The sequence below is a fragment of the Kurthia sp. FSL E2-0154 genome (genome assembly GCF_038003625.1).
Classification (GTDB): Bacteria; Bacillota; Bacilli; order Bacillales_A; family Planococcaceae; genus Kurthia; species Kurthia gibsonii.
In genome coordinates, this window is sequence record NZ_JBBOPO010000001.1 from 2,020,857 (window position 1) to 2,078,527 (window position 57,671).

Genomic DNA, 57,671 nt, shown 5'->3' on the forward strand with positions numbered 1-57,671 from the left:
AAAAGTCGTGCGATTACGAATTACACACCATTCCCCTATGTTGAAAACGTTCTACAACAGGCTGAAGTAAATGTTATTATGACACATATGAACCGAGCTTCTGTTGAACGTATTTTACAAGAAACAGACTTAGCCAAATACTTCACAGAAATTGTCGCCGGTGATGATGGTTTTGCACGAAAGCCAGACCCTGCTGCTTATGTCTATTTACATGAACGCTATGAACTCGACTATGCGATTGGAGATCGTGAGCTCGACTTAATCCCTGCTAAAAAAGCTGGCTTTAAAACGATTATGTTCCAAAACGATTGTGACGTTGCTGATTATACCATTAATGACTATCATCATTTTTTCGATTTAATTCCTTAAATATCAAAAAGAAGAAATCGTACAATCACACGATTTCTTCTTTTTTTATTCTATACAATTGGTTTAAAGCTTTGTTGACGTAGCGCTTCGTAAATAATAATCGCTGCTGTATTTGATAAATTTAATGAGCGTACGTGGTCGCTTTGTGGAATTTGTAGGCACATATGTTGTTTGTCTTCAATTAATTCACGTGGAATACCTGTTGTCTCTTTTCCAAACATAAAGAAGATATCTTCTTCTGTATTCGAATAATCAAACTCTGTATAATTTTTCGTTCCGAATGTTTCGATAAAATAAATTGTCGCCTGTTGATGCTTTTCGAAAAATTCTTCTACATTATCGTAATATGTGATATTGACACTTGACCAATAATCCAGTCCTGCTCTTTTTAACATCTTATCATCTGTTGAAAAACCTAATGGACGAATCAAATGTAAGTGTGTATTAGTTCCAGCACATGTTCTTGCAATATTACCTGTATTTGCTGGGATTTCGGGTTGATATAGGACGATGTGTAACGTCATCTAAGGGCACTTCCTTCTATTTTGTAATAAATGATAGTCCTTTTTCTATTTCCTCAAGTACTTCTTTATCTTGTTCCTTTTGTAGCGCTTGTTCTAATATTGCTTTTGACGCTGGCGCATCAATTTTCCCAATCGCATAGGCTGCTGCACCACGAATAACAGGTCGTGTATCTTTTTGTAGCACTTCTGTTAGTGTCGGAATGGCTGATTCCTCTTTAAAATGTGCAAGTGCATAAATCGCATTTCGCTGTAATGGTTTCTTCCCTCGCCAAGAACCTGAAACATGACCAAAATCTTGTTTAAACTGCTTATTGGACATGGTTAATAATGGTTCAAGTAACGGTTTTGCAATTTCAGGATCTGGGAAGAACTCTTTATGAATTAAATTATGTTTGCGCTTATTTTTGGGACAAACAGTTTGGCATGTATCACAGCCATAAATCCGATTCCCTAAATGTGTTCGAAACTCATCTGGTAATATATCTTTTGTTTGTGTTAAAAAAGCAATACAGCGCTGAGCATTTAGTTGTCCTGCTTGTACAATCGCACCTGTTGGGCAAACATCTATACATAGGCGACAATCTAGACATTCATCTTCCATCGGCTTATCTGCTATAAACGGAATATCTGTAATAATCTCTCCTAAATAAACATAAGAACCGAACTCTGGCGTAATAATATTCGTATTTTTCCCACTCCAACCAATTCCCGCTCTTTCTGCAACAGCTCGGTCGGATAACTCACCTGTATCGACCATTGACTTCGTTCGTGCATATGGATGATGTGTATGGATAAATTCTTCAAGTAGCGCTAATTTCTCACGTAAGACGGTATGATAATCGACACCCCAAGAAGCACGACAAAAAATACCACGTCTCGCACCTTTCTTACCTTGTGGTGCATTCAACATCTTAGACGGATAAGCTAATGCAATCGCAATGATACTTTTTGCATCTTCTAATAACAAGGTCGGTTCCGTACGTAAAGTGACATCAGATTCTTCAAATCCAGACTGATAATTTAACTGTTGTTGCTGAATAAGACGTGCTTTTAAATCAATAAACGGTGTAGCAGATGCGAAACCAATTTTATCGATTCCAATGGACTGGGCATATTCTCTAACTTGTTGTTGAAACGATAAAACATTCATTTGGTTTCATTCCTTTCTATATGATACAATTGGAAAAAATGAACAGATAGGTGATGTTTTATGCACATTCAACTAAATAAACAATTAACCAATCAAATAACAGATTTTAAAATCGGCACTGTCCATTATACCAAAATTATCGTAGAAGAATCGCCCCAAATGATTAAAGGGCGTACACAATTATATCAAGAGAATCTATTTTTAGATTTGCAAGATACACCTGTCGTAGAACATAAAGCCATTCAAGAATGGCGACACATTTTTAAAACACTCGGTGCTGATCCAAGTCGCTACCGTCCATCTGCTGAAGCATTACTACGTCGCATTGCAAAACAACAATATTTACAACCCTTCCACTCTGCTGTCGACTTAAATAACTTCTTTTCACTACAATATGAGATTCCTGTAGGGATTTATGATACGCATGCTTTACAAGGTGCTATCGAAATGACTGTAGGAACAGAGAATAGTATGTATGAAGGATTAAATGGTCGTGATGTCAAGTTAGCTGGAATACCTATAAGCTGTGATGAACAAGGTCCATTCGGTAGTCCTTATGTCGATAGTAAGCGTAGTGCAGTGACCGAATCGACAACAGACGCACTTCAAATTTTCTATTTACCACCATCACTTTCTCATGAGTCATGTGAGCAGTTACTCGCTTCTGCTTCTAAGATGTTTACACAAATTCACGGAGGCGATGCAACATATGCCATTTTGAATAAAGAGCAATTACAGACGACCATTTAAAAAAGTTCGGGCACGATGTGTGTCCGAACTTTTTCTTTATTCTACACCTGGTAAAAAGGCTAATACTTTTTCATCTGCATCTAAAATAACATCTACGCCTAAAGGAATTCCAACATTTAAATTTTCATGTCCAAATTTAAAGCCACTCACAACAGGCTTATTGAAGTCTTTAAAGTAACTAGTAAATAGTGCATCTAAAAACGGTGAATCTTTATAATCACGTGGTTCTGCATGTGTAAAGCTACCGATGACTACACCCGCACAATGTTCGAACTTTCGTGCCATGCGTAATTGATTCAGCTTCGCATCAATCTGTGCTGGCTCTAATCCAGTATCTTCGATGAGTAACACTTTATTTGCTGTATCCACTTCAAATTTTGTTCCGAGTGTTTCACACAGTAATGTTAGATTACCGCCAACAATCGGCGCACGTACACGCCCTCTTGCGATTGTTTGAAGTGGTGAAATACGTTCATCATAGTAAATCTCTGCTGGATTAAATAACTGCTCAAACATTAAATACGTGCGTTCTGGGATATCCTCTCTACCTAAAGAGGAAAGTGTTGGGCCGTGGAATGTTACCAAGTTACTCAACTCACCAATCGCTGTGTGTAAAAATGTAATATCTGAAAAACCCCAGAAGATTTTTGGATTTTCTTCAAATAGCATATAATCTAGTTGATCTGCAATACGCGCAGAACCATATCCACCACTTGCACAGAAAATAGCACGAATAGACGGATCTTCTACCATACGCTGTAAGTCACGTACACGTAATTCATCACTACCAGCTAAATAATGTTCTTTCGCTGTAACACTCTCACCCATTACATATTGAAGCCCTAACCCTTCAATAAAATCGAGTGATTTTTTTAATTGCTGTTGATTTGGTGGACTAGCAGGAGCGACAATCCCTACTGTGTCACCTTTTTGTAAACGCATCGGTCTTTGTTTCATATGCCAAGCTCCTTTTTTTATACTCTCCTCTATTATAGAGTGATTTGAATCATAAGTGTACACACTTCAATCACTAAACCGCAAATGACACCTATACAAATCGCTTTTTTCTTCATCTGAACCTCCGAATTTTTTTCTTTCATTGTAAAAATCGAATATGTCAAACAGATGTCTGTTATAATAAGAACAAATATTCGTTTTTTTGAAAGGGAGATGACAATGGAGAAAACACGTTGTGCATGGGCAAATGTTTCCGAGCTTGATCAACAGTATCATGATGAAGAATGGGGTGTACCGATTACTAAAGATTCGGATTGGTTTGAAACACTTATTTTAGAAAGTATGCAAGCTGGGTTAAGTTGGGCAACCATTTTAAAAAAGCGTGAAACAATGCGCGAAGCATTCGATTATTTTGATTATGAAAAAATTGCACAATATGATGAAGCCAAAATTGAGCACTTACTACAAAACGAAGGAATTATTCGTCATCGTGGTAAATTAACAGCAATGGTTCACAATGCTACCTTATTCATGGATATTCAAAAAGAATTCGGAAGCTTTAATGAATTCATTTGGACTTACACAGGGGGTACACCAATTCAAAATCACTTCACACAATTATCTGAAGTGCCTGCGACTACAGAACTTTCTACACGCATTAGTAAAGATTTAAAAAAGCGTGGTTTTAAATTTTTAGGTCCGACAACGGTTTATGCTTTTATGCAAGCAAGCGGCCTTGTAAACGATCATGTAACAACTTGTTTTTGCTATAAAAAAGGTCTGCATAGTGCTTAAAAGCATGCAGACCTTTTTTATTTAATACGCATCAACGAAGTCAGAGAAGAATCCATGAACCCCCATTTGTTTATGTCTTTTCATCGTACTTCGATCATTCACAGTATACGTATAAGAAACAATTTTTTTCTTTTTCAACGTTTGTACTAAAGGGGTATTTACAAATGTTTTATCAATACTCACTGCCCGAATACCTCGTTCATCACAAAATTCGGCTAATGATTGATTTGTATAACTTTCACGCCCAATCACATAGAGTACATCTTTAAAACCATAGTTTTTTAATAGTTGATAGTCTTGTTTGTAGAACATTTGAGGAATAAGACGTTTTTTATCACGTGGCTTTAAGTTTTTAGTATAGACATTAATTTTTTTATACAGCGTTCGTACTGCTTGAGGTGACTTTGTTTTACCATCTAAAATAATATAAACATCATCATATTTCTTTAACAATTTAATAACTTGTTGAAAATCGATTGGTTTATATTTGTCTTTATAAAGTCGATTCTTAAAAGTTTCATATGTTTGGTCTTTTATATCTTTCCAATCATGTCGCGCTACTACTTTTCCATCACTTGTCATATTAATATCTAACTCAATGAGGCGATGACCTTTCTCATAACTATTTTGAAAAGCCTCAAGTGAATTCGTATATTTATCTCCCTCTATTCCACCACCTGCATGTGCAATGATGGTATTTTCAGTCCACTCATAGGACTGGGCAAATGTCATATAGCTCGTAATGACAGCAATTAAAAAAAGTGCAGGAACAAAGATTGCAATAAAACGTTTCATTGTACCCTCCTTTTTCTAAGACATCATATCTATCATACTATATGTAAACAGAAATAGAAAAAATTTTTAAATAAGAAAATAGATTAACTAAAAGTATTTCATATACCTTTTAAAATTCAAAGAGGTTGTGACAAACAGTTCATTTCCTCTTTTAGAGTTCGCAACGAAAAAATGGAACCGTGTCACAGCACGATTCCGTTTTTTTTTCTTATACTTCATCATCATATTCATATAATTTTACTTATTGCTACCTTCACTAACTACCTCAAAAGCAATCGCTTCTTTTGGTTTAATCATATATAAGATAAATCCAATGAGACACCATACACCTAAAATTAGCCATTCCATAGGCCATACAAGTGCTGAAGGCATGCCTGGTAAATAGAATGTAATGAATAAAATACTCAATGCAATCGCTGCCACTCCTGTAAACTTCCAATATTTAATGCGATATGGACGATGTAATTCTGGTTCTACTTTTCGTAACTTCATAAACGCAAAAGATACTAATAAGTAACCTACGATAATACCCACTCCACCAGCATCTACAATCCATACAAGTGCCGGTCGACCTAAGAAAGGCGCAACTGCTGCTAAAATACCCAAGAAGATAATCGCATTTGTCGGTGTTTTGTATTTCGGGTGCATATAGGCAAACCATTTTGGAATCATATGATGTTCTGCCATCGCATATAAAATACGACTCCCTCCGATAATGAAGGCATTCCAACTTGTAATAATTCCTGCAATACCACCAATCACTAGGACATATCCCCAAACAGGACTACCAAATAGTGCAACCATTGCGTCTGCTGTTGCTAATTGACTTGTTAAAAGTTGTTCGTCTGGTAATGCTGCTGCTACACCAAAGACAACGAATAAATAGAAACATACCGCACTGACAATTGATACAATAATAATACGACCAATTGTTTTACCAGGTGCTTTAATTTCTGCTGCTACTTGTGGAATAACATCAAACCCTACAAATAAGAATGGAATCATAACAAGTACAGATAGTGTACCTCCGAATCCATCTGTAAACATCGGATCTAAATTTTTCATATCACCATTCGCAAAAGCCCCATATACCATAAGAGCTGCTACTAATACAATCGCAACTGTAAAAACATTTTGGAAAATAGCTGCTGGTTTAATTCCAAAGAAGTTTAGTGCTGTTAGTGCGACTGCACCTACAGAACCGATTAAAGCCCATGTAAGATACACTTCCCAACCACCTAATGTCCAAAGACTTACTTTATGTTCAACAGGCATTACGTAATCAATAACCGTTGGTAATGCAACTGCTTCAAATGTTACAACAGATACATAACCAAAAAGTACACCCCATGCTGCTACAAATGCACTCTTTTTACCAAATGCACGCTTAACGAATACTAATCCGCCACCTGTTTTAGGAATCGCTGCCGAAAGCTCCGCATACGTTAAACCGATAAAGATTACAAGTAATCCTCCTAATATAAATGCAATAATTGTTCCTAAAAAGCCTGCTCCTGTAATCCATTCTCCTGATAAAACAACCCATCCCCAACCAAGCATGGCGCCTAGTGATAGGAAAAGTACATCAACCTTTGACATCGACTTTGTAAATTCTTTGTTATTCTGATTCCCCATGTTATTTCCCCCTTCACGCTGTAGACTCTCGTTGCTTTCAAGCTTAAAAGCATGCTACACATTTTCAAAAAAAGCTAATACAACCCCATATATTCTGTATTAACTTATATAAATTCCCCTTTATTCCTTTCTTTATAGTGCTTACATAGATTATGAAGAATACCACTTTAAAATAAAAGAACCATCTTTTTCTTTTTTTTGGAACCAGTTCATTAGCACAGTATTTACTTATATTTAAAAGACAGATACATACATTTTCATAATTTTTACAATTCAACTAGAATACATAAACAGAACAAAAAAAATCGACCTAATCAGTCGATTTTAATTTTTCACAATATGAAATTAAAAATTCCGCAAAATCAATTACTTGATTCATTGTTTCTACAGAAACGACTACTAACTCATTTTTCCTTATACGGATAGCTAGTTGAATAACTGGATGCCATTGTTTCGGTAAATGCTGTAATCCATATATACCAGCATCATATTTTGAAGTCACCCCCACCTCCTTTAACGTATAAAATTGACGAAGTAACCCTAATACAATCCATTCAATTTCTTCTTTTATCTCTTCATCAGAAATAGATAAATCTAATTGAACTTCTTGCTTCAATCTTTCGACATAAGGTTTCCAATACTGCTGCATATTCTGAAATACATAGTGTCGAAGTTGAGAACCTGTAGTCGTTGGAAAAGGAGGATCTTGATAATTTTGATGTAAAGTCCACCAAGTAACCAGATTAAAGTTAAAGTAATCACCATAATCTAGTATTCCTTCATTATAGTAAAAATAAGTATTTAAAAATGGGGATTGGGATGATAGATCTGCTTTAGCTATATATACACAATCCATTGGTATGTTTTCTTGTTGTTCAAATTGCAAATGGAGTTGATTCAATATTTCTTTCTGGTCTAATGTTAGTTCTGGATTCGTTACAATAATACAATCGATATCACTTTTGTTTAATTCATATGTGTTTAAGCCAATAGAGCCATGTATAAAGAGCTCTAACTGATAATCAGGTAATAACTTATGGCTTAACGACATATAAGTATCTATAGCCTTCTTGACCGTTTCAGGAATAAACAATAGATTACCACCTTTCCAATTGAATTAACTTTAGTGTAAAAGAATAATAAAAAAAAGACTACTAGAATCTAGTAGTCTTTTATAGGATACCGGTGGTCGGGGTCGAACCGACACTCCAAAAGGAACACGATTTTGAGTCGTGCGCGTCTGCCAATTCCGCCACACCGGCATAATAATATGTAAAGTTTTAGAAATAAAAAAAATGGAGGCGGCAACCGGATTTGAACCGGTGATAAAGGTGTTGCAGACCTGTGCCTTACCACTTGGCTATGCCGCCATCTCATTATGAAATAAATTATGGAGCGGAAGACGAGGTTCGAACTCGCGACCCCCACCTTGGCAAGGTGGTGTTCTACCACTGAACTACTTCCGCAAAAATGGCTGGGGTACCTGGATTCGAACCAGGGCATGACGGAATCAAAATCCGTTGCCTTACCGCTTGGCTATACCCCAATAATGGGGCGACTGATGGGAATCGAACCCACGAGTGCCGGAACCACAATCCGGTGTGTTAACCACTTCACCACAGTCGCCATATTTAGATGTTTCTATATAAAAAAATGGGGCGACTGATGGGGATCGAACCCACGAATGCCGGAACCACAATCCGGTGTGTTAACCACTTCACCACAATCGCCATATTTATATGTTTGAAACTTTTATTTTATATTGGCAGGGGCAGTAGGAATCGAACCCACACCAAAGGTTTTGGAGACCTCTATTCTACCGTTGAACTATGCCCCTAAATAAAAAAATTAAAATAAATGGTGGAGGGGGGCAGATTCGAACTGCCGAACCCGAAGGAGCGGATTTACAGTCCGCCGCGTTTAGCCACTTCGCTACCCCTCCAAAGAGATATGCCGGCGAAAGGAGTCGAACCCTCGACCTACTGATTACAAGTCAATTGCTCTACCAACTGAGCTACACCGGCAAATGGTGGGTTTGGACGGAATCGAACCGCCGACACTTAGAGCTTCAATCTAATGCTCTACCAACTGAGCTACAAACCCACATGATTATTTATTTTAAAATGGCGGTCCGGACGGGACTCGAACCCGCGACCTCCTGCGTGACAGGCAGGCATTCTAACCAGCTGAACTACCGGACCATTTTTTAATTGGTTGCGGGGACAGGATTTGAACCTGCGACCTTCGGGTTATGAGCCCGACGAGCTACCGAACTGCTCCACCCCGCGATAATATTATATAAGAATTAATGGTGGAGGATGACGGGATCGAACCGCCGACCCCCTGCTTGTAAGGCAGGTGCTCTCCCAGCTGAGCTAATCCTCCATTTTATAAGTGGTGACCCCTACGGGATTCGAACCCGTGTTACCGCCGTGAAAGGGCGGTGTCTTAACCGCTTGACCAAGGGGCCACTGTATATTTCCGTTCATTGTGAGCGATCATGGCGGAGAGTAAGGGATTTGAACCCTTGAGACAGATGTTATCCGCCTACACGATTTCCAATCGTGCTCCTTCGGCCGCTCGGACAACTCTCCGAGAAAAAATGGCTCCGCTGACAGGACTCGAACCTGTGACCCTCTGATTAACAGTCAGATGCTACTACCAACTGAGCTACAGCGGAATGATATGATTTTTTTAACAGCCCGGCAGCGTCCTACTCTCACAGGGGGAAACCCCCAACTACCATCGGCGCTAAAGAGCTTGACTTCCGTGTTCGGCATGGGAACGGGTATGACCTCTTTGCTATCGCCACCAGACTATTTTCTTAAGATTTCTCTTAAGGACAAGAATTATTATATCAGTTTAACGAGTGAATGTCAATCGTTTTTCTAAAATAATTTTTATTCTTTCAAAACTGGATAAACGGTTCATTGAAACACAATTATTTTGGTTAAGTCCTCGATCGATTAGTATTCGTCAGCTCCATATGTCACCATACTTCCACCTCGAACCTATCTACCTTGTCGTCTTCAAGGGATCTTACTTACTTGCGTAATGGGAAATCTCATCTTGAGGGGGGCTTCATGCTTAGATGCTTTCAGCACTTATCCCGTCCATACATAGCTACCCAGCGATGCCTTTGGCAAGACAACTGGTACACCAGTGGTATGTCCATCCCGGTCCTCTCGTACTAAGGACAGCTCCTCTCAAATTTCCTACGCCCACGACGGATAGGGACCGAACTGTCTCACGACGTTCTGAACCCAGCTCGCGTACCGCTTTAATGGGCGAACAGCCCAACCCTTGGGACCGACTACAGCCCCAGGATGCGATGAGCCGACATCGAGGTGCCAAACCTCCCCGTCGATGTGGACTCTTGGGGGAGATAAGCCTGTTATCCCCGGGGTAGCTTTTATCCGTTGAGCGATGGCCCTTCCATGCGGAACCACCGGATCACTAAGCCCGTCTTTCGACCCTGCTCGACTTGTAGGTCTCGCAGTCAAGCTCCCTTGTGCCTTTACACTCTGCGAATGATTTCCAACCATTCTGAGGGAACCTTTGGGCGCCTCCGTTACCTTTTAGGAGGCGACCGCCCCAGTCAAACTGTCCACCTGACACTGTCTCCTACCCCGATCAGGGGTAAGGGTTAGAAGTTCAATACATTTAGGGTAGTATCCCAACAACGCCTCCTCCGAAGCTGGCGCTCCGGTCTCTCTGGCTCCTACCTATCCTGTACAAAATGTACCAAAATTCAATATCAAGTTACAGTAAAGCTCCACGGGGTCTTTCCGTCCTGTCGCGGGTAACCTGCATCTTCACAGGTACTATAATTTCACCGAGTCTCTCGTTGAGACAGTGCCCAGATCGTTACGCCTTTCGTGCGGGTCGGAACTTACCCGACAAGGAATTTCGCTACCTTAGGACCGTTATAGTTACGGCCGCCGTTTACTGGGGCTTCAATTCTCAGCTTCGCTTGCGCTAACCAATCCTCTTAACCTTCCAGCACCGGGCAGGCGTCAGCCCCTATACGTCATCTTACGATTTTGCAGAGACCTGTGTTTTTGCTAAACAGTCGCCTGGGCCTATTCACTGCGGCTCTCTCGGGCTTGCACCCTACTAGAGCACCCCTTCTCCCGAAGTTACGGGGTCATTTTGCCGAGTTCCTTAACGAGAGTTCTCTCGCTCACCTTAGGATTCTCTCCTCGACTACCTGTGTCGGTTTGCGGTACGGGCACCTATCTACCTCGCTAGAGGCTTTTCTTGGCAGTGTGAAATCAGGAACTTCGTCATAATTGACTCGCCATCACAGCTCAATGTTACAGGAAGCGGATTTGCCTACTTCCACACCTTACTGCTTGGACGTGCATAACCAACAGCACGCTTACCCTATCCTACTGCGTCCCCCCATCACTCAAATGGTAGATTGGTGGTACAGGAATATCAACCTGTTATCCATCGCCTACGCCTATCGGCCTCGGCTTAGGTCCCGACTAACCCTGAGCGGACGAGCCTTCCTCAGGAAACCTTAGTCATTCGGTGGACAGGATTCTCACCTGTCTTTCGCTACTCATACCGGCATTCTCACTTCTAAGCGCTCCACCAGTCCTTACGATCTGACTTCACAGCACTTAGAACGCTCTCCTACCACGGACATCTAAGATGTCCATCCACAGCTTCGGTGAATCGTTTAGCCCCGATACATTTTCGGCGCAGCGTCACTCGACCAGTGAGCTATTACGCACTCTTTAAATGGTGGCTGCTTCTAAGCCAACATCCTGGTTGTCTAAGCAACGTCACATCCTTTTCCACTTAACGATTACTTTGGGACCTTAGCTGGTGGTCTGGGCTGTTTCCCTTTTGACTACGGATCTTATCACTCGCAGTCTGACTCCCGTGTATAAATCATTGGCATTCGGAGTTTGTCTGAATTCGGTAATCCGGGATGGACCCCTAGTCCAAACAGTGCTCTACCTCCAAGATTCTTAAACACGAGGCTAGCCCTAAAGCTATTTCGGAGAGAACCAGCTATCTCCAGGTTCGATTGGAATTTCTCCGCTACCCACACCTCATCCCCGCACTTTTCAACGTACGTGGGTTCGGTCCTCCAGTAAGTGTTACCTTACCTTCAACCTGGACATGGGTAGATCACCTGGTTTCGGGTCTACAACCACATACTCATTCGCCCTATTCAGACTCGCTTTCGCTACGGCTCCGTCTTTTCAACTTAACCTTGCATGTAATCGTAACTCGCCGGTTCATTCTACAAAAGGCACGCTATCACCCATTAACGGGCTCTAACTACTTGTAGGCACATGGTTTCAGGATCTCTTTCACTCCCCTCCCGGGGTGCTTTTCACCTTTCCCTCACGGTACTGGTTCACTATCGGTCACTAGAGAGTATTTAGCCTTGGGAGATGGTCCTCCCAGATTCCGACGGAATTTCACGTGTTCCGCCGTACTCAGGATCCACTCTGGAGGGAATGAACTTTCAACTACGGGACTGTTACCCTCTATGGTAGGCCTTTCCAAGCCGCTTCATTTAACTCATTCCTTTGTAACTCCGTGTAGAGTGTCCTACAACCCCAAGAAGCAAGCTTCTTGGTTTGGGCTCTTCCCGTTTCGCTCGCCGCTACTAAGGGAATCGAATTTTCTTTCTCTTCCTTCAGGTACTTAGATGTTTCAGTTCCCTGAGTCTGCCATCAAAACGCTATGAATTCACGTTAGGATACTGTTCGATTAAAAACAGTGGGTTCCCCCATTCGGAAATCTCCGGATCAAAGCTTACTTACAGCTCCCCGAAGCATATCGGTGTTAGTGCCGTCCTTCATCGGCTTCTAGTGCCAAGGCATCCGCCATGCGCCCTTAATAACTTAACCTAATTGATTCCAATCTGCTGCGTAATACTTTGTCAGCTACACTTGTTCGAATGCTCATGTACGTATGTACACTCCGCTTCTCACTGCGTTTGCTTTCGCGTCTTACTTGCATCTTGAAATAATTTTCACATAAGTCATTAAGCCTAAAAAATTAAAACTTAATAATTCAAAATCTATAAAAGAAATTTGTGTTTGTGTTACTTTCAATGTCGTTTTATCCAGTTTTCAAAGAACAAGTTTTACTCTGCGACAAGTAATCGCAAGAGCAAGGTTTGAAGATCATTTGCATGAGCCTTCAAAACTAAACAGCAAGTAAGATAATCTGTATAAGACCCAAGGTCTTTTCCGTTATATTCCTTAGAAAGGAGGTGATCCAGCCGCACCTTCCGATACGGCTACCTTGTTACGACTTCACCCCAATCATCTATCCCACCTTAGGCGGCTGGCTCCTTACGGTTACCCCACCGACTTCGGGTGTTACAAACTCTCGTGGTGTGACGGGCGGTGTGTACAAGGCCCGGGAACGTATTCACCGCGGCATGCTGATCCGCGATTACTAGCGATTCCGGCTTCATGCAGGCGAGTTGCAGCCTACAATCCGAACTGAGAACGATTTTATGAGATTAGCTTACCCTCGCGAGTTTGCGACTCTTTGTATCGTCCATTGTAGCACGTGTGTAGCCCAGGTCATAAGGGGCATGATGATTTGACGTCATCCCCACCTTCCTCCGGTTTGTCACCGGCAGTCTCCTTAGAGTGCCCAACTAAATGATGGCAACTAAGAATAAGGGTTGCGCTCGTTGCGGGACTTAACCCAACATCTCACGACACGAGCTGACGACAACCATGCACCACCTGTCACCAATGTCCCCGAAGGGAAAATCCTATCTCTAGGACGGTCATTGGGATGTCAAGACCTGGTAAGGTTCTTCGCGTTGCTTCGAATTAAACCACATGCTCCACCGCTTGTGCGGGCCCCCGTCAATTCCTTTGAGTTTCAACCTTGCGGTCGTACTCCCCAGGCGGAGTGCTTAATGCGTTAGCTGCAGCACTAAGGGGCGGAAACCCCCTAACACTTAGCACTCATCGTTTACGGCGTGGACTACCAGGGTATCTAATCCTGTTTGCTCCCCACGCTTTCGCGCCTCAGTGTCAGTTACAGACCAGACAGTCGCCTTCGCCACTGGTGTTCCTCCAAATCTCTACGCATTTCACCGCTACACTTGGAATTCCACTATCCTCTTCTGCACTCAAGTTCCCCAGTTTCCAATGACCCTCCACGGTTGAGCCGTGGGCTTTCACATCAGACTTAAGAAACCACCTGCGCGCGCTTTACGCCCAATAAATCCGGACAACGCTTGCCACCTACGTATTACCGCGGCTGCTGGCACGTAGTTAGCCGTGGCTTTCTAATAAGGTACCGTCAAGGTACGTTCATTTCCTAACGTACTTGTTCTTCCCTTACAACAGAGTTTTACGATCCGAAAACCTTCATCACTCACGCGGCGTTGCTCCATCAGACTTTCGTCCATTGTGGAAGATTCCCTACTGCTGCCTCCCGTAGGAGTTTGGGCCGTGTCTCAGTCCCAATGTGGCCGATCACCCTCTCAGGTCGGCTATGCATCGTTGCCTTGGTAGGCCGTTACCCCACCAACTAGCTAATGCACCGCGGGCCCATCCTACAGTGACGCCGAAGCGCCTTTCAACTTCAAAACATGTGATTCGAAGGATTATTCGGTATTAGCCCAGGTTTCCCTGAGTTATCCCAATCTGTAGGGCAGGTTGCCCACGTGTTACTCACCCGTCCGCCGCTAAATCAGAGAAGCAAGCTTCTCGTCATTCGCTCGACTTGCATGTATTAGGCACGCCGCCAGCGTTCGTCCTGAGCCAGGATCAAACTCTCCATAAAAGTAGTTTGAAAGCTCATTTGCTTTGCTAGCGTTATCTTTTGATAACAATTGCTTATTCACTTAATGTGATAAGACTTGTTTGTGATTATCTTCTTGCTTGTTTAGTTTTCAAAGTTCATGTTATTGCGTCGTTTCTTAGCGACTTCAATATCTTATCATCTTATCGATTTGTTTGTCAACAACTTTTTTGAAAAAGTTTTTCCGACTTACCAATCAATGTTGATGTGTTATTTTGTTGTCATGTCTTACTGACATTTAATATAATACAATAACTTCTTATTCGAAGTCAACACTTTTTATAATTTTTTTTAAAAACTTTATTCAACCTTATATAAACGATGTTTTACATCATTCGACTTCGTCGGTAAAAGTTCTATCTTAATATAACCTTTATCAATTAAGTATTCAACAAATACCTCTAAGTTAATCGAGTAATTTTTCAATTCTTCATGCTCATGTAATTCTTGAATCGTCCATACATCTTTTTGTTTCATTACTTCAACAATATGACGACCGCTCTCAACAACCTTCTGATCTATAAAACTTTCTATATAAACAATTACTTCTAAAATCTTTTGATCAATAGGTCGTGGTTTTTCAATAAAGCCTTCATATAAATCATAAATTTCATTATTATATGTTTTTACTTGTTCCCACACTTTTAACTCTGGATAAACACCTACTTCAATAATAGAAAGTCTTGCTACATGATGTAGACATTCCATCATTTGAAAGAAAGCATCTACATAATCACGTTGTTCAAAACTCACACGACCTTCTTGAAATCTTCTAAGTAGCTTTGAAAATTCAATACCAAGTTTTACATGTCGACCGTATCGTGGATTATTTCGCATCTCTTGTCGCAGTGAATAAATTGTTTCATTACGATCAAATACAACACGACCGTCCATAATCCAATTGATGATTTTTTTATTCGTGCCTAATAATAACCATTTACGCAATTGTTTGTTTGTCACAATATGCATAGCTGCATGATGTTCTTCATATGTATAGTGCTTTGTAAAAACAGGTAGTTCTGCTTCTGCTACTAATATAAGAAGAATCGCATCTATATTATCTGTTTCGGGACTTAAATCATCAATCTTTTCAACTAAGATAGCACCTAATGTGTTTGGATCACTTGCTCGCTCTTGATAAATTGGACGTAAAATATGTTCCACTTGAATTCCCCCTGCTTCTACTCATTAGAAAATCATGTTCGAAAACGCACAAAATGAAATCCAGACACATGCATAGATTCATCTCTATCTTTAATCATATTAAAACGAAGGTCACTCGGCAAGAGTTAACAATAAAAAAAGGAATTGCGTTATGCAACTCCCTTTTGTTTTTACTGCGACTGCTCTTCTTGACATTCAGGACATACACCATAAATCTCTAAACGGTGTGAATTAATTTTAAAACCTGTTACGTGTGAAGCGAAATGTTCAATTTCGTCAAGCCCAGGATAATGGAAGTCTACAATCTTACCACATGACTGACAAATCGTATGATAATGTTTACTTGTAACAAAATCAAAACGGCTTGCATTATCGCCATATGTTAATTCTTGTACTAATCCGGATTCTTTAAATACACGTAAATTATTATAAACAGTGGCTACACTCATATTCGGAAATTTCGACTCTAATGATTTATAAATCTCATCAGCTGTTGGATGTGACATCGCTTCAATCAAATATTCTAAAATCGCATGACGCTGCGGTGTTATCCTAACGCCTGTTTTCTTGAGCGTGTCTAGCGCAGTTTCTAATTGCATTTCAGACATCGCCATGCACCTTCCTTCATAAGTATTCTTTAATTATAATTGTTATAATTAGTTTATCTAATATTAGTGGTTACTGTCAACTTCTTATACTCAAAATTAAAATACCACGCAGCTATTCTCAAATAGACACGTGGTATTGAAAATTAGTAACCGTTTTTTAAATTTACTTGGTTCGTAATTTGATCATGATTATCCTTACGATAGTGACGATAGTTTTCTTTAAAAATATCGAAACTTCTTTCAAGATAACGAGAAGACTGACTTGAGACATGTGGCGACACAGTTAGATTCTCTAAGTCGTATAGTCGTGAGTCTGATGGTAAAGGTTCTTGTTCAAATACATCACACACTGCATAGGCAATCTCTTTTTGTTGTAGTGCTTCTATCAAGACTTCTGTCGCTACTAAATCGCCTCGTCCAAAATTCAAAAATAATGTGTCGGGGTTCATCGCTTTAAAATGATCTGCTGTTAATAAATATTTTGTTTCTTTTGTACTTGGCAAAACAGACAAAATAATCTCAGCTCGAGGTAATGTGTCTAATAATTGATTGAAAGCAATCATTTCATCCATATAATCTGCCTGTTTACCTGAACGATTACAACCAATTGTGTGTACACCGAAAGCTTGAAGTAAACGCCCTATCTCACTACCAATTGCACCCGGTCCTAAAATAAGAGCTGTTGCACCATTTAACTCTTTGGAAGGCATTTTTCTTTTCCAATTATGTGCGCGTTGTTCAGCATAAATTGCTGGTAATGAACGATAGTAAGATAGAATATGTGCTAAAACTGATTCTGTCATCGGCTTTTTATGAATACCTCTTACATTCGATACGATAACCTCTGTTTCGTCCAATTCTGCAAGCGGCATTTTCTCAATTCCAGCAGAAGCAACAAAAATCCATTTTAGTTTTTTCATGGACTTCATATGCTCAGGCGTTAAATCTTCTCCATATGTCACAAGAATTTCTGCTTTTTCTAACTGAGTGTTATCCACTTTCGTATCATAAACGATTTGTTCTTCTGGCATGAACTGTTCTAAATCCTTTTTTAAATCTGGTCGTGGATCAAATGTGAAATAAATCATTCATTCTCACCTCTTAAAACTGCTGCTACTTTCGCAACATGATCTTTGACCCGAACATTACGCCACTCTTCTTGAACAATACCTTCTTTATTAATTAAAAACGTCGAGCGTACAATCCCCATGTATTCTTTACCAAAATTCTTTTTCAGTTGCCATACACCATAGGCTTCTGCTACTTTAACATCTGTATCAACTAATAAAGAGAATGGTAAGTTATGTTTTGCGATGAATTTTTCATGTCGTTCAGCTGGATCTGGACTTACACCAAGAATGACAGCATCTAAATCTGAAAAATCTTCGTAAGCCGCAGCAAAATCACAAGCTTCTGTTGTACAACCTGGTGTCATATCTTTTGGATAGAAGTATAAAATTACATTCTTTTTACCTAAGAAACTTTCTAGGGCTACTTGTTCCCCTTTTTCATTTGGTAATGTAAATAAAGGTGCTTTTTTATTTTTCAATGATTCCATCTAAATCCCTCCATGAATTGAATTATTTCTATTGTAACAATATATTTGGTAAATATCGTGAATTTTGTATACAATGAAAAAATAGTTGACCGTTTCTCCAATATGATATAAAGTTACGACGATAAAGAATGAAAGAGAGGTTACCCACTTTCACATGAAATTAGGTGCCCGGATATTAAAAACAGGTGTAGCAATTGTTTTCGCACTTTACTTAGCGAGCTGGTTTGAACTACCTGCTCCTATCTTCGCAGGAGTCGCGGCAATCTTTGCTTTACAACCTTCCATCTATCGGTCTTACAAAACCATTATTGAACAAGTTCAAGGGAATCTAATCGGCGCTGTTATCGCCGTTATTTTCGGTCTTACATTTGGTCATTCCTATGTAGTCGTTGGATTTGCTGTTGTGGTGACACTCATCATTATGATGAAGTTCAAATTAGAAGGGAGCATCTCACTTGCTCTCGTAACGATTATTGTGATTATGGAATTTCAAGAAGGCTCTTTCATCGAGTTCGCGATGTGGCGATTTGTCACAGTCATGACCGGTGTACTTGCAGCATTCATCATCAACTTAATTTTCTTACCGCCTAAATACGAAGAAAGATTATTCACATCGATTAAGTATTTACAAACAGATATTATTAAGTGGATTCGTCTCGCTGTTCGTCAAGCATCTGAACATACATCAACAAAACAATCTTTACGTCGACTTCGCAAACAGTTCGAACGTGTAAATAATTTGTACAAATTATTTAAAGAAGAACGTGGTTATACAAAAAAAGCACGAAATATGAAACACCGTAAACTTGTCGTCTATCGTCAAATGTTAATTACGATGACGAAAAGTATCGAGGTATTAAATCGTCTTCACCTGCATGAAAATGAATTATCGCATCTTCCTGAAAAGTTCCATATTATGATTCAAGAACGTCTTGATTTCTTACTAACATATCACGAGCAACTATTGCTGAAATATACTGGTAAGTTAAAAGCAGAACATACAACATGGATTGGCGAAGAAGAATTTTTACAACGAAATGAAGTTATGGATATTTTCGCGCAACATATTGTACATGAACATGCGAGTGAAAGTGAAGAAGAGTTCTCAAGTTACCACTTGTTACACATTCTCTCACGCATTTTAGATTATGAAGAGAACTTAGAACATCTGAACACACTGATCACTTCGTTCATTCAACACCATGCATCTGAATCGTTCAAAGAAGAAAATGAAGAAGTTATTTAAAAAAACCGAAATCGCGCCTTATGATGCGATTTCGGTTTTTCTATTTCAATCTAATACTTGTACTTGGAATAAATCGTGATATGCTCCACCTGCTTGCATAAGCTGTTGGTGCGTTCCATGTTCTTTTACTTCACCATAATCGATGAGCATAATTTGATTGGCATGCGTAATTGTCGATAAACGATGCGCAACAATTAATGTTGTACGATTATGCGCTAAACGATCTAATGATTCTTGAATAAGTGCTTCGCTCTCTAAATCAAGCGCTGAAGTCGCTTCATCTAAAATTAAAATCGGTGGATTTTTTAAAAATACACGTGCAATAGCAACACGCTGTTTTTGACCGCCAGATAATTTCACGCCACGTTCCCCAACTAATGTGTCATAACCATCTGGGAATGACATAATAAAATCATGTGCATTCGCTGCTTTCGCTGCTGCATAGACTTCTTCATCTGTCGCCTGTGGATTCCCCATCAAAATATTTTCTTTAATTGAGTCACTAAATAATACATTATCTTGTTGAACAATCCCAATATTTCGGCGTAAAGATTCAATCGTTAAATCACGTATATCTTGACCATCTATTTTAATCGATCCGCCTGTCACATCATAAAAACGTGGAATCAAACTAATGATTGTTGATTTTCCACCACCACTCATACCAACAAATGCAGCTGTTTGTCCTGGTTCAATCGTAAAGTTCAAATGATTTAAGACATTTCGACCGTCATCGTTATATCGGAATACGACATCATCAAACGTTACTTTACCTGCTACTTGTTGTAATTCTTTCGCATTTTCACGATTTGTAATATCGTACTTTTCATCCATTAATTCAAACATACGGTCCATTGAAGCAACAGATTGCGTTAAAGTAGTTGAAGAATTAACAAGTCGTCGAAGTGGATTATATAAACTATCAATATAGCCGATGAATGCTGCTAGTACACCAAGTGTTAAACTACCATGAATCACTTGATAACCTGCATAACCAATTACGGCTACTGGCGCCATACCTGTAACTGTATTAACAACCATGAATGTTTTCGCATTCCAACGAGTTTGGTCTAAAGCTTTTTCTAAAAAATTGCCATTTGCTTTCTTAAAAATACCTTGTTCATGTTGTTCCAGTGTAAAACTCTTAATGACACTCATTCCTTGAACACGTTCATGTAGATAACTTTGAACACCTGCTAAAGCTTTTGAACGTTCACGCGTTAACGTACGCAATTTTGTAAAGAAGAACTTTACGCTAATAACATAGAATGGCAAAGCGATTAACGTTACAAGTGTTAATTTGAAATCCATGTATAACATGATACCAATCGCAATAACAACTGTCACAAGGTCAATCCAGACATTCATTAATCCCGTCACAATAAATTCCTTTGTCTGTTCTACATCATTAATGGTACGAGAGATAACATCTCCTACACGATTATTCGCATAGAATTTCTGACCTAATTTCTGCAAATGTCCATACATATTGCTTCGAATATCATAAAGCACACGGTTACTAATACGCTGTGCAAAATATTGACGGTAATATTCGATTGGTGGACGAACAATAAAGAATAAAAATGCCATGAAAATTATCCACATGAATAATTTTTTTGTCTTTTCATCCGGTGGTAAACCATCATTACTAATAACATCATCAATGATGACTTTAATTAATAATGGTATGGCTAAGGGAATCATGAATTTGATTACACCGAGGATAAAAGCAAATACGATATCCCATTTATACGGTTTTACAAATTTCATGTACCGTTTCATACTATCCATTTGGATCACGTCCTTTAAATTTCACACGACTTATTTTGTCGCAAAATTCATTATAAGTTTTATTTCGTAAATAGAAAAGGTTTAAAATTTTCCAGTCGAAATAAAAAAACGTTCTCAGAAACCAAATGGATTTCTAAGACCGTTCTCTCTTCTACGAGACTATGCGTTTTGTTCTTGTCCTTACTACTCTTCTTGCTGTTTAATCTGCTTATAAAATTCATAGCGATTCGTCCAAGCTTCAATAAAGTCTGGTGCAAAAGGTCCCCTTCTTTGTTGAATCCAGTTAATTAATTTGTTCACATTTGCTTTTAAAATACTATCGATAACTGGTGGATAATTCATCTCTTGTTTATGCTGTTCATACTCATCTTCATCTAATAATGTGTATGACATATCGGGAAAAATTTTCACATCCAAATCATAATCAATGTATTTAATCGCATTGTTATCAAATACGAATGGCGAACTCATATTGCAGTAATAATAGACACCATCTTCACGCAACATACAAATAATATTAAACCACAGCTCTGTATGGAAATAAGTGATGGAAGGTTCACGCGTCAACCATGTTCTTCCATCTGACTCTGTCACCAATGTGCGCTCGTTTGCACCGATTAAAATCTTCGGTGTACTTTTGAGGACCATTGTTTCCTGCCATACACGATGAATTTGACCGTTATGCTTGTAGCTATGAATTTGTACAATGTCCCCTTCTGCTGGAATTGTCATTTTTAGCCCACCTTTGTGAAACGTAGTCATTTAAAGAACTTCTTTGTAACATTATATCAATGTAGACATTAAACGTGTAGCAAAAAAGTCATGTTCCACTAAAAACTTCAAACCCCTTCTTTTTCCAACATTTTAATTAAAGCTTTTTTGTATGCATGCGATACGATTGTAAAATTTTTTGCATCGGTACAGGTAATGGTAGATGTTCGATTTCATCTAATGTGAACCACTTACCCGACTTCAATTCACCCTTAACATAGAAAGCTTTTAGATGCCAAACGATGTGTGAGAAGATATGTTTTAGTTCAACTAATTCTTCCTGACCATGTAATTCAATTTTATGTTCTTTTGCGTACTGTGCAATCTCTGAATAATCTGTGGTTTTTTCGACCATTGGGAATTGCCACATATTTGCTAGGAGCCCTGTAGCAGGTCTTTGTTCCATACAAATCTGTCCGGCTTCATTTTCAATAACATACACATCATAATGCAATTTTTTCACTTTTGTTTTTTTCACTTTTACAGGTAACTCTGCTGTTCTTCCTTCTGCAAACGCGCCACAATAATCACGCACAGGGCAAAGTAGGCATTTCGGAGAAGTAGGCGTACAAACTAATGCCCCTAATTCCATTAATCCCTGATTAAAATCAGATGGATGATCTGGATCAATTAAATCCATTACAGCTTTTTCAAATACTTTTCTTGTTTTCGGTAACGCAATATCATCTTCAATTAATAACACACGACTTAATACACGCATCACATTCCCATCAACAGCATGTTCAGGCACACCGTACGCGATACTTAAAACGGCACCTGCCGTATAAGGCCCGACACCTTTTAATTTCGAGATTTCATCACGTGTATTCGGTACAATTGATCCATAAGATTCAACGACTTCACGTACACCTGCTTGTAAATTACGCGCACGTGAATAATATCCTAATCCTTCCCACTGCTTTAATAAGAAGGATTCTTCCGCTTCAGCTAGTACTTCTGGAGTTGGGAACTTTTCTAAAAAATTTTCGTAATAAGGAATGACGGTGTCTACACGCGTTTGTTGTAACATCACCTCTGAAACCCATATTTTATAAGGGTCCTTTGTTTTTCGCCAAGGTAAATCTCGCTTTTCACGTTGGAACCATTCGACTAAAAATTGTTGAAACTCTTTTTTGTATTGATATGACACAGGGGGCCTCCTTGAATTAAAATAAAGATAAATCGGGTATAGCAACTTTAAAAGGCGATTCGTATTGTAAGGAGTTGAAAAAATGGATACTGGGACTCACTTAGTTATGGGCATTACGATTAGTGGCCTGACATTTGCAGATCCAACCGTTGCAGCAAGTACTGCAACAGCGACAGCCGTTATTGCTGGCGTCATGTTAGGATCACAAGCGCCTGATATTGATACGGTATTAAAGCTTCGCAATAATGCCGTCTACATTCGTCATCATCGAGGTATTACACACTCGATTCCGGCAGTCTTTATTTGGCCTACATTAATCACACTTGTCCTATTACTGTTACTACCAGATGCCAATGTACTTCATCTCTGGTTATGGACTTTTTTTGCAGTCGCCTTACACGTATTTGTAGATATTTTCAATGCTTATGGTACTCAAGCTTTGCGGCCATTCACAAAAAAATGGATTGCGCTTGGGATTATTAATACGTTTGATCCGATTATTTTTGGATTGAATGTAATTGCCATTATGATTTGGGCATTCGGTGCTGATCCTGTCATCACGATGTCGATTTTATATGGCACACTCGTCATTTACTATATCATAAGAACTTGGCTACATCATGCTGTAAAGCAAGCTGTGCAAAATACCATTCCAGATGTAAAAGACATCTATTTATCGCCTACACGTTACTTCTTCCAATATCGTGTAGCAGCGAATTCCGATACACATCATTATGTTGCAAGAGCCTATGGACGTTCAATTACTTTGCTCGACAAATTTAAGATCGAGCCACTACCCGAAGAAGAACTTTTCGAAGTTGCTATTCAAGATGAAAATTTAAGAAGTTTTCTATCCTTTTCACCCATCTATCGTTTTGAAATTCGTAAAATCAAAAATAATTTAACCGAAGTGCGGCTAATCGATTTACGCTACCGTAGTAATAATCGCTATCCATTCGTTGCGGTAGCACAAGTAGATGAACATTTAAAAGTCGTTAATTCTTATACGGGCTGGATTTTCTCAGAAGAAAAATTACGTTCGAAATTAGGTTAAAACTAAAAAAGCACAATGTAGATTAAATCTCATTGTGCTTTTTAACTATATAGAAAGAGGTGTTTTCAATCGACTTACTTCTTTTAGCAAAAGAACGTTTCCCTTTATTTGCTTTATTCCTTTTTTTATTTTTATTATTGTTGATTACACTCATTATTATTTTAAAAAATCAAAAGAAACTGTCCAAAGTGTTTGTCATTTGGACGGTCATCGTACTAAGTTTCTGTATCATCTTACTTTCCGTTCTTACACTTCTACTACTTTCTTTCGGTTATAACATATAAAAAGTGAGATGGCGTATCGAATACGCTATCTCACTTTTTTAATTTAATAAATCTTTGTATTTTGGATTACGCGCTACAAATTCATGTAGTGTCGAACCGTAACTTTCAATCCACTGACGTACCATTTTCTCTGTCATTTCTTCGCCCTTATATGAATAACCTGCTCGCGCATAAGTTGATTCAAAATCAGACCATAATAACTCAATCCATGTACGTGCCTTTTCTTCACTTAAATTCTCATTCGATTGTTGCAGTAGCTCTGCCAACTCTTGAATTTTTGTTTTCAAGTTAAAAAGCCTCCTTCACATCTACTAACATCGAAATAGGAATCGCTTCGATTTGCTGTTCTCCGCCTAAACGATATCCCCATGCATATACTCCTTTTAAATAATCAATTTTAAAGAATACACCTGGGTCTCCTTGAATACGGTAGATTTCTCCGACTTTAAAATCTTCAGGGTTTAATAAAAAAGCTTGTGCTAAAATCGCTTTACGCTCGTATACTGCAAACTCATTTAGAATACCTAATTGTTCTGCACGACGCGCTTTTTCACGTAATGTCGCAATCAACTCGCGTAATTCAGTTGGTGTCATCTCACTATACTTTTTTTCCATTATTGCTGTTCCCTCTTCTCTATATACTGTTCAATCACTTCAGTTGGAAAGCCTTTTTGATACAAGGCTTGCTTAACACGCATACGAAGTTCATATCCCTCATACTTCTGACTATATTTTCGCCAAACTTTCTCACCTTGTAAATCAATTAGGCTTGTCCATTCATCTTCTTCTGGTTGAATAACAATTGTTTCAAGTACTTGTTGTACGATTGAAAAACTATATCCTTTTCGCACTAAAAATTCCTGCACTTTTTGTTTAATCTGACTTGGTGTTTTGCGTTGCTCTTGTCGTACTTTTTTCTCCGCAAGCTCCATCGCCATACTCAATTGCTCTTCTTCAGAAAAAGCTTCTACAACTTCTTGTTGTAACTTCGGATTGATTCCTTTTTGTTTTAAATCTTGTAAAATCGCTTTTGGTCCTTTTTTAGATGTGCGTTTTTTCGTTTCTGCGAGGGCTGTCGCATACGTTTCATCATTTAAAAAACCAAGTCGTGTTAATTTCTGAATGGCTTCTTGAATAACTGCCTCACCAAACTCTGCTTTCAGTAACTTCTGATGTACTTCATGCTCACTACGCATTTGATAAGCTAAAAAAGATAAGGCCCGATTATAAGCTCGTGATACTTCATCATCGAAGGCAATCTCTCCAACCGCCATCTCATCAAGAGACTTCCCCTTCGTTAGACCGTATTGAATGATAATGACTTCATCCACACTGAACGCATATTTTTCATCTAAATAAATATTATAGCGTTCTTCATTTCTTTTTTGTCGTGTAATTTTCGTAATCACGCGTGCCACATCATCACCTCCACCTTGCCTCTCATTATACATCTTTTCAACGTGACAACCCAGACCTTTTGATTGCATGTCTAAGTCAAATAAAGGGTACAATATAGGAAAATAGAAAAAGGAATGATGTATTTTATGAAAATCGTTATTGCAGGTGGTAGTGGATTCGTAGGACAAGGGTTAACTGACTTTTACACGCAACAAGGACATGAGGTCATTATTCTAACTCGTAAACAAAGTCATCGTGTTGGGAATGTACAATACTGTCAGTGGTTACAACCCGATGCAAAGCCGAATGAATTACTTGAAAATGCAGATGCCTTTATAAATTTAGCAGGCGTTTCGTTGAATGAAGGCCGCTGGACAGATGAACGCAAAGAAGCCATCTTTAAAAGTCGTATGCAAGCGACTACTGAAATCATCCGAATCATTGAATACCTAGAAAATAAACCAAAAGTATTAGTCAATGCAAGTGCCATCGGGATTTATCCAACATCAAAAGCGGCTGTTTATACCGAGTCCTCTACACAAAAATCAGCCGACTTTTTAGGACGTACGGTAAAGAAATGGGAAGAAATCGCAAAACGTGCGGAAGCCTATGGCGTACGAACTGTTTTCACACGTTTCGGTGTCATTCTAGGTTCAGGTGGTGGCGCATTAAAATTAATGGCCATGCCATATGATTTCTATATTGGTGGAAAACTCGGCTCAGGTATGCAGTGGGTATCATGGGTACACATTGATGATGTTGTCGGTGCAATTGATTTCGTTATTTCAGACGAGACAATTTCAGGACCAGTTAATGTAACCGCACCACATCCTGTTCGCATGGAACAATTCGGCAAAACAATCGCTGAAATTAAGCGGAAACCGCATTGGTTCCCGACACCAGCCCCTTTACTGAATGCAGCGCTCGGTGAAAAAAGTAAGATGGTATTGGAAGGTCAAAATGTAAAACCAACTGTTTTATTAGAACATGGTTATACATTCCATTATCCAAAACTGTATGACGCCCTTTCAAATCTGCTATAATGGAGAAATGATTTTTGATTATGGCAAAGGACGTGGCACGTATGGTACAAGAAACAATAATGGAAGTCGGCAAACGCATTCCATTGAATATAAAAAAATTAGGGATTAATGGCGAAGGAATTGGTTACTATAAGCGAAATATCGTCTTTATCCCCGGCGCGCTTGTTGGCGAAGAAGTTTACGCTGAAATTACGAAAGTGAGCCGAAACTTCTCAGAAGCAAAAGTATTAAAAGTACAAAAAAAATCCAAGCATCGTGTGACACCACCCTGCCCTGTTTATGAAGCATGTGGTGGTTGTCAGTTGCAACACATGACGTACGACAGTCAACTTGTCGCAAAACGTCATGTAGTATTACAAGCACTTCAAAAATATGTACCGAATCAAGCGAAGAAAATTAACGTGAAGTCAACAATTGGCATGGATGACCCATGGCACTACCGTAATAAAAGTCAATTCCAAGTGAGAAAACCAGGGAAACATGTAATGGCTGGACTATTTGCTGAAAATAGTCATAAATTACTCGACTTAAATGATTGCCCTGTTCAACATGAAATGACGACATTTGTAACGAACAAAACGAAAAAAATCATCGAGGAGTTGGATATTCCAGTTTACGATGGTCGCTCAACAAAAGGTATTATTCGTACAATTGTGGTACGTGTCGGCGTTCGCACAGGTGAAGTTCAACTTGTCATTGTTACAACGCGTAAAAACTTCCCGCAAAAAGAAGAACTGATTGAAAAGTTACAACACATTGATGAGCGTGTTGTATCCATTGTTCAAAATATTAATTCTGAAGATACATCGCTTATTTTCGGTGATGTTACACGTGTATTAGCAGGAAAAGAAACGATTCATGAGGAACTAGGTGAATTTGCATTTGATCTATCTGCACGTGCTTTCTTCCAATTGAACCCAACGCAGACGGTTCATTTATACAATCAAATTAAAAAAGCAGCGGCACTCACTGGTTCAGAAAAAGTTGTCGATGCTTACTGTGGTGTTGGAACAATTGGACTTTGGTTAGCGAAAGATGCGAGCGAAATTCGTGGAATGGATGTTATTCCTGAAAGTATCGATAACGCAAAACAAAACGCTGAAAATCATGGTATTCAACACGCTATCTATAAAACAGGAACTGCTGAAGATTGGTTAGCACGCTGGCAAAAAGAAGGTTTTGTACCGGATGTCTTAACAGTAGACCCACCACGTACAGGACTTGCACCAAGCTTCATTGATGCCGTTCTAAAAATTAAACCAAAACGCTTTGTCTATACATCATGCAACCCATCAACACTCGCAAAAGACTTAGCACAATTAACGAAAATCTATCACATTGAATACATTCAACCTGTAGATATGTTCCCACAAACAGCTCACGTTGAAAGCGTGACATTATTGACATTGAGAAAATAAAACTAAAAAGAAGATGGGACATACGTATAAAACACCATCTAATATGTGCATAAGAAAAAACGGAATCACGCTGCCATGTGGTTCCGTTTTTTCGTGGCTCTACAATAAATAACGTTGGTGAAGAAAAAAGCACCGAACTCACATGAGATCGGTGCTGGAACTTCACTAGCGTTATTTTTTATGTCAAACCATAGAAAACAAGTGAGTTTCCCGATAGAATAAAAGTCGACTAAAACCCATACTAAAGGAGAGACTCACTTGCACACTACTCATGATATTAAAAATTTACTAGATATACAAGACCCAAACATCACTTTTTCCGATGCATGCGTGGAAATAAAGCAAGATAGAGGAAAGGTATGTAAATTTATTTCCGCTACACTTACCTATATACCGATCCATTGCGCGGTTTGTGGTATGAAAAATGAACACTTTTCCGTGATTAAAAACGGGACGCAAACCTCTCGCATCACGCTGCCACTCACGGGGGTGCATCGTACCTTCCTTTTACTCAAAAAACAGCGCTTCTTTTGTAAAAGCTGTTCCTGTACTTTCGTGGCGCGTTCGTCTATTGTCGATCGCCATTGTTTTATTTCCAATCAAACGAAAGCACGCGTTACGATGAAAGCGACCGAAGCGCAATCCATCACGTTGATTGCCCAAGATGCGATGATTTCGGTGTCTTCTGTACAACGCTTTATTCAAGCGTATGCGAACGAATGCTTGAAACCAACGAATCGACTCCCGGAAAACCTGTCGTTCGATGAATTTAAATACGCCAGAGGGCGCATGGCTTTTCAATATATTGATGCCCAAACCGGCACGATTTTGGATATTTTACCGAGTCGTTTCAGTTGTCATATTAAGAACCATTTCTACACGCGTTACAGCTATCGTGAACGCTGTTCGGTGAAAACCATTACGATCGATATGAATGCCGGATATGAAAAGCTCATACAAGAACTGTTTCCAAAAGCGAAGATCATCATCGACCGATTCCATCTCGTTCAATTGATCAGTCGTTCGATGAATCAACTGCGAATCCAAGTCATGAATGGTTTTAGACGTGGGCACAACGAAGATCAGAAGAAATATCGTCGACTGAAAAGATATTGGAAACTACTTTTAAAAAACGAAAAAGACCTGACCTACACCCTTTATAAACCGTTTGGGTTATTTGGGCAAACGACGGATAGGACCGTTGTCGATACACTATTGAGCTATGATGAACGTTTACAAGTCAACTATACACTGTATCAATCCCTATTAAACGCCATGAAAGACAAAGATATAAACGTCTTACAAACGCTCTTAAAACAGCCTTTACACGAAGAAATTTCACTCGATTTTAGAAGAAGTATACGCACATTAAAGCATCACTTAAGTTCCATTGAAAATAGTTTTATGTATCCATTCAATAACGGAAGAATTGAAGGCATCCACAATAAAATCAAAGTCTTAAATCGTGTTGCCTATGGGTATCGTAATTTCACGAACTACCGTCAGCGGATCTTCATTCATTTCAAATTGAAAAGAGCGAGTTGCGTTTCATAAATGAAACACAACTCGCTCGAAAAAACCGACTCTTTTATTCTATTAAATAATCTCACCAACGTCATTTGACAAAGAACCTTTTTCGTTGCGAACTCTAAATAAGGAAAATGAAATGTTCATCTTCTTTTTATTTATACATATGAAAATGAGATATTATATTGATGACCTATATCCTTTTTGATTTCTTCTGTTAATTCTAATCCAACTTGATTATATTCTTGCTTGTTAAGTTCATATTCAAATGACGATTGATGGGAATTTTCTTCTAATACGTCTTCATATTTTTCTACCCATAACATTAACTTCTCTTTTATTAGTTCTCTTAGTGGAAACTCATCAATATCTAAATTATAACCACAAATACTGCACCATAGTGGATCTGTATAAAAATCTGCTTCTACTTTTATATGTGTTAATCTTTCGCAACTACAAAATTCATTCATATAATCTGCCTTCTTCCTCTATTATATTAAAATGATATTGTCGGTGTTCCTTGATGAAAATATAAGCGCCATTTTTCATGTTCATACTTCCAGATTGAACTGCGATTAGATTGACTTCCATTGTCAATCGTTTCTGTTTGATATGTAATGTGAACAATCGTCGGTGCGAGTTGCTGAACAGAAAAATTTTTAATAATAAATGGACATGCCGCCAATCCTTTTGTATCTACGGAATTTAATTGCATCTCTTTACTATAAATACGGCCAGATGTTCCAAATTCAACGAAATCATTTGATAATAACTCTTCAAAATCATCTAATCGTCCATACATTAATGTTTTTTCAAGGTGTAAAAAATTTGCTGCTCTAGCTTCCAACTCTTTCATCTCCCTATCTATATTTTCACCTTATTTTATATTAAAAACAGCAATTTTTTTACAAAAAAAGTCTAATAAATCATTACTTTCTCTCTTTCCAAAAGAAAATGCTATTTAAAAACAAAATTCATTATACCTTCTTTTTCCAAATATGTTGATTTATTTTTTAAGTGAATACATAATAGATATATTGACACATCTTATTAGGAGGTAACTGTGAAGAAAATACTAAATTCAATTTATTGGAAAATTATGCTGAATTCTTTACTCCTTATGCTGATTCCTTGTTTAATCATCGGAATCGTGAGTTTCATCAACGCAAAAAATAGTATGAATGAATTAGGCGAGACGATTGTAAAAAACAGTGTGACCTCGACATTGCAATTGATTGATGGCTACAATCAAAAAGTATCTTCAGGTGAAATGTCACTTGAAGAAGCACAAGAAAAAGTAAAAGAAGTAACGATTGGACAAAAGAATGATAAAGGCCTTCGTCCGATTACGAATAAAACAGATTTAGGCGAGAGTGGTTACATCTTCTTCTTAGAAAAAGACGGTATGATGATTGGTCACCCTAATATTGAAGATAAACAGTCATGGGATTTACAAGATAGTAGCGGACAATATTTCATTCGTAATATTATTCAAACGGCTGATAAAGGTGGCGGTTTTACATCGTATCCATTCCACTTGCCAGATGATATGGACAAAACGGCTGATAAAATTACATACTCAAAAGTCGATCCGAATTGGGGATGGATTGTTGCAGCAAGTTCATACAAAAAAGACTTTAATGCACCTGCAAATCAGTTATTATTAATGATGTCGATTGCTCTTGTCATTTCATTAATTATTGGTTTCTTCTTAACATTACGTTTAGCTCGTACATTCGCTCGTCCCATTCAGAAACTAACAGCTAAATTAAAAGAAATCGCGAGTGGCAATTTATCAATTCCTTTAGATGAAGTAAAACGTGAAGATGAAATCGGTCAATTGAATAATCACTTTAACAGTATGGTAATTAGTTTAAAACAGTTAATCCAAGATGTTGATACATCCATCGCAGAAATTCGTGATACATCAACGAGTTTAACAGCTATTTCTGAAGAAGCAGCTGCTTCAACAGATGAAATCTCAAATAGTGTTCAAACAATGTCTGAAGGTTCGCATAAACAATTAGTAGATAGCCAGTCAACAAAACAAGCGACAGATCATTTAACAGAAGAGATTACAGAACTTCATGAAAAAAACCAACATATGTTACAAACATCAAATACGATGGAAAAAGCAAATGCAAATGGTTTAACACAACTTTCAATTCTTCAAGAGAAGTCGAATGAATCAGCAAAACTAGTACAACATGTGCAAGCCGTATTCCACAATCTATCGTCTAAAATGAAAGAAATCGAAAATATTATCACATCGATTAATATGATTTCTGAACAGACGAATTTATTAGCGCTGAATGCTTCAATCGAAGCAGCACGTGCTGGTGAACATGGTAAGGGATTTGCAGTTGTAGCAGAAGAAGTGCGTAAACTAGCTGAGCAAACTGCATCTTCAACAAAGAGTGTACAAAATACGTTAAAAGGTATTGAAACCGAAACGATGAATGCCAATACTGAAATTAATCGCACAGCTGCAATTGTTCAACAACAAAACGATGCAGTAACACATACAGGTACATCTTTCGAAGAAATTCAAAAAACAGTCGCTTCAATTCAGACAGCCATTACAGAAGTGAACCAAAGTGTGCAACAACTCATGACACAAAAAGACGTCATTGTAACTTCTGTTGACCATAGCGCGCAAATTAGCCAGCATAATGCTGCTGCTACTTCAGAAGTATTTGAGTCGATTGAAGAACAACAAAAAGTGGTGCAAATAGTGGCTGAGTCTGCAACTGATTTATCAGATCAGATTGGCTTATTAAAACAAGCGATTAATCAATTTAAAATTGATTAGCATACAAAAAAGAGGTGGGGAATTTTCCCTACCTCTTTCTTTATACTACTTTTTTACTTTCCTTACCGAAAATTAATGCGATGAAGAATACGGATAATATAAGTCCTGCAATTAATAAGAGGAAGCTTGCATTCACATATTGTACATACGCACCACCTAAGAATGGTCCTGCTAAACTACCAACACTGAAGAAAATACTACATAGTAAGTTCCCTGTTGGTAATAGCTCTTTCGGTGTTAAATCAGTCATATATGAGATACCGAGAGAGAATACAGAACCACAGAACATGCCAGCTAATAAGAAACTAATTAAAATAATCCACTCAGATGATTCGAAAAAGCTACCAAATAAAAACATTAAACCGCCACCGCCAAGTGCAATGAGCGATACTTTTCGTCTACCAATGCGATCACCAAGTGTTCCAAGTGGTACTTGTGTTAGAATGCCCCCTACTGAAAATGCAGATAGTGTAAAGGCAAGCATTGATAAATCAAAGTGATTTCTTACTGCATAAACTGGGAAGATGGCATTTAATGAAGATTCTAAAAAGCCATATACAAGCGGTGGTAAAAATGCAACCCACGCATATTTCATCGCACGTTTATAACGTACGAATGTGTTCCCATGTTGATTCACTTGAATTGGTTCTGGTTTTTCATTTTTTAAGAAGAAAATCAGTGACCAAGCTGCTAAACATAGTAATGAAGAAACAATGAATGGTAATGCTTCATTAATTTCAACTAATGGAACGAATTGAGGCCCAACTGCGAAACCAAGACCGAATGATAAACCGTAAATCGCGACATTCTTCCCTAATTTTTCAGGCGGTGCTGTCGTTGTAATCCATGTTTGTGTTGCGTAATGAAGCGCATGATCTCCAATCCCGATAACTAACCGTAAGATGAACCAAAATAATACGCTTTTCCATAAAGGAAATAAAAATAATGAAGCAAATACGAGTGCCCCACCTGTAACGATGACAGGCTTGTAGCCAAAACGACGTAAAGGTTGTTCAACGAATGGTGCAATGAGTAATGTTCCTATATATAAACCTGTGGCATTTAAACCATTGAGTGAGGAAGCAACACCGTCTTTTTCAAAAATGATTGAAATAAGCGGCAATAACATTCCTTGAGAAAAACCCGAAATCGACACGATGATGACTAATATCCAAAAACGTTTTTTTGCAATATCGTTATTTTTCACCAAGTTTCTTCCTTTCTACAGATAAATTTGCTTATAAATTGAACGCCGAAACATATCGTATCATATTTTAGTCCTAGTAAATATACATTCATGTATAAACGGAAAATTCGGATAATAATGAACTCTATATGGATTTGCTAAAATGTTTAAAATCCGTTATTCTAGCAATGAAACGAGGTGTACTGATGGGTAAATCAATTACAAATAAAGATCAGCAAGTAAGCTATTTAAAAGAACGTCTGCAAATTTTCATGGAAGTACTAGACGCAATCGACCCTGAAACGACTGAGTTAGAAGATATCGATCGTTTAATTGCCATGGTAGATGATATCGAAGTAAAAATGGATACATTTAAAAAACGCACTGATTCAGAAGAAAAAGAATAGATAAACGAAACAAGGACAATCGATTACAGTCGAATTGTTCTTTTTTTGTTCATACTTTTCCTGTCTATGTTGCATACAATTTTCTGAAAAAATCACTGCATTTCTATATATTCTCTTTTTCTCCCAACTCAGACACGTTATAATATAAAATGATTCACATAAAACCTTTTGAGGGGGACTTTTTATTATGAATTTACAAAACCTTGAGAATAGCATTTATAAGTTAGTAACAGAAACATCTACTAACTTACCAAAAGACGTTCGTCGTGCTATTAAAAAAGCGAAAGAAGCTGAAAATGCTGGAACTCGCGCTGCAATGAGTTTAGATACAATCGCAAACAATATTTTCATGGCTGATGATAATGTATCTCCAATTTGCCAAGATACAGGTCTACCAACATTTAAAATTAAAACACCTGTTGGCGTAAACCAAATCGAAATCAAAGAAATGATTAAAAAAGCAATTGCACAAACAACTGCTGACGCAAAACTACGTCCAAACGCCGTTGATTCATTAACAGGCGCAAATAGCGGTGACAACCTTGGCGAAGGTGTTCCAGTTATCAAGTTTGAACAGTGGGAAAAAGATTACATCGAAATGAAGTTAATCTTAAAAGGCGGCGGCTGTGAGAATAAAAATATTCAATATAGCTTACCAACTGAATTAGAAGGTTTAGGTCGTGCTGGTCGTGACCTAGACGGTATCCGTAAATGTATCTTACACTCAGTTTACCAAGCACAAGGTCAAGGCTGTTCAGCAGGCTTCATCGGTGTTGGAATCGGTGGCGATCGTTCATCTGGATACGATTTAGCTAAAGAACAATTATTCCGTCACGTAGATGATGTGAATCCAAATGAAGATCTTGCAAAATTAGAAGAGTACGTTGTCAAAACAGCGAACACATTCGGTATCGGTACAATGGGCTTCGGCGGTGAAGCAACATTACTTGGTTGTAAAATCGGCGTTATGCACCGTATCCCTGCTTCATTCTTCGTATCAGTAGCATACAACTGTTGGGCATATCGTCGTATGGCTGTTAACATTAACGCTGAAACTGGCGAAATTATGGAATGGCACTACCAAGACGGCGAAAAAATCAGCTTTGAAGAAGAAGCAAAAGCTGAAACAAAACAACAAGGCGAAGTTGTAAAATTAACTGCACCAATTACAGAAGAAAAAATCCGTTCATTAAAAGTTGGAGATGTTGTTCAAATTTCTGGTCGTATGTACACAGGACGCGACGCAATCCACCACCACTTAATGAGCCACGATGCACCAGTTGATTTAGATGGTCAAATCATCTATCACTGTGGTCCTGTAATGGCTAAAGATGAAGATGGTAACTGGACTGTAAAAGCAGCTGGACCAACAACTTCTATTCGTGAAGAACCATACCAAGGCGACATCATGAAAAAATTCGGTATTCGCGCAGTAATGGGTAAAGGCGGCATGGGTCCAAAAACACTTGCAGCATTAAAAGAACATGGCGGCGTATACTTAAATGCAATCGGCGGTGCTGCTCAGTACTATGCTGACTGTATTAAATCAGTAGATGGTGTTGATTTACTTGAATTTGGTATCCCTGAAGCAATGTGGCACTTAGGTGTTGAAGACTTCACAGCGGTAGTTACAATGGATTCTCACGGTAACTCATTACATGCAGATGTTCAAAAATCATCACTTGAAAAATTAGCAGATCACGCTGAACGCGTATTCTAATAAACAAATCGAAGTCGTAACGATTCATTTCGTTACGGCTTTTTTATATTATTATCTAATCATTAACGATAATCATTCTAATTTAAATCCTCTATCTAATTGATAATCAATGTCATTTTCTCATTTAGTTGACTTTTAACCTCCCTTTATTTATAATAATTATAAATTAATAAAAAGAAATAAATCGAACTAAAATCATTGATATTTAAGCTTTTTATTGATTTTATATCCGTTTCGATAATGATATCCATTCTCAAGGAGGTAGGAAGAATGACAAAAACAAATGAATCGTTAATTGAGAAAATGAAAATACACCATGAAATGATTGCAGCCCTATTATCAGGTGTACTTATTTTAGTGGCATGGATTCTAAGCAAAAATATTGGCGAGACTACATTAGTAGTTGTTTTATACTTAGCTGCATTCATTATTGGTGGCTTTACAAAAGCAAAAGAAGGTATTGAGGAGACCATTAAAGAAAAAACCTTGAACGTCGAATTATTGATGATTTTAGCTGCAATTGGCTCAGCAATTATCGGTTATTGGACAGAGGGTGCCATCTTAATCTTCATCTTCGCAGTAAGTGGTGCAATGGAAACTTATGCGATGAACAAAAGCCATAAAGAGATTTCAGCACTAATGGACTTACAACCTGAAGTCGCAAACTTACTATTAGAAGATGGTACAACAAAGCGTGTACAAGTTTCTGAATTACAAGTTGGGGATCGTCTATTCATTAAACCAGGCGAACGTGTGCCAACAGATGGTGTAGTCGTTGAAGGGATTTCAACAATTGATGAATCAGCGATTACAGGTGAATCAATTCCTGTAACAAAACAAATTCAAAACGAAGTATTCTCTGGTACAGTAAACTTAACAAGTACATTAATTGTCGAAATGACAAAACCAAATACAGATTCACTTTTCTCAAAAATTATTGAATTAGTACAGTCAGCTCAAAGTGAAAAATCACCTTCTGAACAATTCATCGAACGTTTTGAAGGAACGTATGTCAAAATTGTTTTAGCCGTTGTAGGTCTTATGCTCTTCCTTCCCCACTATTTATTAGATTGGGACTGGAACACAACATTTTATCGCGCGATGGTATTACTAGTTGTTGCTTCTCCATGTGCGCTTGTTGCAGCGATTACACCTGCAACACTATCAGCAATTTCAAGTGGCGCTCGTAGTGGTGTTTTATTCAAAGGTGGTCTACACATCGAACATTTAAGTGCATTACGCGCTATTGCTTTTGATAAAACAGGAACATTAACACGAGGTAAACCAGTTGTAACAGATTTCGTCACTGCAGATGGATTAGACGAAAAAGAATTGCTTGCGATGTTAGCAGGGATTGAATCACAATCTAATCACCCACTTGCAATCGCAATTACAACGTACGCAGAAGAACAAAATGTATCTACTTTCCGTAAAGCGCAAATTGAAGACATGCCTGGTTGGGGATTAAAAGGAACAATTGATGGCACAGTGTATCAAGTTGGTAAACCTGAATTCGTCGGTTTTGAGCGTGTTCGTGCATTTAAAAACAATCTAGCAGATCAGTTAACAAACGAAGGTAAAACAGTCATCTTCATGGCAAATGATGAAGGGATTGTAGCATTAGTTGCACTAAAAGATACTGTACGTGAACAGTCAAAACTTGCGATTCAACAGTTGAATGAAATGGGTATTCACACAGTTATGCTAACAGGTGATAACCATAATACAGCTAACGTCATTGCAAAAGAAGCTGGCGTTGAACAAGCGATTGCGGAATGTCTACCGGATACAAAAGTAAAACATGTAAAAGAATTACTGAAAGAATATAAATTCGTTGGTATGGTTGGTGATGGTATTAACGATGCGCCTGCTCTTGCAACAGCAACAACAGGAATTGCGATGGGTGAAGGAACTGATGTAGCACTTGAAACAGCAGATGTCGTACTGATGAAAAACGATCTATCAAAAATTCCTCATGCCATTAAACTAGCACGTAAAATGCAACGAATCGTGAAACAAAATATTATCTTTTCTATTTCTATTATTATGTTATTAGTCATCTCTAACTTCTTGCAAATTGTTAACTTACCACTCGGCGTTATCGGACATGAAGGTAGTACGATTCTAGTTATTCTAAATGGTTTGCGTATGTTACGCACAAAAATTTAACAAAAAAAGAGCAACCTCTTTATTTTAGAGGTTGCTCTTTTTTTGTTAAATTGAAGATACTTTTGTTGAAATTTTACCTTTTTCTTCTTGCCTAGATACTTGATCCATTCTTCGCATCTTCTGTTCAGTTCTTCTTTGTGTCGCTACATTTAACTGTCCACCAATCACTAATACAATACCAATAATATAAAGCCATAACATTAAAACAATAATTCCCCCAATACTACCATATGTTTTGGAATAGTTGGCAAAATTACTAATATAGAATGAAAAACCGTATGACACAGCAATCCAAGCAGCAGTAGCAAAAAGAGCTCCTGGAATGACACTTTTTAAATATAATGGCATATTTGGTGCCACCCAATAAACAATTATTAATACACTTGCTATTAAAATAGGTGGTAAAATAATTCGAACGTATTGCCAAATTATTAAAAAGTTATCTCCTAATCCAATTTCATTAAACAAAGTTTTTCCAATAGTTTGACCAAATACAGGTAAGACTAAAGCTACAATAATTAACACAATAAACATCAAGGTTAAAATAAGTGACATTCCTCTAGCAATTAAAAAAGGTCTTGTTTCTTCAATTCCATAAGAGCGATTTAAACTCTTGATAAGCGCATTTACTCCATTGGATGCAGACCATAAAGTTGCAATAATACCAATTGATAATAAACTCCCACTGCGCGTATCCAAAACTTCTCTCAATGTGGAACTGATCAGATTATAGGTTTCAGATGGTAACGCTGTTTCTAAAAATAGAAAAACTTGTTCTGGACGCAAATTTAGAAATGGAACAAGCGTTAAAATAAAAATAAGTAATGGAAATAATGATAGAAGGAAGAAATAGGCCAGTTGTGCTCCTGAACTTGATACATCTGCTTTTTTTATACCTTCTATTAGGCCTTTTATATACCCTTTACGCGTTGTATAATCGAGTTCATCTACTTCAATATCGCGTTGTCTCTTTTTAACTTGCATCATTTTTAAACGCTCGAACATTTCAGATGAATGTTTAACTTTTGCTTTCCTCGCCATATAAACCTCCCCCTTCTTAAAGTTTATAGGTGAATGACATCTTCAGCTTTTTTAACATCGTCTACACCTTGATTCGTTACCTCTTTCGCAATTTTTACTTCCTCAGTTAATTTAGGTGTTTCTCTAAATTCAGCAATTTTTTCCAAATAATAATCTTTATTCTCCATAACCATTTCTACAATGCCTTGTACTTTGCTAAATTTCTCTGTTGCTTTTTGTTTCAGCTCATCACGATTGTAATAGTAATATTGTGCATCTGTTTTGAAGTTCGTTACTTTTTGTACTGCTTTTTCTCGTGTTTCGCGATTCAGTAAGCTTACTGCTGCTCCAATTGCTGCTCCTGCTAAAATACCATACACTAATTTTTTTCCCATATTTATCTCCTCCGGTTTTTTATGTATTTTCTAACCCCAATTATAGTACCCTTCTCCTTCGTAAGTAAACCATTATGCTAGCATACGTTCTATTATAACAAATAGTTATAATATAAATTTATTTTAGGTATTGACAATTTAACAGAATTTTATGAAAATAGTTGTATACTTTAATTTTTCCATTTTAAAGAAAAATTACATTTTTAGGGGGTAATTCAATGGGGGCTTTGGGAGATAAGTTAAATGCATTTTTAGGCGAGGTTTCAGGCGTGTTATGGGGGGTACCGCTAATCGTCTTAATTTTAGGGACAGGGATTTACTTAACAATTCGTATTGGTTTTTTACAAATTCGTTTGTTACCAACTGCTTTAAAATTAGTATTTTCAAAAAACCATGACAAATCGGCTGAAGGGGATATTTCACAATTCCAAGCACTGACGACAGCTTTAGCTGCGACAGTTGGAACAGGTAATATTGTCGGGGTAGCCACTGCTGTTATTCTAGGAGGACCAGGAGCAATTTTCTGGATGTGGGTAGCTGCAATATTAGGTATGGCAACAAAATACGGTGAAGCACTATTAGCCGTAAAATATCGCGTGAAAGATGAAAAAGGACAAATGGCTGGTGGACCGATGTACTACTTAGAGCGTGGTCTAAAGCAAAAATGGTTAGCAGTTCTATTCGCTTTCTTCGGTGTTATCGCATCATTTGGTATCGGTAACGGTACACAATCGAACTCAGTTGCTGGTGTTGTAAGTAACACGTTCAATGTTGCGCCTTGGATTACAGGTATTGTATTAACCGTTGTTGTAGGGTTAGTTATTTTAGGTGGTATTTCATCAATCGGTAGCGTAACAGCTGTATTTGTACCGGTTATGGCAATCTTCTATTTACTTGCTGGTTTAATTGTAATCTTTACGAACATTACAGATGTACCTGCTGCTTTTGGTATTATTTTTAAAGATGCATTTTCATTCTCTGCTGCTGGTGGTGGTGCTGTCGGTGCTGCGATTCGTTACGGGGTTGCGCGTGGGATTTTCTCAAACGAAGCAGGTCTTGGTTCTGCACCAATCGCTGCTGCTGCTGCAAAAACAGACTTACCAGGTCGTCAAGCTTTAATCTCGATGACACAAGTATTCTTAGATACCATTTTGATCTGTTCAATTACAGGTTTAACAATCGTTATGTCAGGTGTTTATACAAATAAAGATATGGCAGCGAACGAATTAACAACGGCTGCATTTGATACATTCTTAGGTGCATGGGGCCCATATGTTGTAGCAATCGGTCTTGTATTCTTTGCTTCTTCAACAATTATGGGTTGGGCTTACTATGGTGAAAAGTGTCTACAATATCTTGTAAAGACACCAATCGCTGGGACAATCTATCGTATCATCTTCGTATTATTTGTTTATGTAGGTGCAACATCATCTCTTGATCTTGTATGGACATTCTCGGATGTAGCGAACGGCTTAATGGCGATTCCTAACTTAATCGGCCTTGTCGGTTTATCAGGTGTTATTGTAGCTGAAACACGTATTATTCAAAAAACATTAAAAGAAGAAAAATTAGCATTACGTGCTAGTAAATCTTAAATCAAATTGTCATTGACAATTGGCTGTATGAATGGAATTATAAAAGGTAACCAACTTTGAAAGGTAGGGGTTCCTTTTGGATTTAACAACGCCATCTACAGAAAATATTCACTTCATGATTGAAGCGATTAAAGAAAAATTACGCATGGTCAATGCAGATGCCATGAAACCTGAAAACTTCGACACGGAGAGTTACGAAGATCTTGTGTACTTATATGAATTAGTACATAAGCGCGATGCTTTTAGTCCAAGTGAAATGCAAGCAATCGTAGCAGAACTTGGCTCACTGCGTAAATAAGTAAAAGAGGTGCTTTGGGATTTTCCCATTGTACTTCTTTTTTATGTACTATATCTAAACAATAAAAAGAGGTTGGATTTTACTCCACCCTCTTTTTCTATTTACTATTTGTTTGTTCATATGATGAACCATCTTCTTTTACTAAAGGCTGCACAAGAACCTCTACACGACGGTTTTTAGCTTTTCCTTCTGCTGTATCATTCGATGCGACAGGATTGTTCTCACCATATCCTTTGGCGCTGAAATAAGCAGGATCTAGTTCTTTATTCGAATTTACAAGTAAGGTTAAAAAGTTTACTGCACGAATTGCACTCAACTCCCAGTTTGAAGAAAACTGACTACCCGTAGTTGGTACTGTATCTGTATAACCCGACACGACAACCGAACGTTTTGGTTTTAAATTAAGTACTTTCGCCAAATCTTTTGCAATATATTCATATTTAGATGAGATGACGGCCTGACCAGGGTCAAATAGAACACTTGCTTTAATCGTAATGAGTAGACCATCTTCTGTCATCTTTGTATCGAATTTCCCTTCTAATTCTTTACTTGCGATATATTGTTCTACATCTGTCTCAATTTCTTTTAACTGACGTTGATCTTCTTGATACGCACTTAATGTTTCGCTACTCGGTATATCTGTTTCGACTGGTGATGGATTATCCATAACGCCTGAACCACCATCAAATACTGTACTAAATACAGCGGATAATTGTGATAACTTCTTCACATCAACAGATGAAGATGCAAACAATACAATAAAGAGTGCTAGTAATAGCGTTAAAATATCTGCATATGGAATTAGCCAAGACTCTGGAATATGTTCCTCATGTTTTTTATGTTTTTTAGCTTTCTTTGCCAAGGCCATCCGCCCCGCTTTCGCCAATTATTTTAGCACGTTCACTTTTCGGTAAGTATGATGCCAATTTTTGTTCGATTACGCGAGGAGCCTCCCCTTCTAATACTGAAAGGATACCTTCTATAATCATCATCTTCTGTTTTACTTCAACAGCTGACTTTCGCTTTAATTTATTTGCGAATGGATGCCATAATACGTAACCTGTAAAAATACCGAGTAATGTTGCAACGAAGGCTGCTGAAATCGCTAAACCTAACTTTTCAACATCATCTAATTCTTTTAACGCTGCAATCAGACCAATTACAGCTCCTAATACACCTAATGTGGGCGCGTAAGTACCCGCTTGTGTAAAAATTTGCGCCCCCGCACTATGACGTTCTTCCATTGATTCTACTTCTTCTGTTAACACATCGCGTATGTAATCTGCATTTTGACCATCAATTGCTAATGTTAAACCATTTTTAAGGAATGAATCGTCTACTTCATCCACTTTACTCTCTAAGGCAAGCAAACCTTCTCGACGAGCTAAATCTGCCCAACTTGAGAATAATTGAATAATTTCTAAATCACTTACTAATTTTTTATCCTTAAATAAAACACCAAATAATTTTGGTATGCGCTTTAGCTCACTCATTGGGAAGGCAATTACAACAGTAGCAATCGTTCCTAAAATGATAATAAAAAGCGCCGCTGGATTAAGTAAGGCATCCGGTGTTACACCTTTAAAGAACATCCCTACAATAAGAGAGACAAGTCCAAGTATAATCCCTATAACTGATGATATATCCATTTCAGAACCTCCAAAGTCGTCATTCTTCTTTATATTTCGGTGTAAATTCTTAAATCTTAATAAACATCTACTACATTCATTGGATATTTCATGAAAATTTCTATGTACAAACGTTCACTGCCAAATTACATATAATAGAGTGTTTAGTACCAGTTGTTATTATTCTTTTGATTTTATATGTTTAACTTGATTCGTTAACCGAAATAGTTGAAAATAGAATAGAAGTTTCTATTAATTCTATATTAACAAAGGATGGGTTTTAATGTTACGTTTTCAAGAAAAATTAGAAAATTATGCAGAACTTTTAATTCGTGTAGGATCAAATCTTCAACCAGATCAATATTTATTTATTGACGTGACAGTTGAGAATTCAGAACTTGCAAAAGCATTAGCTAAAAAGGCATATGAAGCTGGAGCAAAACAAGTATTTGTACATTATGATGATGATGTTATTAGTCGTTTACATTTTGAACATGCACCACTTGAAGAATTCAACCACTTTCCTATTTGGCAAACAGTTGAAAAAGAATGGCTAGCTGAACATGGGGCTGCTTTTATTAAAGTAAAATCATCTAGCCCTGACTTATTAAAAGGGATTATGCCAGAAAAAATTGCAGCATTCCAAAAAGCTGCAGGTCAAGGTTTAGAAAAATATCGTCAAGCCTCACAAGCAAACAAAATTAGCTGGACTGTCGCTGCAGCCCCTTCAAAAGACTGGGCTGCTATGATGTTTGCCGACTTACCAACTGAAGAACAAGTTCCTGCTCTATGGGAAGCTATTTTTAAAGCGACACGCGCTGACTTAGAACAACCTGTTGAAGCTTGGCAAGCACATGATGAACAGCTTAGTACGAAGGTAGATGAATTGAATCGTTATCACTTCCACAAATTACATTACACAGCACCTGGTACTGACTTAACAATTGAATTACCTGAACGCCATATTTGGAGTGGTGGTGGTAGTAAGAATGAAGCTGGGTTTGATTTTATGGCGAATATCCCAACTGAAGAAGTTTTCACAGCACCTTTTAAGGATGGTGTAGACGGTTATGTAAGCAGTACAAAACCATTAAGCTACGGTGGAACAATCATCGACAACTTTAAAATCACGTTTGAAAAAGGCCGCATTGTAGATGTATCCGCTGAACAAGGTGAGCAAGTATTAAAGGATTTAGTTGCAACAGATGAAGGATCTCACTTCTTAGGTGAAGTAGCACTTGTACCACATGATTCACCTATTTCAAACTCTGGTCTCCTTTACTACAATACACTATTCGATGAGAATGCTTCAAACCATTTAGCGATTGGTAGTGCCTATACTTTTTGTGTAGAGAACGGAACAGAAATGTCACAAGAAGAACTCGCAAAAGCAGGACTAAATCGCAGTATGACACACGTCGACTTTATGATTGGTTCTGGTGATATGCAGATTGATGGTATTACAAAAGATAATGAACGTATACCTGTATTCCGTAACGGAAATTGGGCATTTTAATCTCTAGTGGAAACATTTAAAAGAACGTTTCGTCTTTAAGACGAGGCGTTGTTTTATATGACATCATAAAAAAGCGATTTTTTATTAAAATGTAGGATAAATTTTTTTTCTTCTTCTAACACATTTAGCGCATTTAAAAAAATTAAATAGTAGACTTTTATCCTAATAAAAGCCGTTACATATTGATATATCAACAACTCTATTTTTATTCCCTTTTTTATCCTTCATATTTAAACTATCATTCCCTTTTTTCTTCATTTATACTATTAAAACGACTGATTTGTTATTTTTTTATCATATTAGATATTTATACAAAGCTAGAGGAGGCGTTGTTTGATGTTTACATCTTCAGCTCTTGGAATTGATTTAGGTACAGCGAACACATTAGTGTACGTAAAAAATAAAGGTATTATTTTGAATGAGCCATCTGTCGTGGCTGTCAATACAACAACAAAGCAAGTAATTGCGATTGGTCATGAAGCCAAAGCAATGATTGGAAAAACACCACCGAATATTACAGTATGTCACCCACTTAAAGATGGTGTCATTGCAGATTTTGATATGGCAACTACTCTTTTAAAAACGATTTTGGATCGCGTCTTTAAAGACAAAGGACGATTTAAAAAACCGAACATCGTTATTTGTGCACCTTCTGGGGCAACATCGATTGAGCGTTTAGCTATTCAGGATGCTGCACGCCAATGTGGAGCTAAAGAGGTATTTTTAATTGATGAACCTGTTGCTGCAGCTATTGGAGCAGAATTACCTGTAAACGAACCTACAGCGAGCGCAATTGTTGATTTAGGCGGTGGTACAACTGAAGTTGGCATCATCTCATTAGGTGGCATTGTAACAACGGCAACTGCCAAAATTGGTGGCGACTCAATTAATGATGATATCATTCACTATCTACGCAAAGAATTCAATTTATTAATTGGTGCTAAAACTGCTGAAGAAATCAAAATTGAGATTGGTCATGCACCAATTGAACATGCAGTAGCGCAAATGACCGTAACAGGACGTGACTTAGTCACAGGATTACCACGTAGTATTACAATTGATTCGATGCAGCTACAAGATTGCTTATCTGAAACATTCCAAGCGATTTTAGAACTGATTCGTCGTACTCTAGAATCTTGTCCACCAGAACTTGCTGGTGATATTGTGGAGCGTGGTATCGTTCTTGCTGGCGGGACATCTTTACTACAAGGATTAGATGAATGGTTAGCAAATGAACTATTTATTCCAGTTTACAGAGCACAATCTCCTCTTGAAGCGGTTGCGATTGGTACAGGTCTCTCAACAGAAACACTACATTACCTTAAATAATCGTTCTTTTTATGCATTTTTACCATAAACATTTAATTTTTTATTTTTTTTAGATAAAATTAAATGTGGGAGGGGAGTTTGTAATGAGAAAATTAGATGAGATTTTAGAGTTTAACAAAAAATTTGTAGAAAACCAAGATTATGTATCATATGTATCGGATGTAGTGCCGAATAAAAAGTTAGCGATTGTAACTTGTATGGATGCGCGCTTAATTGAATTATTACAAAAAGCAATCAACATTAAAAATGGTGATGCGAAAATGATCAAAACAGCAGGGGCACAAATTAACAATCCATTCGGCAGTATCATGCGAAGTGTTTTGGTTGCAGTGTATGCTTTAAAAGCAGAGGAAGTACTTGTAGTTGGACACAAAAACTGTGGTATGAATTCAATGGATCCGTCAAAAGTCATCAACGAAATTAAATCACGTGGGGTAGATGATAAGACATTTGAAATTATCTCGCATACAGGAATCGACGTTGAGGATTGGTTAAAAGGTTTCACTGATTTAGAAGAAGAAGTGAAACGTAGCGTAAACGTTGTACGTAACCATCCTTTAATCACAAAAGATGTACCTGTACATGGTTTAATCATTGATCCAAAAACAGGCGAACTTGAACTTGTAACAAACGGCTACGACCTATAATAATAAAAAGAACCGCTGTCTTGGTGAGACGGCGGTTCTTTTTTAAAACTTCTTTTTAAATTGTCTTTTCCACTTATACCAAAGTGTCTTACCTTTTCAATGTTCCTCTGCAAGCTTCGCATATAGATAATGATCTACCCATACACCATTAATATAAAGTAATTGTTTTAACAACCCTTCACGTTGATAACCGACTTTTTCTAGCACACGATAAGACCCTTCATTCGCTGGCGATACATAGGCTTCAATTCTATGTAAATCCAAATTTTCAAAGGCGAATTTTGTAATACATTCCACCGCTTCTGTTGTAATTCCTTTACGAGTAAAGCGCTCATCTAAGGAATAACCGATGAACGCACTCGAAAAAGGCAAGCGCTTAATGGAATAAATCGATATATGACCAATTAACTCTTTCGTATTTTTAAGGAAGATTCCAAAACTATACTCTCGACGCATATTCATTTGATGCATCGAATCGTTAATTCGCTTCAATTGAAAATTCTTCGTATAATATTCAGGGCTATGAAGTGGCTCATGGATGGACCAAAATCGCTTGTTTTGTACAACTAGGTTTGTTAATGCTTCCGCATCTTCTTCAATTAATACCCGATATATACAGCGTTCGCTCTCTAAGTAAAGCATGCCACATCATCTCTCTCTACACAATTTCATGAGCTTTTAACTAAAAAACTATTTCTCATCTGGGTAATCAATCTCAATTCCCATACTTTTAATTTTCGATTCACAATGCTTAATTGTTTCTTTTAATACTTTGATTCTTGCATATTTTTTATCATTACCTGCAACTAAAATCCATGGTGCATTCGGATGATCTGTTTTAGCAAACATATCATTTGCTGCTTGAACATACTGAGGCCATTTTTTACGATTGCGCCAATCTTCATCTGTTAGCTTCCAAGATTTATATGGATCCTTCTCACGTGCATTAAAACGATTCAATTGTTCTTCCTCTGTGATTTGTAGCCAGAACTTCAAAATAATATAGTGATCATCTGTCAGTACACGCTCGAACTCATTAATCTCACGGTAAGCACGTGTCCATTCAGCTTCCGTTGCAAAACCTTCAATTCGCTCTACTAATACACGACCATACCAACTACGGTCAAAAATACCTATACTTCCTCTAAACGGTAGCTTACGCCAGAAACGTTGTAAGTAGTTGTGACGTAATTCGTGTGGCTTTGGAGCTGAAATTGGATGTACAACATAACCACGTGGATCTAATCGTTCAATCAAGCGCTTAATCGCGCCACCTTTTCCAGCTGCGTCCATTCCTTCAAAGGCTATAATTAAACCGATATTATTACGATGCAACGTCTGTTGTAACGTTAACATTTTTAGCTGTAATTTTTTTAATTCTTTTTTATACGACTTCTTACTATTGAACTTCTTATCCATATTTAATTCTTCTAAAGATTGAGTCATGTAAACACTCCTTTTCCTGAATCTGATTATATATACCCTTTTTTTATGAAACGTTCACCAAATTGAAAATGATTGCACTATGAAAGACGTGTATAATGATAGTTAGTATTTTTAAATACGAAAAATCTTGATGAGGAGGAGATCTTTTGGGCAGACTATTGTTAATGACAATCAGTTTTTTAGCAATGATGATTGTCAGCGTATCTGCTGCCATTCTTCCATTCAATGGTCAAACGACAGTGGATGTTGCAAATAGCTATACCATTCTAGCTTATCCATCCGACTATGTCTTTTATGTAGTGGCACTCATCTATCTCTCTATATTATATTGGATTTACAAACAATGGCAAATGTTTGCAAAGAAACAATTTGCGATTACACATGTACAAAGTTTTTTATTTACAATTAGTATGGTCCTTTCAATCGTTTGGATTTATTACTGGCAAAATAGTCAGTTCATCATCGCATGTATGATACTCGTATTCAGTACACTTGCACTTGCTGGTATGTATTTATTACTACCTGAAAAGAATACGATGACCACACGCCTACCTATATCACTTTATTTAGCATGGCTCGTATTACTTATTATGTTCAATTTAGCAATCTTACTTGTTGCAGCACGTTGGGATGGTTTTGGATTAAGTCAACCGCTATGGGCCGTCATCTTATTGACTGTCTTTGTAGCCATTGCACTTCACATCCGCTTTCATCATTACGATCCTTACTTCCCGATTCTATTCATCTGGTTCTATTTAGGAATTGCTGTACAAAATAACTTTGAGGAATTATTAGTAACAACAGCTGCATTATTTTTAAGTGGTGTATTACTTGCTGGTATTCTATTTATGCGTAAAAAGCCAAGAACAATCTATTAACATGTTTTACACTATAGAAAAGAGGAGAACGATTTTTTCGTTCTCCTCTTTTTATTAATCAATTTTTGTTGTTAAAATCGGGCCATTTTTTGTCACGATTACTGTATGTTCTAGTTGTGCTACAAATGATTTATCTGGTGTTAAAAACGCCCAACCATCTGTACCTTCAATAATATTTTCAGCTGCTTGTGAGATGAATGGTTCTACTGCGAAAACCATACCTTCTTTCATTAAAGTAGCGTCCCATGCATCATAATAGTTCAATACATATTGTGGTTCTTCATGTAATGAGTGTCCTACACCATGACCTGTTAGGTTCATAATTACTTTTAAACCATTATCATGCGCTTCACGTTCTACAGCTTTACCAATTTGATTCAATTTAGAACCTGGTTTAACCTTTGTCATAGCACGATCAAAAGCTGACTGTGCTACATCACATAATTTTTGTAATTCTGGCTTTTCAGCATCACCTACGATAAATGAAATACCTGTATCTGCATAAAAACCATCCACATGACCTGATACATCAATATTAATCATATCGCCTTCTTTTAGAGGTGTATCGTTTGGAATACCATGTGCTACGACCTCGTTTACACTAATGCATGTGAAACCTGGGAAGTCATATTCTGCTTTTGGTCCAGATACTGCACCTTTTTCTTCAAATAGTTTACCAGCTAATTCATCTAGCTCTTTTGTTGTAACGCCTGGTTTTGTCGCAGCTTTCATTGCCTCGCGAATTTCTGCCATGGCACGACCCGCTTTTAATAACGCATCGATTTCTTGTTGAGTTGTTGCAATCATGTATAACGGTCCCTTCTATATAAAATTCTACTCTTAACTATATCATAATTTTTGTAGATACATATAAAAAGTCTATGCATTCTTTCATACATTCAGTAAAAGTTTTTATTTAGGTGGATATATATATAATAAAAAACGTAACGATTTCTTAGTCGCTACGTTTTTATTCTTAATACGTCTTTTGAACGAATAACTTAGGTGCTGCTCTAAACAATAGATAAATCACGACAGCTGTTAAAATAATAGATGGAATCATATACGAGCTATTATAAACAACCGAATAAATCCACGGGTTTTGGTCGCCCGCATAACTTGCGAAGAATACTGCGCCTGCTACTGTATGTGAAATCAGTCGTAGAATTCCACCAATTGCTGTACCCACTAAAATCCAGCCAAGCATTGCGCCATCTTTTTTCTGTTTTGAAGCACGAATCACCATTGGACGGAAAACGCCTGCAATCCCAACAATTGTGAACGCAAAGAAGTAATCTAAAAACCCTTGTAATGGGGTTAAAATGCTTGCACCTGTTAAAACTTGTAGTACCCCTACAATAAGACCTGTCGCAAGCCCTGGTAATGTTCCCCAACGCATCGCCATCAATACGATTGGTACCATAACTAAACTAATGGAACCACCCTGTGCCCAAATCGAAAACGATAGTTTATCTAAAATAAAACCAATCGCCGCAAAAATGGCCACCTCAATCATCATTAATAATCGTTGTTTGTTCATCTTTATGAACCTCCATTAATTTGATGTCTTACACAATTCCTGTGGTAATCTAGATAAAAAAACGACATCAGGACAGAGCCTGACATCGTTATATGTCGGTTTCTATCCACATTCCTACGCAAGTGTTAACTTACAGGTTCGAAGGGTTGGAGTCGAAACTCTCTCTCAGCACGTATGCACCCCTTGTGGTTTACATCATTATTTTTGAACACTCTCATTCTACTGAATTTAACGAAATATAGCAATAGCATGAAACGATTTCCATTTTTATACGTATATAAGTTATTATGAACAAAAGGGAGGGTTATCATGGAACAGAATAATCGTATTTTATCATCACTTTGTTACTTCAGTATTTTCTTTGCAGGCTTTATTTTACCGCTGATTGTTATGCTCGTTGTAAAAGATCGTGATGTAAAAAAACACGCAACACATGCACTTATTTCTCACTTGTTACTTTATGTTCCTGCAGTTATTTTCTTTATTATTTTAGCAACAATGGGTATCTTTGCATCAGCTGAAATGAGTGATTCAACAGGTGCTGCACTTGGTATAGGTGTCATTATTTTCATCATTTTCATGGCTTTATTCTCATTGGCGATTGTCATTTGGAATATCGTTCGCGGTGTACAAGTATTAACGCAAAAAGAAGCAGATGAGAGATAATTCTCATACTGCTCCTTTTTTTATTTACTGATTGTATTTGTAATGTCGTAGTTTGCCATTTTCTCTGTTAACCAACTTGAATATTGTGCGCTAATTTGCGCTTCAATATACGCTTCTTTTACTTTGTCTTTGACATCTTCATACTTCGCTGTTTTTGCATCGACTGTACCTGTTACTTTGATAATATGGTAACCATAATCTGTTTTGATTTGGTCACTAATATCACCTTTTTTCATGTTGAAAGCTTGTGTTGCAAATTCTTCCACCATTTCTGATTTCGTAAAGTAGCCTAAGTCGCCACCTTTACTTTTCGTCGCAGTATCAGTTGAATATTTCTTCGCCAATTTTGCAAAGTCACCACCTGCATCTAACTCTTTTTTAATTTTTGTCGCAGTTGCTTTTTTCTCTACAAGAATATGACTGGCCTTCACTTGCGCTGCTGTATCGAATGTAGATTGATTTTCTTTTAGATAAGCTTTTAATGTTTCGTCAGATGTATCTAAATCCTTCTCAATCATTTTAGATGCGAGTACATACGTTTTTAAATTCGCTTTAAAATCAGATTTCGACATGTTATTCGATTCAAGTGCTGATTCAAGTGCATCTGCTCCGCCGTATTGTGTTTCGACTTTTTTATATTGTGCATCTACTTCTGCATCACTTGCTGTTACTTTTTGTTTTTCTGCTTCAAGTGTAATTACTTGGTCTTGAATTAATGTTTCAAGTGCTGCACTACCATATTGTTTATTTAAAACATTATTCAGTTGCTGTTGTGTGATTTTCGTATCGCCTACTTTTGCGACATATCCTGTTTTGGCTGTTGCATAATATACACCACTTCCAACAACTAAAACAAAGATGATAGCGATTGCCCAGATCATTCTCTTTTTCATCTATTTGACACTCCTTATTTTTGAACTATCTTCACTATAAAGAAGGAATGTGTCAACGAGATGTCATGCTTCATTTCTTTTCAGTTCAATCACAAAACACGTACCTTGTTCATCGCTATGCACTAAACGTAAGTCACCTTGCATTGACTGTGCCATCATTTTGCTCAGTGGTAAGCCTAATCCTAAACCTCGAATCGCATACTTCTTATTTTCACCTCGGTAAAAACGATCAAAAATAAGTGGCTGTTCTTCTTTCGGAATACCACTTCCCTCGTCTTGAACAAAAATCCGCACCTTTTCTTTATCTGCTTGCAGACGAATATGAATATGACCTTGTTCATGCATTGCCTGTGCTGCATTCGTCCATAAGTTCGTACAAATTTGTTGGAAGCGGACGGGATCAATCGAGAGGTGAATTGGTTCTACATGTTCATCTAATGTAATCTGAACTTGTTCAAACTCTTGTGTAGTTTGCCATTGTTTCATTGTATTTTCTACATACGAATTGATTTCTTTAGTTTCAAATTTAAGTGGGATGGCATTGACTGCAAACGAGTTAAAAGCAAGTAAGTCACCTACCATCGTTTTCATTTTCTTCGTTTCGACCATTGCCATCTGTACAAATTCACGTGCTTCCTCTCCTGTAACAACACCGTCTTTTAATGCTTGAAGTAAGCCGTCAATTGCTGTTACAGGCGTTTTTAATTCATGCGTTACACCTGCTAAAAGCTCTGTGCGCATCGCTTCAAGTTGTTCAAGACGATTCGCCATCTCAGTAAATGACGTGACAAGTTCATATACTTCTCGTTCCTTTGGATGATCTGGCAAAGAGATAGCATAATTCCCTTCTTGGATTTGCTTGGCTGCTACAGCTACCTCCCGAATTGGACGAACTAATCGAGAAGTTAAATAATAGCTAGCTCCAAGTCCAATGAGTGCAAGTGCTCCAATCATTAGTGCTAGTTGACCATATGCTTGATTCGAGCGCGTCATCATTTTTTCATCTTCCATAATAACAACCCAGCCTACATGCTTCTCATCCATTTCTACTTTTTTCTTCACCATATAGTAGGTTTGCGATATACCATCTAAGTCTTTTAGTGTCTGTTTTTCATCTGAAGAAGTTAGTACCTCTTTTGGAATTTTGGTGATTTTTGGTCCCATAGCACGTTCATTTAGTACATCCCCGTCTGTATTTGTTATATAGACTTTTGGTTTTATATCTTGTCTTGGGAACTTCTCAGGATCGCCAATAAAACGATTCGGCACATCATTTGTTGGATTCTCTACATCTGTTAATTGGTTTGTTATTTGTTCTGCTAGTACTTCCATTGTATCCATGCGATACGATACGTTTGTATGACGAATCCATATGGCTGAAATAAGTGCCACAATTGCTAAACCAATGAGTAATACGAGTAAATAGCGCGTCATCCAATACGTTTGTAGTGAGATGCGTTTACGATTTTTGAACACGTAGTTGATACCCCAATCCTCGCAGTGTACGGATTTCACCCTCATCGGCTGACCACGCTTGTAACGCCTTACGCAGTCTTTTAATAGATAAATCAACTGCTCTGTCACTTCCATCGTAGTTCCAGCCCCACACATGCTCTAATAATTGATCACGTGTGAATGTTTGATTCGGATGTTCTGCTAAAAATAATAGTACGGATAAGTCACGTGGCGTGAGTGTCACTTCTTCTCCATGCAGGTGAACTTGATGCGCTGTTGAATCAATTTGTAAAGCTCCAAACTGCTTCACTGCATGTTGTGGTTGATTCACGCGTCTTAACACGGCTTTAATCCGCGCTACCACTTCCTCTGCTTCAAAAGGCTTGGCAATGTAGTCATCTGCGCCACCATTTAAGCCATCTAATTTAAAATGTGTGTCACCAAGTGCAGTCAACATAATCACAGGTGTTTGTGACTGCTCACGAATTTCTTTTAAAATTGTCCAACCATCTTTTCCTGGTAACATCACATCAAGTAATACAAGGTCTGGTTGAAAACGTTCAAATATAAAAAAGGCCTCACTACCTGTAAAGACTTGTTCTGTTTCAAAACCTGCTTTACGTAAATAAACCTTTAACACTTGGCTAATGGCTTGTTCATCTTCAACAATTAATACTTTCATGTTCATTCGCTCCTCATTTATTCACGTATGCTTATTTTACCCTGTTTATACGTCAACTAGATGTCTACGAATAGATAAAACATTTCGCTTTTCTTTTTAGAGTGCGCAACGAAAAACTGGAACCGCGCCACAACACGATTCCAGTTTTTCTTATACTCATATCAAATGGTGTGTTTACACCTATAACCTAAGCTATTGTTTCTATTTATTTAAAATGCCCAATTTCCTTTACGGAAGATTGGTTCAACTGTACCATCTGCCAAAATACCATCAATATCCATCTCACCGCTACCAATCATGAAATCTTCGTGTGTAATCGATGAGTTAATACCATGTGCGTCTAGTTCAGCCTCAGATAATTCGCTTCCGCCTTCATAGCATGTTGGATATGCTGCACCAACAGCTAAATGATTTGAAGCATTCTCATCGAATAATGTGTTGTAATATAAAATATTTGATGCAGAAATAGGTGATTCATGCGGTACAAGTGCTACCTCACCAAGATATTTTGAACCTTCATCTGAAGAAATCATCTCTTGTAATAAGTCTTGTCCAATCTCTGCTTCTGCTTTGACAATGACACCATCTTCAAATGCCAGTGTAAATTTATCAATGATATTTCCTTGATATACAAGTGGTTTTGTATTCGATACATAGCCATTCACACCATACTTAGAAGGTAATGTATACACTTCTTCTGTTGGCATATTCGCTACAAATTCTGTTTTTTCTGGTGTACGACTTGAACCTGTTTGCCAAATATGTTTTTCAGGTAATTCAATCCATAAATCTGTACCTGGTGCTGTGTAGTGTAATTTTGCATAGCGTTTCGCATTTAATAAATCTGCACGTGCGTGTAATTTAATCAGATGCTCTTCCCAGTTTAGTACCGCATCGCCTTCACCAATTCGAACTGTTTTGAAGATGGCCTCCCAAAGTGCTGGAACTTGTTCTTCTTCTGGTAAGTGCGGGAATACTTTTTTCGCCCAAGCTTTTGAAGGAATGGCGATAATTGACCATGCAATTTTGTCGTTCATTACAGCATCACGATAATTTTCAAGTGCCTTACCTGCTGCTTTTTGATGTGTTGATAATTTATTCACAGGAACACCTGTTAATAAGTCTGGATCTGCTGCATCAATCCACAGTAATGCACCTTTACGCTCGATTAATTCATCGCGTTGTTCTGCAATCCAGCGTGGATATTTTTCGAATTCCTCTACAGGTGCGTAATCAAATAATGCGCGATCAATTGCTTCATCTGAAAAATTAACAGTTACACGTGCTGCCCCTGCTTCATACGCTTTTTTCACAACCATACGTGTAAACTCAACTGTATCTGTTGAAGTATTAATTAAAAGTGTTTGCCCCTTTTGAACGTTTACGCCTACTTTTACAGCTAATTCTGCAAATTGCGCTAATTTTTCTTCAAAACTCATCTCATCATACCCCTTTATTTACTTATTTCTTTTTGCTTGAAAATTTTCTTCCACTTTGATTATACGGTTTTTTTGAACCATTTGCTTGTTTGGAATCACGATTGCCAACATTACCACCACGACGGTTCTGTTGTTTACGACGTAATTCTTCTGGTTTACGTGAAGCATGTGGATATTCACCCTTACCATCCATCAGCTGTCCACCTTTTAAAATACGTTCAGTCGGACGGTCTTCTAGTTCACGTGTATATTGTTTATATTCTTTTTCTTCGAATGAAGTAAGAAGTGTTAAAACTTCACCACTTTTACCTGCACGACCTGTACGGCCTGAACGATGTAAATATTGTTCACGGTTATGTGGCACATCCACATGAATCACATGTGATAAGCCCATAATATCTAAACCACGTGCCGCTACATCTGTTGCAATTAGAATACGGATTTTTCCTTTACGGAATGCTTCAAGCGCCTGTTTACGCTCTTCTTTTTTCATCTCTGCATGCAGTACAGCAATCGGTGCATTTAAATATTGTAACTTTGTTTCTTTCATTAGTAATTGGTCTAAGTTATTCACAAATGCAAGACCACGTAATCCTTCAATATGAGATAGTTTACGTAGTAATTCTGTTTTTTCACGTACGCTTACTTTCATATATGAATGAATGACTTTCCCTTGGTCTGGAATATCTTCTGGACGTACTTTAAAGCGCTTCGGTTCAGACATTAGACGTTCGCCTACTAATTCAATCTCATCTGTAATTGTAGCTGATACAAGAGCTACTTGACGGTCATGGTTTGCGCCATCAATGAATGATTTCACAATCACACGTGATTCACGTCCAAGTAATTGATCACCTTCATCTAATACGATGTAACGCAGTTCATGTAATTTTAATTTTTTCGCACGTACTAATTCGTTTAGTCGCCCTGGTGTTCCCACTGCAATTGTTGGTTTTTTCTTCAACTTTTCGATTTGGCGCGCTGTATTTGCACCACCAATTAACGGTACAACTGTAATCGGTGTTCCAGCCGTCCAGTCACGAATAACATCTGTAATTTGCATACAAAGTTCTTGTGACGGTGCAACGATTAACGCCTGTGTATTTTTCTTTGTACCATCTACTTGTTGAAGGATTGGCAAGACATACGCTAATGTTTTCCCTGTTCCTGTTGGCGATTCAGCAATTACGTCATGTCCAGCTAACATCGCTGGAATCATCTCATCTTGAATCGGCATTGTTTTTTCAAATTTCCATTTTGCTTGTAAATCTTCATTTAATTGTGTTAAAAAAGTCATTTTAACGCCACCTTCTTTCATCTTCTTTAATTAAAACATAAATTGTCGCTATGTGAGCATCTGTTTTATACAAAATTCCTACGTTTCCATGAATTCAAGTTGCAAGAAGAAGGAGAAACCACATACATGCTGTGATTCCTCCCTCTCTGATGCTTATTTATACATGTTCATATCCACATACTTCAATCGCACGATCTGCTAATGTTACCATCGCATCCACGTAACGTGAATCTTGGTCCAATGCAAAATCGCGATTGACAATGGATAATTCAGTGCATCCTAATACAATATGGTCACAGCCCTCTGCAAACATTGCATCTTCAATACGCTGCCACATCTCTCTCGAAATGCTGCGCCCAGCCTTTATATACTCATAAATAATTTCCATTAATACATCTTGTAACGCATCATCTGGAACGATTGGCTCAATCCCTTGTTCGCGTAAAGCATTTTGATATAAATTCGTTGAAAGTGTTCCTTTTGTTCCAAGGACACCTACTTTTTTTGCACCGAGATTTTTCACTTTTTGTGCAGTTTCACGAATCATATGCAAAATCGGTACGGCTGTGTCTTTTGCTAAATCGTCATAAAAATAATGTGCTGTATTACAAGGAATGCAGATTACATCTACACCCATTCCGACTAATTTCCCCGCATCTTGTACCATGACAGGAAGCGGGTTGGGTTTTGTATGATCTAAAATATAAGCTGTACGATCAGGTATTCTCGTATCATTATCAATGATACAATGCATATGCTCTTGGTCTGTCGAAGCTTTCGTTCTTCGGACAATCATCTCCCCTAACAACATCGTTGCTAATGGACCTACACCACCAATAATACCTAATGTTTTCTTAGTCATA

At 37.8% G+C, this 57,671-nt stretch carries 52 protein-coding genes, 16 tRNA genes, 3 rRNA genes and 1 riboswitch (1 of these 72 only partly in view); of the genes, 19 read left to right on the forward strand and 52 right to left on the reverse strand.

Annotated elements, in window-relative coordinates:
• Positions 1–369, forward strand: partial view of an HAD-IA family hydrolase gene (locus MHB75_RS09920; RefSeq protein WP_340997465.1) — the 3' portion only. It extends 186 nt beyond the left edge of the window; the window shows 369 of its 555 coding nt (coding positions 187–555); its start codon lies off the left edge, out of view; its stop codon occupies positions 367–369.
• Between the two features lie 50 nt (positions 370–419).
• Here the strand turns inward: MHB75_RS09920 and trmL are convergent, their stop codons facing one another.
• Both trmL and queG read right to left on the reverse strand, forming a co-directional pair.
• Complete coding sequence (gene trmL / locus MHB75_RS09925; RefSeq protein ID WP_340997467.1) at positions 420–893, reverse strand: tRNA (uridine(34)/cytosine(34)/5-carboxymethylaminomethyluridine(34)-2'-O)-methyltransferase TrmL; 474 nt, start codon at positions 891–893, stop codon at positions 420–422.
• A 16-nt stretch (positions 894–909) separates the two neighbouring features.
• Positions 910–2,043: a tRNA epoxyqueuosine(34) reductase QueG gene (gene queG, locus MHB75_RS09930; protein WP_340997468.1), complete on the reverse strand. Its 1,134-nt coding sequence runs from the start codon at positions 2,041–2,043 to the stop codon at positions 910–912.
• Positions 2,044–2,103: 60 nt separating this feature from the next.
• Between queG and MHB75_RS09935 the strand changes: the two genes are divergently transcribed.
• A complete protein-coding gene (locus tag MHB75_RS09935; protein ID WP_340997469.1) occupies positions 2,104–2,793 on the forward strand; it encodes a B3/B4 domain-containing protein in 690 nt (229 codons plus the stop codon).
• Between the two features lie 36 nt (positions 2,794–2,829).
• Here the strand turns inward: MHB75_RS09935 and MHB75_RS09940 are convergent, their stop codons facing one another.
• Positions 2,830–3,750, reverse strand: coding sequence for a S66 peptidase family protein (locus tag MHB75_RS09940; RefSeq protein ID WP_340997471.1), 921 nt, complete (start codon positions 3,748–3,750; stop codon positions 2,830–2,832).
• 219 nt (positions 3,751–3,969) lie between these two features.
• On the opposite strand from MHB75_RS09940, the gene MHB75_RS09945 reads away from it, so the two are divergent.
• Entirely contained in the window at positions 3,970–4,545 is a 576-nt protein-coding gene (locus MHB75_RS09945) for a DNA-3-methyladenine glycosylase I (RefSeq protein WP_340997472.1), read from the forward strand.
• A 21-nt stretch (positions 4,546–4,566) separates the two neighbouring features.
• Here the strand turns inward: MHB75_RS09945 and MHB75_RS09950 are convergent, their stop codons facing one another.
• The 26 genes from MHB75_RS09950 to bcp form a co-directional block, all read right to left on the reverse strand.
• Positions 4,567–5,340, reverse strand: coding sequence for a glycerophosphodiester phosphodiesterase family protein (locus tag MHB75_RS09950; RefSeq protein ID WP_340997473.1), 774 nt, complete (start codon positions 5,338–5,340; stop codon positions 4,567–4,569).
• A gap of 237 nt (positions 5,341–5,577) precedes the next feature.
• A complete protein-coding gene (locus MHB75_RS09955; RefSeq protein ID WP_340997474.1) occupies positions 5,578–6,975 on the reverse strand; it encodes an APC family permease in 1,398 nt (465 codons plus the stop codon).
• Positions 6,976–7,285: 310 nt separating this feature from the next.
• Positions 7,286–8,068 carry an aminoglycoside adenylyltransferase domain-containing protein gene (locus tag MHB75_RS09960; RefSeq protein ID WP_340997476.1) on the reverse strand — a complete coding sequence of 261 codons (783 nt, stop codon included), beginning with the start codon at positions 8,066–8,068 and terminating at the stop codon, positions 7,286–7,288.
• 87 nt (positions 8,069–8,155) lie between these two features.
• Positions 8,156–8,237, reverse strand: a tRNA-Leu gene (locus MHB75_RS09965).
• A gap of 34 nt (positions 8,238–8,271) precedes the next feature.
• A tRNA-Cys gene (locus MHB75_RS09970) sits at positions 8,272–8,345 on the reverse strand.
• Positions 8,346–8,366: 21 nt separating this feature from the next.
• Positions 8,367–8,441 (reverse strand) — tRNA-Gly (locus tag MHB75_RS09975).
• Between the two features lie 5 nt (positions 8,442–8,446).
• A tRNA-Gln gene (locus tag MHB75_RS09980) sits at positions 8,447–8,521 on the reverse strand.
• A 4-nt stretch (positions 8,522–8,525) separates the two neighbouring features.
• A tRNA-His gene (locus MHB75_RS09985) sits at positions 8,526–8,601 on the reverse strand.
• Between the two features lie 28 nt (positions 8,602–8,629).
• Positions 8,630–8,705: transfer RNA gene (locus MHB75_RS09990), tRNA-His, on the reverse strand.
• Between the two features lie 33 nt (positions 8,706–8,738).
• Positions 8,739–8,812 (reverse strand) — tRNA-Trp (locus MHB75_RS09995).
• A 21-nt stretch (positions 8,813–8,833) separates the two neighbouring features.
• Positions 8,834–8,917, reverse strand: a tRNA-Tyr gene (locus MHB75_RS10000).
• 9 nt (positions 8,918–8,926) lie between these two features.
• Positions 8,927–8,999, reverse strand: a tRNA-Thr gene (locus MHB75_RS10005).
• A gap of 3 nt (positions 9,000–9,002) precedes the next feature.
• A tRNA-Phe gene (locus tag MHB75_RS10010) sits at positions 9,003–9,078 on the reverse strand.
• A gap of 21 nt (positions 9,079–9,099) precedes the next feature.
• Positions 9,100–9,176, reverse strand: a tRNA-Asp gene (locus tag MHB75_RS10015).
• Between the two features lie 10 nt (positions 9,177–9,186).
• Positions 9,187–9,263 (reverse strand) — tRNA-Met (locus tag MHB75_RS10020).
• 21 nt (positions 9,264–9,284) lie between these two features.
• Positions 9,285–9,360, reverse strand: a tRNA-Val gene (locus MHB75_RS10025).
• Positions 9,361–9,370: 10 nt separating this feature from the next.
• Positions 9,371–9,445: transfer RNA gene (locus tag MHB75_RS10030), tRNA-Glu, on the reverse strand.
• A 31-nt stretch (positions 9,446–9,476) separates the two neighbouring features.
• A tRNA-Ser gene (locus MHB75_RS10035) sits at positions 9,477–9,569 on the reverse strand.
• 9 nt (positions 9,570–9,578) lie between these two features.
• Positions 9,579–9,655: transfer RNA gene (locus MHB75_RS10040), tRNA-Asn, on the reverse strand.
• A 20-nt stretch (positions 9,656–9,675) separates the two neighbouring features.
• Positions 9,676–9,791 (reverse strand): 5S ribosomal RNA (gene rrf, locus MHB75_RS10045).
• Positions 9,792–9,921: 130 nt separating this feature from the next.
• Positions 9,922–12,851, reverse strand: a 23S ribosomal RNA gene (locus MHB75_RS10050).
• 361 nt (positions 12,852–13,212) lie between these two features.
• Positions 13,213–14,760 (reverse strand): 16S ribosomal RNA (locus tag MHB75_RS10055).
• The 16S, 23S and 5S rRNA genes sit together here with 16 tRNA genes alongside, the layout of an rRNA operon.
• Before the next feature lie 318 nt (positions 14,761–15,078).
• On the reverse strand, positions 15,079–15,942 hold the full coding sequence (locus MHB75_RS10060; protein WP_340997477.1) for a nucleotidyltransferase-like protein: 864 nt from the start codon (positions 15,940–15,942) through the stop codon (positions 15,079–15,081).
• Positions 15,943–16,112: 170 nt separating this feature from the next.
• Positions 16,113–16,556: a peroxide-responsive transcriptional repressor PerR gene (perR, locus tag MHB75_RS10065; protein WP_068450958.1), complete on the reverse strand. Its 444-nt coding sequence runs from the start codon at positions 16,554–16,556 to the stop codon at positions 16,113–16,115.
• A 137-nt stretch (positions 16,557–16,693) separates the two neighbouring features.
• A complete protein-coding gene (locus tag MHB75_RS10070) occupies positions 16,694–17,638 on the reverse strand; it encodes an NAD(P)-dependent oxidoreductase (RefSeq protein ID WP_340997479.1) in 945 nt (314 codons plus the stop codon).
• A complete protein-coding gene (bcp, locus tag MHB75_RS10075; protein ID WP_340997480.1) occupies positions 17,635–18,108 on the reverse strand; it encodes a thioredoxin-dependent thiol peroxidase in 474 nt (157 codons plus the stop codon). The genes MHB75_RS10070 and bcp overlap by 4 nt, the downstream gene beginning before the upstream one ends.
• 154 nt (positions 18,109–18,262) lie before the next feature.
• Between bcp and MHB75_RS10080 the strand changes: the two genes are divergently transcribed.
• On the forward strand, positions 18,263–19,354 hold the full coding sequence (locus MHB75_RS10080; protein ID WP_340997482.1) for an FUSC family protein: 1,092 nt from the start codon (positions 18,263–18,265) through the stop codon (positions 19,352–19,354).
• A gap of 45 nt (positions 19,355–19,399) precedes the next feature.
• On the opposite strand, the gene MHB75_RS10085 is transcribed toward MHB75_RS10080, so the two are convergent.
• From MHB75_RS10085 to mutY, 3 genes are all read right to left on the reverse strand, one after another.
• Positions 19,400–21,145, reverse strand: a complete 1,746-nt coding sequence (locus MHB75_RS10085) for an ABC transporter ATP-binding protein (protein WP_340997484.1) — start codon at positions 21,143–21,145, stop codon at positions 19,400–19,402.
• Between the two features lie 183 nt (positions 21,146–21,328).
• A complete protein-coding gene (gene ntdP / locus MHB75_RS10090; RefSeq protein ID WP_141274900.1) occupies positions 21,329–21,877 on the reverse strand; it encodes a nucleoside tri-diphosphate phosphatase in 549 nt (182 codons plus the stop codon).
• Between the two features lie 136 nt (positions 21,878–22,013).
• Positions 22,014–23,066, reverse strand: a complete 1,053-nt coding sequence (gene mutY / locus MHB75_RS10095) for an A/G-specific adenine glycosylase (protein ID WP_340997485.1) — start codon at positions 23,064–23,066, stop codon at positions 22,014–22,016.
• An 82-nt stretch (positions 23,067–23,148) separates the two neighbouring features.
• Here mutY and MHB75_RS10100 point away from each other — a divergent pair, with 82 nt between their 5' ends.
• Complete coding sequence (locus MHB75_RS10100) at positions 23,149–24,120, forward strand: metal-dependent hydrolase (RefSeq protein WP_068450936.1); 972 nt, start codon at positions 23,149–23,151, stop codon at positions 24,118–24,120.
• Between the two features lie 322 nt (positions 24,121–24,442).
• Here MHB75_RS10100 and MHB75_RS10105 read toward each other — a convergent pair whose 3' ends face one another.
• The 3 genes from MHB75_RS10105 to recX are packed head-to-tail and all read right to left on the reverse strand — an operon-like array spanning position 24,443 to position 25,855.
• The gene (locus MHB75_RS10105; protein ID WP_068450934.1) at positions 24,443–24,691 is read right to left on the reverse strand and encodes a YfhJ family protein; all 249 of its coding nucleotides are present in this window, start codon (positions 24,689–24,691) and stop codon (positions 24,443–24,445) included.
• A 1-nt stretch (position 24,692) separates the two neighbouring features.
• Positions 24,693–25,019 (reverse strand): YfhH family protein, encoded by a 327-nt coding sequence (locus MHB75_RS10110; RefSeq protein WP_068450931.1) that lies wholly within the window; start codon positions 25,017–25,019, stop codon positions 24,693–24,695.
• A complete protein-coding gene (gene recX, locus MHB75_RS10115; RefSeq protein WP_340998610.1) occupies positions 25,019–25,855 on the reverse strand; it encodes a recombination regulator RecX in 837 nt (278 codons plus the stop codon). The genes MHB75_RS10110 and recX overlap by 1 nt, the downstream gene beginning before the upstream one ends.
• Before the next feature lie 93 nt (positions 25,856–25,948).
• Between recX and MHB75_RS10120 the strand changes: the two genes are divergently transcribed.
• The 3 genes from MHB75_RS10120 to MHB75_RS10130 all read left to right on the forward strand — a co-directional run bounded on the left by MHB75_RS10120 (position 25,949) and on the right by MHB75_RS10130 (position 29,817).
• Positions 25,949–26,845 (forward strand): TIGR01777 family oxidoreductase, encoded by an 897-nt coding sequence (locus MHB75_RS10120; RefSeq protein ID WP_340997491.1) that lies wholly within the window; start codon positions 25,949–25,951, stop codon positions 26,843–26,845.
• Positions 26,846–26,886: 41 nt separating this feature from the next.
• Positions 26,887–28,263, forward strand: coding sequence for a 23S rRNA (uracil(1939)-C(5))-methyltransferase RlmD (rlmD, locus tag MHB75_RS10125; protein WP_340998611.1), 1,377 nt, complete (start codon positions 26,887–26,889; stop codon positions 28,261–28,263).
• 330 nt (positions 28,264–28,593) lie between these two features.
• Positions 28,594–29,817 carry an ISL3 family transposase gene (locus MHB75_RS10130; RefSeq protein WP_340998508.1) on the forward strand — a complete coding sequence of 408 codons (1,224 nt, stop codon included), beginning with the start codon at positions 28,594–28,596 and terminating at the stop codon, positions 29,815–29,817.
• A 131-nt stretch (positions 29,818–29,948) separates the two neighbouring features.
• Here MHB75_RS10130 and MHB75_RS10135 read toward each other — a convergent pair whose 3' ends face one another.
• Positions 29,949–30,260: a hypothetical protein gene (locus MHB75_RS10135; protein ID WP_141275122.1), complete on the reverse strand. Its 312-nt coding sequence runs from the start codon at positions 30,258–30,260 to the stop codon at positions 29,949–29,951.
• A 26-nt stretch (positions 30,261–30,286) separates the two neighbouring features.
• Complete coding sequence (locus tag MHB75_RS10140) at positions 30,287–30,637, reverse strand: nuclear transport factor 2 family protein (RefSeq protein WP_255314803.1); 351 nt, start codon at positions 30,635–30,637, stop codon at positions 30,287–30,289.
• Positions 30,638–30,853: 216 nt separating this feature from the next.
• Between MHB75_RS10140 and MHB75_RS10145 the strand changes: the two genes are divergently transcribed.
• On the forward strand, positions 30,854–32,602 hold the full coding sequence (locus tag MHB75_RS10145) for a methyl-accepting chemotaxis protein (protein WP_340997492.1): 1,749 nt from the start codon (positions 30,854–30,856) through the stop codon (positions 32,600–32,602).
• Between the two features lie 40 nt (positions 32,603–32,642).
• Here MHB75_RS10145 and MHB75_RS10150 read toward each other — a convergent pair whose 3' ends face one another.
• Positions 32,643–33,809 (reverse strand): MFS transporter, encoded by a 1,167-nt coding sequence (locus tag MHB75_RS10150; RefSeq protein ID WP_445667002.1) that lies wholly within the window; start codon positions 33,807–33,809, stop codon positions 32,643–32,645.
• A gap of 185 nt (positions 33,810–33,994) precedes the next feature.
• Between MHB75_RS10150 and MHB75_RS10155 the strand changes: the two genes are divergently transcribed.
• The 3 genes from MHB75_RS10155 to MHB75_RS10165 all read left to right on the forward strand — a co-directional run bounded on the left by MHB75_RS10155 (position 33,995) and on the right by MHB75_RS10165 (position 38,084).
• Positions 33,995–34,195 (forward strand): SE1561 family protein, encoded by a 201-nt coding sequence (locus tag MHB75_RS10155; RefSeq protein WP_141274367.1) that lies wholly within the window; start codon positions 33,995–33,997, stop codon positions 34,193–34,195.
• 187 nt (positions 34,196–34,382) lie between these two features.
• Positions 34,383–35,915: a fumarate hydratase gene (locus MHB75_RS10160; protein ID WP_068450910.1), complete on the forward strand. Its 1,533-nt coding sequence runs from the start codon at positions 34,383–34,385 to the stop codon at positions 35,913–35,915.
• A 270-nt stretch (positions 35,916–36,185) separates the two neighbouring features.
• Complete coding sequence (locus tag MHB75_RS10165) at positions 36,186–38,084, forward strand: heavy metal translocating P-type ATPase (RefSeq protein ID WP_340997497.1); 1,899 nt, start codon at positions 36,186–36,188, stop codon at positions 38,082–38,084.
• Between the two features lie 45 nt (positions 38,085–38,129).
• On the opposite strand, the gene MHB75_RS10170 is transcribed toward MHB75_RS10165, so the two are convergent.
• Complete coding sequence (locus tag MHB75_RS10170; protein WP_340997499.1) at positions 38,130–39,125, reverse strand: YihY/virulence factor BrkB family protein; 996 nt, start codon at positions 39,123–39,125, stop codon at positions 38,130–38,132.
• 23 nt (positions 39,126–39,148) lie between these two features.
• Complete coding sequence (locus tag MHB75_RS10175; protein ID WP_340997501.1) at positions 39,149–39,499, reverse strand: YtxH domain-containing protein; 351 nt, start codon at positions 39,497–39,499, stop codon at positions 39,149–39,151.
• A 218-nt stretch (positions 39,500–39,717) separates the two neighbouring features.
• Between MHB75_RS10175 and MHB75_RS10180 the strand changes: the two genes are divergently transcribed.
• Positions 39,718–41,094 (forward strand): alanine/glycine:cation symporter family protein, encoded by a 1,377-nt coding sequence (locus tag MHB75_RS10180; protein ID WP_340997503.1) that lies wholly within the window; start codon positions 39,718–39,720, stop codon positions 41,092–41,094.
• A gap of 76 nt (positions 41,095–41,170) precedes the next feature.
• On the forward strand, positions 41,171–41,392 hold the full coding sequence (locus MHB75_RS10185) for a DUF1128 domain-containing protein (protein WP_068450900.1): 222 nt from the start codon (positions 41,171–41,173) through the stop codon (positions 41,390–41,392).
• Positions 41,393–41,489: 97 nt separating this feature from the next.
• Here the strand turns inward: MHB75_RS10185 and motB are convergent, their stop codons facing one another.
• Both motB and motA read right to left on the reverse strand, forming a co-directional pair.
• A complete protein-coding gene (motB, locus tag MHB75_RS10190) occupies positions 41,490–42,254 on the reverse strand; it encodes a flagellar motor protein MotB (RefSeq protein ID WP_340997505.1) in 765 nt (254 codons plus the stop codon).
• Positions 42,238–43,041, reverse strand: a complete 804-nt coding sequence (gene motA, locus MHB75_RS10195; RefSeq protein ID WP_068450893.1) for a flagellar motor stator protein MotA — start codon at positions 43,039–43,041, stop codon at positions 42,238–42,240. The genes motB and motA overlap by 17 nt, the downstream gene beginning before the upstream one ends.
• 262 nt (positions 43,042–43,303) lie before the next feature.
• On the opposite strand from motA, the gene MHB75_RS10200 reads away from it, so the two are divergent.
• The 3 genes from MHB75_RS10200 to MHB75_RS10210 all read left to right on the forward strand — a co-directional run bounded on the left by MHB75_RS10200 (position 43,304) and on the right by MHB75_RS10210 (position 46,512).
• Complete coding sequence (locus tag MHB75_RS10200) at positions 43,304–44,536, forward strand: aminopeptidase (RefSeq protein ID WP_340997507.1); 1,233 nt, start codon at positions 43,304–43,306, stop codon at positions 44,534–44,536.
• Between the two features lie 336 nt (positions 44,537–44,872).
• Entirely contained in the window at positions 44,873–45,865 is a 993-nt protein-coding gene (gene mreBH, locus MHB75_RS10205) for a rod-share determining protein MreBH (RefSeq protein ID WP_141274361.1), read from the forward strand.
• An 83-nt stretch (positions 45,866–45,948) separates the two neighbouring features.
• Complete coding sequence (locus tag MHB75_RS10210; RefSeq protein WP_141274360.1) at positions 45,949–46,512, forward strand: beta-class carbonic anhydrase; 564 nt, start codon at positions 45,949–45,951, stop codon at positions 46,510–46,512.
• Between the two features lie 96 nt (positions 46,513–46,608).
• Here MHB75_RS10210 and MHB75_RS10215 read toward each other — a convergent pair whose 3' ends face one another.
• Positions 46,609–47,154, reverse strand: coding sequence for a GNAT family N-acetyltransferase (locus tag MHB75_RS10215; protein ID WP_141274359.1), 546 nt, complete (start codon positions 47,152–47,154; stop codon positions 46,609–46,611).
• Between the two features lie 48 nt (positions 47,155–47,202).
• Positions 47,203–47,958 carry a polyphosphate kinase 2 family protein gene (locus tag MHB75_RS10220; protein WP_141274358.1) on the reverse strand — a complete coding sequence of 252 codons (756 nt, stop codon included), beginning with the start codon at positions 47,956–47,958 and terminating at the stop codon, positions 47,203–47,205.
• Between the two features lie 146 nt (positions 47,959–48,104).
• Between MHB75_RS10220 and MHB75_RS10225 the strand changes: the two genes are divergently transcribed.
• A complete protein-coding gene (locus MHB75_RS10225) occupies positions 48,105–48,836 on the forward strand; it encodes a tryptophan-rich sensory protein (RefSeq protein WP_131004905.1) in 732 nt (243 codons plus the stop codon).
• A gap of 54 nt (positions 48,837–48,890) precedes the next feature.
• Here MHB75_RS10225 and map read toward each other — a convergent pair whose 3' ends face one another.
• Together map and thiT are read right to left on the reverse strand one after the other, a co-directional pair.
• Positions 48,891–49,643 carry a type I methionyl aminopeptidase gene (gene map, locus MHB75_RS10230; protein WP_068450871.1) on the reverse strand — a complete coding sequence of 251 codons (753 nt, stop codon included), beginning with the start codon at positions 49,641–49,643 and terminating at the stop codon, positions 48,891–48,893.
• A gap of 169 nt (positions 49,644–49,812) precedes the next feature.
• Positions 49,813–50,376, reverse strand: coding sequence for an energy-coupled thiamine transporter ThiT (gene thiT, locus MHB75_RS10235; RefSeq protein WP_340997518.1), 564 nt, complete (start codon positions 50,374–50,376; stop codon positions 49,813–49,815).
• Between the two features lie 94 nt (positions 50,377–50,470).
• Positions 50,471–50,570: riboswitch (TPP riboswitch) on the reverse strand.
• Positions 50,571–50,685: 115 nt separating this feature from the next.
• Here thiT and MHB75_RS10240 point away from each other — a divergent pair.
• Complete coding sequence (locus tag MHB75_RS10240) at positions 50,686–51,042, forward strand: DUF4870 domain-containing protein (protein WP_325922734.1); 357 nt, start codon at positions 50,686–50,688, stop codon at positions 51,040–51,042.
• Between the two features lie 20 nt (positions 51,043–51,062).
• Here the strand turns inward: MHB75_RS10240 and MHB75_RS10245 are convergent, their stop codons facing one another.
• From MHB75_RS10245 to MHB75_RS10270, 6 genes are all read right to left on the reverse strand, one after another.
• On the reverse strand, positions 51,063–51,935 hold the full coding sequence (locus MHB75_RS10245; RefSeq protein WP_340997521.1) for a foldase protein PrsA: 873 nt from the start codon (positions 51,933–51,935) through the stop codon (positions 51,063–51,065).
• 63 nt (positions 51,936–51,998) lie between these two features.
• Positions 51,999–53,411, reverse strand: coding sequence for a HAMP domain-containing sensor histidine kinase (locus MHB75_RS10250; RefSeq protein ID WP_340997523.1), 1,413 nt, complete (start codon positions 53,409–53,411; stop codon positions 51,999–52,001).
• Complete coding sequence (locus tag MHB75_RS10255; protein ID WP_121177576.1) at positions 53,395–54,072, reverse strand: response regulator transcription factor; 678 nt, start codon at positions 54,070–54,072, stop codon at positions 53,395–53,397. The genes MHB75_RS10250 and MHB75_RS10255 overlap by 17 nt, the downstream gene beginning before the upstream one ends.
• Before the next feature lie 209 nt (positions 54,073–54,281).
• On the reverse strand, positions 54,282–55,511 hold the full coding sequence (locus MHB75_RS10260; protein WP_340997528.1) for an aminopeptidase: 1,230 nt from the start codon (positions 55,509–55,511) through the stop codon (positions 54,282–54,284).
• A 22-nt stretch (positions 55,512–55,533) separates the two neighbouring features.
• On the reverse strand, positions 55,534–56,808 hold the full coding sequence (locus MHB75_RS10265) for a DEAD/DEAH box helicase (RefSeq protein WP_340997529.1): 1,275 nt from the start codon (positions 56,806–56,808) through the stop codon (positions 55,534–55,536).
• Positions 56,809–56,965: 157 nt separating this feature from the next.
• A complete protein-coding gene (locus MHB75_RS10270; protein ID WP_336663992.1) occupies positions 56,966–57,670 on the reverse strand; it encodes an aspartate/glutamate racemase family protein in 705 nt (234 codons plus the stop codon).
• Position 57,671 lies beyond the last annotated feature (1 nt).

Excerpts from the sequence above, each read along its gene's own strand:
- MHB75_RS10165 (WP_340997497.1), top strand. The coding sequence starts at position 36,186 with ATGACAAAAACAAATGAATCGTTAATTGAGAAAATGAAAATACACCAT.
- MHB75_RS09955 (WP_340997474.1), bottom strand. The coding sequence starts at position 6,975 with ATGGGGAATCAGAATAACAAAGAATTTACAAAGTCGATGTCAAAGGTT.
- MHB75_RS10175 (WP_340997501.1), bottom strand. The coding sequence starts at position 39,499 with ATGGGAAAAAAATTAGTGTATGGTATTTTAGCAGGAGCAGCAATTGGA.
- MHB75_RS10135 (WP_141275122.1), bottom strand. The coding sequence starts at position 30,260 with ATGAATGAATTTTGTAGTTGCGAAAGATTAACACATATAAAAGTAGAA.
- MHB75_RS10215 (WP_141274359.1), bottom strand. The coding sequence starts at position 47,154 with ATGCTTTACTTAGAGAGCGAACGCTGTATATATCGGGTATTAATTGAA.
- queG (WP_340997468.1), bottom strand. The coding sequence starts at position 2,043 with ATGAATGTTTTATCGTTTCAACAACAAGTTAGAGAATATGCCCAGTCC.
- thiT (WP_340997518.1), bottom strand. The coding sequence starts at position 50,376 with ATGAACAAACAACGATTATTAATGATGATTGAGGTGGCCATTTTTGCG.
- MHB75_RS10080 (WP_340997482.1), top strand. The coding sequence starts at position 18,263 with ATGAAATTAGGTGCCCGGATATTAAAAACAGGTGTAGCAATTGTTTTC.
- ntdP (WP_141274900.1), bottom strand. The coding sequence starts at position 21,877 with ATGACAATTCCAGCAGAAGGGGACATTGTACAAATTCATAGCTACAAG.
- MHB75_RS10070 (WP_340997479.1), bottom strand. The coding sequence starts at position 17,638 with ATGATTTATTTCACATTTGATCCACGACCAGATTTAAAAAAGGATTTA.
- MHB75_RS10210 (WP_141274360.1), top strand. The coding sequence starts at position 45,949 with ATGAGAAAATTAGATGAGATTTTAGAGTTTAACAAAAAATTTGTAGAA.
- MHB75_RS10265 (WP_340997529.1), bottom strand. The coding sequence starts at position 56,808 with ATGACTTTTTTAACACAATTAAATGAAGATTTACAAGCAAAATGGAAA.
- MHB75_RS10240 (WP_325922734.1), top strand. The coding sequence starts at position 50,686 with ATGGAACAGAATAATCGTATTTTATCATCACTTTGTTACTTCAGTATT.
- MHB75_RS10170 (WP_340997499.1), bottom strand. The coding sequence starts at position 39,125 with ATGGCGAGGAAAGCAAAAGTTAAACATTCATCTGAAATGTTCGAGCGT.
- MHB75_RS09935 (WP_340997469.1), top strand. The coding sequence starts at position 2,104 with ATGCACATTCAACTAAATAAACAATTAACCAATCAAATAACAGATTTT.
- MHB75_RS09940 (WP_340997471.1), bottom strand. The coding sequence starts at position 3,750 with ATGAAACAAAGACCGATGCGTTTACAAAAAGGTGACACAGTAGGGATT.
- MHB75_RS10155 (WP_141274367.1), top strand. The coding sequence starts at position 33,995 with ATGGGTAAATCAATTACAAATAAAGATCAGCAAGTAAGCTATTTAAAA.
- rlmD (WP_340998611.1), top strand. The coding sequence starts at position 26,887 with ATGGTACAAGAAACAATAATGGAAGTCGGCAAACGCATTCCATTGAAT.
- MHB75_RS10110 (WP_068450931.1), bottom strand. The coding sequence starts at position 25,019 with ATGGAAAAAAAGTATAGTGAGATGACACCAACTGAATTACGCGAGTTG.
- MHB75_RS09945 (WP_340997472.1), top strand. The coding sequence starts at position 3,970 with ATGGAGAAAACACGTTGTGCATGGGCAAATGTTTCCGAGCTTGATCAA.
- MHB75_RS10255 (WP_121177576.1), bottom strand. The coding sequence starts at position 54,072 with ATGAAAGTATTAATTGTTGAAGATGAACAAGCCATTAGCCAAGTGTTA.
- MHB75_RS10120 (WP_340997491.1), top strand. The coding sequence starts at position 25,949 with ATGAAAATCGTTATTGCAGGTGGTAGTGGATTCGTAGGACAAGGGTTA.
- MHB75_RS10180 (WP_340997503.1), top strand. The coding sequence starts at position 39,718 with ATGGGGGCTTTGGGAGATAAGTTAAATGCATTTTTAGGCGAGGTTTCA.
- MHB75_RS10220 (WP_141274358.1), bottom strand. The coding sequence starts at position 47,958 with ATGACTCAATCTTTAGAAGAATTAAATATGGATAAGAAGTTCAATAGT.
- MHB75_RS09950 (WP_340997473.1), bottom strand. The coding sequence starts at position 5,340 with ATGAAACGTTTTATTGCAATCTTTGTTCCTGCACTTTTTTTAATTGCT.
- bcp (WP_340997480.1), bottom strand. The coding sequence starts at position 18,108 with ATGGAATCATTGAAAAATAAAAAAGCACCTTTATTTACATTACCAAAT.
- MHB75_RS10245 (WP_340997521.1), bottom strand. The coding sequence starts at position 51,935 with ATGAAAAAGAGAATGATCTGGGCAATCGCTATCATCTTTGTTTTAGTT.
- MHB75_RS10200 (WP_340997507.1), top strand. The coding sequence starts at position 43,304 with ATGTTACGTTTTCAAGAAAAATTAGAAAATTATGCAGAACTTTTAATT.
- MHB75_RS10260 (WP_340997528.1), bottom strand. The coding sequence starts at position 55,511 with ATGAGTTTTGAAGAAAAATTAGCGCAATTTGCAGAATTAGCTGTAAAA.
- trmL (WP_340997467.1), bottom strand. The coding sequence starts at position 893 with ATGACGTTACACATCGTCCTATATCAACCCGAAATCCCAGCAAATACA.
- MHB75_RS10270 (WP_336663992.1), bottom strand. The coding sequence starts at position 57,670 with ATGACTAAGAAAACATTAGGTATTATTGGTGGTGTAGGTCCATTAGCA.
- motA (WP_068450893.1), bottom strand. The coding sequence starts at position 43,041 with ATGGATATATCATCAGTTATAGGGATTATACTTGGACTTGTCTCTCTT.
- perR (WP_068450958.1), bottom strand. The coding sequence starts at position 16,556 with ATGGCGATGTCTGAAATGCAATTAGAAACTGCGCTAGACACGCTCAAG.
- recX (WP_340998610.1), bottom strand. The coding sequence starts at position 25,855 with ATGTATAATGAGAGGCAAGGTGGAGGTGATGATGTGGCACGCGTGATT.
- MHB75_RS10100 (WP_068450936.1), top strand. The coding sequence starts at position 23,149 with ATGGATACTGGGACTCACTTAGTTATGGGCATTACGATTAGTGGCCTG.
- MHB75_RS10085 (WP_340997484.1), bottom strand. The coding sequence starts at position 21,145 with ATGGATAGTATGAAACGGTACATGAAATTTGTAAAACCGTATAAATGG.
- mreBH (WP_141274361.1), top strand. The coding sequence starts at position 44,873 with ATGTTTACATCTTCAGCTCTTGGAATTGATTTAGGTACAGCGAACACA.
- map (WP_068450871.1), bottom strand. The coding sequence starts at position 49,643 with ATGATTGCAACAACTCAACAAGAAATCGATGCGTTATTAAAAGCGGGT.
- MHB75_RS10160 (WP_068450910.1), top strand. The coding sequence starts at position 34,383 with ATGAATTTACAAAACCTTGAGAATAGCATTTATAAGTTAGTAACAGAA.